The 53955-nt window shown below is 70.4% G+C and carries 59 protein-coding genes (2 of these 59 running past the window's edge); 33 read left to right on the plus strand and 26 right to left on the minus strand.

The window, feature by feature from the left end; all coding sequences use genetic code 11:
- Both D3230_RS06615 and D3230_RS06620 read left to right on the plus strand, forming a co-directional pair.
- Window positions 1-247, plus strand: partial view of a hypothetical protein gene (locus tag D3230_RS06615; RefSeq protein ID WP_202344243.1) — the 3' portion only. Its footprint begins 176 nt before the window's first position; the window shows 247 of its 423 coding nt (coding positions 177-423); the start codon falls outside the window, past its left edge; it ends in the stop codon at window positions 245-247.
- Complete coding sequence (locus D3230_RS06620; RefSeq protein WP_202344244.1) at window positions 244-465, plus strand: hypothetical protein; 222 nt, start codon at window positions 244-246, stop codon at window positions 463-465. The genes D3230_RS06615 and D3230_RS06620 overlap by 4 nt, the downstream gene beginning before the upstream one ends.
- On the opposite strand, the gene D3230_RS06625 is transcribed toward D3230_RS06620, so the two are convergent.
- Window positions 458-1540 (minus strand): GNAT family N-acetyltransferase, encoded by a 1083-nt coding sequence (locus D3230_RS06625; protein WP_237467119.1) that lies wholly within the window; start codon window positions 1538-1540, stop codon window positions 458-460. The genes D3230_RS06620 and D3230_RS06625 overlap by 8 nt on opposite strands.
- 189 nt (window positions 1541-1729) lie before the next feature.
- On the opposite strand from D3230_RS06625, the gene D3230_RS06630 reads away from it, so the two are divergent.
- Both D3230_RS06630 and D3230_RS06635 read left to right on the plus strand, forming a co-directional pair.
- Complete coding sequence (locus tag D3230_RS06630; RefSeq protein ID WP_202344246.1) at window positions 1730-2254, plus strand: YqeB family protein; 525 nt, start codon at window positions 1730-1732, stop codon at window positions 2252-2254.
- 18 nt (window positions 2255-2272) lie between these two features.
- Window positions 2273-3118 carry a PaaX family transcriptional regulator gene (locus tag D3230_RS06635; RefSeq protein WP_202344247.1) on the plus strand — a complete coding sequence of 282 codons (846 nt, stop codon included), beginning with the start codon at window positions 2273-2275 and terminating at the stop codon, window positions 3116-3118.
- Here D3230_RS06635 and D3230_RS06640 read toward each other — a convergent pair.
- Entirely contained in the window at window positions 3107-4312 is a 1206-nt protein-coding gene (locus D3230_RS06640; protein ID WP_202344248.1) for an MFS transporter, read from the minus strand. The genes D3230_RS06635 and D3230_RS06640 overlap by 12 nt on opposite strands.
- Window positions 4313-4428: 116 nt before the next feature.
- On the opposite strand from D3230_RS06640, the gene D3230_RS06645 reads away from it, so the two are divergent.
- The gene (locus D3230_RS06645; protein ID WP_202344249.1) at window positions 4429-5028 is read left to right on the plus strand and encodes a TetR/AcrR family transcriptional regulator; all 600 of its coding nucleotides are present in this window, start codon (window positions 4429-4431) and stop codon (window positions 5026-5028) included.
- Here the strand turns inward: D3230_RS06645 and D3230_RS06650 are convergent.
- Window positions 5025-6623, minus strand: coding sequence for a PucR family transcriptional regulator (locus tag D3230_RS06650; RefSeq protein WP_202344250.1), 1599 nt, complete (start codon window positions 6621-6623; stop codon window positions 5025-5027). The two genes, D3230_RS06645 and D3230_RS06650, sit on opposite strands and share 4 nt — an antisense overlap.
- 83 nt (window positions 6624-6706) lie before the next feature.
- On the opposite strand from D3230_RS06650, the gene lysA reads away from it, so the two are divergent.
- The 4 genes from lysA (at window position 6707) to D3230_RS06670 (ending at window position 10763) form a co-directional block, all read left to right on the plus strand.
- A complete protein-coding gene (gene lysA / locus D3230_RS06655; protein ID WP_202344251.1) occupies window positions 6707-8005 on the plus strand; it encodes a diaminopimelate decarboxylase in 1299 nt (432 codons plus the stop codon).
- Between the two features lie 81 nt (window positions 8006-8086).
- Entirely contained in the window at window positions 8087-9022 is a 936-nt protein-coding gene (locus tag D3230_RS06660) for an ABC transporter substrate-binding protein (protein WP_202344252.1), read from the plus strand.
- Between the two features lie 9 nt (window positions 9023-9031).
- On the plus strand, window positions 9032-9994 hold the full coding sequence (locus D3230_RS06665; RefSeq protein ID WP_202344253.1) for an amino acid ABC transporter permease: 963 nt from the start codon (window positions 9032-9034) through the stop codon (window positions 9992-9994).
- Window positions 9987-10763 (plus strand): amino acid ABC transporter ATP-binding protein, encoded by a 777-nt coding sequence (locus D3230_RS06670; RefSeq protein WP_202344254.1) that lies wholly within the window; start codon window positions 9987-9989, stop codon window positions 10761-10763. Before D3230_RS06665 ends, D3230_RS06670 begins: the two co-directional genes overlap by 8 nt.
- Before the next feature lie 212 nt (window positions 10764-10975).
- Here D3230_RS06670 and D3230_RS06675 read toward each other — a convergent pair whose 3' ends face one another.
- Window positions 10976-12607: an ABC-F family ATP-binding cassette domain-containing protein gene (locus tag D3230_RS06675; RefSeq protein ID WP_202344255.1), complete on the minus strand. Its 1632-nt coding sequence runs from the start codon at window positions 12605-12607 to the stop codon at window positions 10976-10978.
- A gap of 309 nt (window positions 12608-12916) precedes the next feature.
- On the opposite strand from D3230_RS06675, the gene D3230_RS06680 reads away from it, so the two are divergent.
- The 8 genes from D3230_RS06680 to D3230_RS06715 all read left to right on the plus strand — a co-directional run bounded on the left by D3230_RS06680 (window position 12917) and on the right by D3230_RS06715 (window position 16774).
- A complete protein-coding gene (locus D3230_RS06680) occupies window positions 12917-13378 on the plus strand; it encodes an Asp23/Gls24 family envelope stress response protein (protein WP_202344256.1) in 462 nt (153 codons plus the stop codon).
- The gene (locus tag D3230_RS06685; protein WP_202344257.1) at window positions 13375-13563 is read left to right on the plus strand and encodes a DUF2273 domain-containing protein; all 189 of its coding nucleotides are present in this window, start codon (window positions 13375-13377) and stop codon (window positions 13561-13563) included. Before D3230_RS06680 ends, D3230_RS06685 begins: the two co-directional genes overlap by 4 nt.
- Window positions 13560-13940, plus strand: coding sequence for a hypothetical protein (locus D3230_RS06690; protein WP_202344258.1), 381 nt, complete (start codon window positions 13560-13562; stop codon window positions 13938-13940). The genes D3230_RS06685 and D3230_RS06690 overlap by 4 nt, the downstream gene beginning before the upstream one ends.
- Entirely contained in the window at window positions 13937-14482 is a 546-nt protein-coding gene (locus D3230_RS06695) for a hypothetical protein (RefSeq protein WP_202344259.1), read from the plus strand. Before D3230_RS06690 ends, D3230_RS06695 begins: the two co-directional genes overlap by 4 nt.
- Window positions 14479-15093, plus strand: a complete 615-nt coding sequence (locus tag D3230_RS06700) for a hypothetical protein (protein ID WP_202344260.1) — start codon at window positions 14479-14481, stop codon at window positions 15091-15093. Before D3230_RS06695 ends, D3230_RS06700 begins: the two co-directional genes overlap by 4 nt.
- 96 nt (window positions 15094-15189) lie before the next feature.
- Entirely contained in the window at window positions 15190-15756 is a 567-nt protein-coding gene (locus D3230_RS06705) for an RNA polymerase sigma factor (RefSeq protein WP_202344261.1), read from the plus strand.
- Window positions 15753-16439, plus strand: coding sequence for an Asp23/Gls24 family envelope stress response protein (locus D3230_RS06710; protein ID WP_202344262.1), 687 nt, complete (start codon window positions 15753-15755; stop codon window positions 16437-16439). The genes D3230_RS06705 and D3230_RS06710 overlap by 4 nt, the downstream gene beginning before the upstream one ends.
- On the plus strand, window positions 16436-16774 hold the full coding sequence (locus D3230_RS06715) for a hypothetical protein (RefSeq protein WP_202344263.1): 339 nt from the start codon (window positions 16436-16438) through the stop codon (window positions 16772-16774). The genes D3230_RS06710 and D3230_RS06715 overlap by 4 nt, the downstream gene beginning before the upstream one ends.
- Before the next feature lie 65 nt (window positions 16775-16839).
- On the opposite strand, the gene D3230_RS06720 is transcribed toward D3230_RS06715, so the two are convergent.
- On the minus strand, window positions 16840-17010 hold the full coding sequence (locus D3230_RS06720) for a hypothetical protein (RefSeq protein WP_202344264.1): 171 nt from the start codon (window positions 17008-17010) through the stop codon (window positions 16840-16842).
- On the minus strand, window positions 17007-17657 hold the full coding sequence (locus D3230_RS06725) for a DsbA family oxidoreductase (RefSeq protein WP_202344265.1): 651 nt from the start codon (window positions 17655-17657) through the stop codon (window positions 17007-17009). Before D3230_RS06725 ends, D3230_RS06720 begins: the two co-directional genes overlap by 4 nt.
- 97 nt (window positions 17658-17754) lie before the next feature.
- Between D3230_RS06725 and D3230_RS06730 the strand changes: the two genes are divergently transcribed.
- On the plus strand, window positions 17755-18252 hold the full coding sequence (locus D3230_RS06730) for a MarR family winged helix-turn-helix transcriptional regulator (protein ID WP_337249118.1): 498 nt from the start codon (window positions 17755-17757) through the stop codon (window positions 18250-18252).
- 190 nt (window positions 18253-18442) lie between these two features.
- Window positions 18443-19015, plus strand: coding sequence for an NADPH-dependent FMN reductase (locus D3230_RS06735; RefSeq protein WP_202344267.1), 573 nt, complete (start codon window positions 18443-18445; stop codon window positions 19013-19015).
- Window positions 19016-19085: 70 nt separating this feature from the next.
- On the opposite strand, the gene D3230_RS06740 is transcribed toward D3230_RS06735, so the two are convergent.
- Window positions 19086-20513, minus strand: a complete 1428-nt coding sequence (locus D3230_RS06740; RefSeq protein ID WP_202344268.1) for an MFS transporter — start codon at window positions 20511-20513, stop codon at window positions 19086-19088.
- A 92-nt stretch (window positions 20514-20605) separates the two neighbouring features.
- On the opposite strand from D3230_RS06740, the gene D3230_RS06745 reads away from it, so the two are divergent.
- From D3230_RS06745 to D3230_RS06780, 8 genes are all read left to right on the plus strand, one after another.
- Window positions 20606-21079 (plus strand): MarR family winged helix-turn-helix transcriptional regulator, encoded by a 474-nt coding sequence (locus D3230_RS06745; protein WP_202344269.1) that lies wholly within the window; start codon window positions 20606-20608, stop codon window positions 21077-21079.
- A 139-nt stretch (window positions 21080-21218) separates the two neighbouring features.
- A complete protein-coding gene (locus D3230_RS06750; RefSeq protein ID WP_202344270.1) occupies window positions 21219-21431 on the plus strand; it encodes a heavy-metal-associated domain-containing protein in 213 nt (70 codons plus the stop codon).
- The gene (locus D3230_RS06755) at window positions 21428-21568 is read left to right on the plus strand and encodes a hypothetical protein (RefSeq protein WP_202344271.1); all 141 of its coding nucleotides are present in this window, start codon (window positions 21428-21430) and stop codon (window positions 21566-21568) included. Before D3230_RS06750 ends, D3230_RS06755 begins: the two co-directional genes overlap by 4 nt.
- Before the next feature lie 57 nt (window positions 21569-21625).
- Window positions 21626-23887, plus strand: coding sequence for a heavy metal translocating P-type ATPase (locus tag D3230_RS06760; RefSeq protein WP_202344272.1), 2262 nt, complete (start codon window positions 21626-21628; stop codon window positions 23885-23887).
- A gap of 95 nt (window positions 23888-23982) precedes the next feature.
- The gene (locus tag D3230_RS06765) at window positions 23983-24255 is read left to right on the plus strand and encodes a YHS domain-containing protein (protein WP_202344273.1); all 273 of its coding nucleotides are present in this window, start codon (window positions 23983-23985) and stop codon (window positions 24253-24255) included.
- Window positions 24256-24534: 279 nt separating this feature from the next.
- Window positions 24535-26235 carry an ABC transporter transmembrane domain-containing protein gene (locus D3230_RS06770; RefSeq protein WP_202344274.1) on the plus strand — a complete coding sequence of 567 codons (1701 nt, stop codon included), beginning with the start codon at window positions 24535-24537 and terminating at the stop codon, window positions 26233-26235.
- Window positions 26225-28048: an ABC transporter ATP-binding protein gene (locus D3230_RS06775; protein WP_202344275.1), complete on the plus strand. Its 1824-nt coding sequence runs from the start codon at window positions 26225-26227 to the stop codon at window positions 28046-28048. The genes D3230_RS06770 and D3230_RS06775 overlap by 11 nt, the downstream gene beginning before the upstream one ends.
- Before the next feature lie 75 nt (window positions 28049-28123).
- Window positions 28124-28762 (plus strand): GyrI-like domain-containing protein, encoded by a 639-nt coding sequence (locus tag D3230_RS06780; RefSeq protein ID WP_202344276.1) that lies wholly within the window; start codon window positions 28124-28126, stop codon window positions 28760-28762.
- A gap of 7 nt (window positions 28763-28769) precedes the next feature.
- Here the strand turns inward: D3230_RS06780 and D3230_RS06785 are convergent, their stop codons facing one another.
- Entirely contained in the window at window positions 28770-30182 is a 1413-nt protein-coding gene (locus tag D3230_RS06785; RefSeq protein ID WP_202344277.1) for an MFS transporter, read from the minus strand.
- Window positions 30183-30279: 97 nt separating this feature from the next.
- On the opposite strand from D3230_RS06785, the gene D3230_RS06790 reads away from it, so the two are divergent.
- Window positions 30280-30996, plus strand: coding sequence for a TetR/AcrR family transcriptional regulator (locus D3230_RS06790; protein WP_202344278.1), 717 nt, complete (start codon window positions 30280-30282; stop codon window positions 30994-30996).
- Here D3230_RS06790 and D3230_RS06795 read toward each other — a convergent pair whose 3' ends face one another.
- The 6 genes from D3230_RS06795 to D3230_RS06820 all read right to left on the minus strand — a co-directional run bounded on the left by D3230_RS06795 (window position 30997) and on the right by D3230_RS06820 (window position 36644).
- Window positions 30997-31680: a GntR family transcriptional regulator gene (locus D3230_RS06795; RefSeq protein ID WP_202344279.1), complete on the minus strand. Its 684-nt coding sequence runs from the start codon at window positions 31678-31680 to the stop codon at window positions 30997-30999. It abuts the gene before it with no gap.
- A gap of 137 nt (window positions 31681-31817) precedes the next feature.
- Window positions 31818-32711 (minus strand): substrate-binding periplasmic protein, encoded by an 894-nt coding sequence (locus tag D3230_RS06800; protein ID WP_202344280.1) that lies wholly within the window; start codon window positions 32709-32711, stop codon window positions 31818-31820.
- 34 nt (window positions 32712-32745) lie between these two features.
- Window positions 32746-33495: an amino acid ABC transporter permease gene (locus D3230_RS06805; RefSeq protein ID WP_202344281.1), complete on the minus strand. Its 750-nt coding sequence runs from the start codon at window positions 33493-33495 to the stop codon at window positions 32746-32748.
- Window positions 33495-34133, minus strand: a complete 639-nt coding sequence (locus tag D3230_RS06810; RefSeq protein ID WP_202344282.1) for an amino acid ABC transporter permease — start codon at window positions 34131-34133, stop codon at window positions 33495-33497. The genes D3230_RS06805 and D3230_RS06810 overlap by 1 nt, the downstream gene beginning before the upstream one ends.
- Window positions 34133-34903, minus strand: a complete 771-nt coding sequence (locus D3230_RS06815) for an amino acid ABC transporter ATP-binding protein (protein WP_202344283.1) — start codon at window positions 34901-34903, stop codon at window positions 34133-34135. The genes D3230_RS06810 and D3230_RS06815 overlap by 1 nt, the downstream gene beginning before the upstream one ends.
- Before the next feature lie 13 nt (window positions 34904-34916).
- Complete coding sequence (locus D3230_RS06820) at window positions 34917-36644, minus strand: dihydroxy-acid dehydratase (RefSeq protein ID WP_202344284.1); 1728 nt, start codon at window positions 36642-36644, stop codon at window positions 34917-34919.
- Between the two features lie 183 nt (window positions 36645-36827).
- Between D3230_RS06820 and D3230_RS06825 the strand changes: the two genes are divergently transcribed.
- Window positions 36828-37754 (plus strand): NAD(P)-dependent oxidoreductase, encoded by a 927-nt coding sequence (locus tag D3230_RS06825; RefSeq protein ID WP_237467121.1) that lies wholly within the window; start codon window positions 36828-36830, stop codon window positions 37752-37754.
- Between the two features lie 36 nt (window positions 37755-37790).
- On the opposite strand, the gene D3230_RS06830 is transcribed toward D3230_RS06825, so the two are convergent.
- The 4 genes from D3230_RS06830 to D3230_RS06845 form a co-directional block, all read right to left on the minus strand.
- Window positions 37791-38717 (minus strand): NAD(P)-dependent oxidoreductase, encoded by a 927-nt coding sequence (locus tag D3230_RS06830; protein ID WP_202344285.1) that lies wholly within the window; start codon window positions 38715-38717, stop codon window positions 37791-37793.
- Window positions 38718-38727: 10 nt separating this feature from the next.
- A complete protein-coding gene (locus D3230_RS06835; protein ID WP_202344286.1) occupies window positions 38728-39510 on the minus strand; it encodes an SDR family NAD(P)-dependent oxidoreductase in 783 nt (260 codons plus the stop codon).
- 192 nt (window positions 39511-39702) lie between these two features.
- Complete coding sequence (locus tag D3230_RS06840) at window positions 39703-41319, minus strand: ABC-F family ATP-binding cassette domain-containing protein (RefSeq protein ID WP_202344287.1); 1617 nt, start codon at window positions 41317-41319, stop codon at window positions 39703-39705.
- 639 nt (window positions 41320-41958) lie between these two features.
- A complete protein-coding gene (locus tag D3230_RS06845) occupies window positions 41959-42555 on the minus strand; it encodes a CGNR zinc finger domain-containing protein (RefSeq protein ID WP_202344288.1) in 597 nt (198 codons plus the stop codon).
- A gap of 69 nt (window positions 42556-42624) precedes the next feature.
- On the opposite strand from D3230_RS06845, the gene D3230_RS06850 reads away from it, so the two are divergent.
- Window positions 42625-44202: an FAD-dependent oxidoreductase gene (locus D3230_RS06850; protein WP_202344289.1), complete on the plus strand. Its 1578-nt coding sequence runs from the start codon at window positions 42625-42627 to the stop codon at window positions 44200-44202.
- Here the strand turns inward: D3230_RS06850 and D3230_RS06855 are convergent.
- From D3230_RS06855 to paaA, 7 genes are all read right to left on the minus strand, one after another.
- Window positions 44174-44533, minus strand: a complete 360-nt coding sequence (locus D3230_RS06855) for a PaaI family thioesterase (protein ID WP_202344491.1) — start codon at window positions 44531-44533, stop codon at window positions 44174-44176. The genes D3230_RS06850 and D3230_RS06855 overlap by 29 nt on opposite strands.
- Before the next feature lie 122 nt (window positions 44534-44655).
- Window positions 44656-45453 carry an enoyl-CoA hydratase/isomerase family protein gene (locus tag D3230_RS06860; RefSeq protein ID WP_202344290.1) on the minus strand — a complete coding sequence of 266 codons (798 nt, stop codon included), beginning with the start codon at window positions 45451-45453 and terminating at the stop codon, window positions 44656-44658.
- Between the two features lie 17 nt (window positions 45454-45470).
- Window positions 45471-46577, minus strand: a complete 1107-nt coding sequence (gene paaE / locus D3230_RS06865; RefSeq protein WP_202344291.1) for a 1,2-phenylacetyl-CoA epoxidase subunit PaaE — start codon at window positions 46575-46577, stop codon at window positions 45471-45473.
- A gap of 19 nt (window positions 46578-46596) precedes the next feature.
- Window positions 46597-47106, minus strand: coding sequence for a 1,2-phenylacetyl-CoA epoxidase subunit PaaD (gene paaD / locus D3230_RS06870; RefSeq protein ID WP_202344292.1), 510 nt, complete (start codon window positions 47104-47106; stop codon window positions 46597-46599).
- A complete protein-coding gene (gene paaC, locus D3230_RS06875) occupies window positions 47100-47924 on the minus strand; it encodes a 1,2-phenylacetyl-CoA epoxidase subunit PaaC (RefSeq protein WP_202344293.1) in 825 nt (274 codons plus the stop codon). The genes paaD and paaC overlap by 7 nt, the downstream gene beginning before the upstream one ends.
- Complete coding sequence (paaB, locus tag D3230_RS06880; RefSeq protein WP_202344294.1) at window positions 47921-48226, minus strand: 1,2-phenylacetyl-CoA epoxidase subunit PaaB; 306 nt, start codon at window positions 48224-48226, stop codon at window positions 47921-47923. The genes paaC and paaB overlap by 4 nt, the downstream gene beginning before the upstream one ends.
- Before the next feature lie 30 nt (window positions 48227-48256).
- Window positions 48257-49234, minus strand: coding sequence for a 1,2-phenylacetyl-CoA epoxidase subunit PaaA (gene paaA, locus D3230_RS06885; RefSeq protein WP_202344295.1), 978 nt, complete (start codon window positions 49232-49234; stop codon window positions 48257-48259).
- Window positions 49235-49491: 257 nt separating this feature from the next.
- Between paaA and paaI the strand changes: the two genes are divergently transcribed.
- From paaI to D3230_RS06900, 3 genes are all read left to right on the plus strand, one after another.
- On the plus strand, window positions 49492-49881 hold the full coding sequence (gene paaI / locus D3230_RS06890; RefSeq protein ID WP_202344492.1) for a hydroxyphenylacetyl-CoA thioesterase PaaI: 390 nt from the start codon (window positions 49492-49494) through the stop codon (window positions 49879-49881).
- Window positions 49882-49951: 70 nt separating this feature from the next.
- Window positions 49952-51274: a phenylacetate--CoA ligase PaaK gene (gene paaK, locus D3230_RS06895; RefSeq protein ID WP_202344296.1), complete on the plus strand. Its 1323-nt coding sequence runs from the start codon at window positions 49952-49954 to the stop codon at window positions 51272-51274.
- Window positions 51275-51351: 77 nt separating this feature from the next.
- Window positions 51352-51978: a TetR/AcrR family transcriptional regulator gene (locus D3230_RS06900; protein ID WP_202344297.1), complete on the plus strand. Its 627-nt coding sequence runs from the start codon at window positions 51352-51354 to the stop codon at window positions 51976-51978.
- A 375-nt stretch (window positions 51979-52353) separates the two neighbouring features.
- Here the strand turns inward: D3230_RS06900 and paaZ are convergent, their stop codons facing one another.
- A protein-coding gene (gene paaZ / locus D3230_RS06905) for a phenylacetic acid degradation bifunctional protein PaaZ (RefSeq protein WP_202344298.1) crosses the window boundary here: on the minus strand, window positions 52354-53955 show its 3' portion. 450 nt of this gene lie beyond the right edge of the window; the window shows 1602 of its 2052 coding nt (coding positions 451-2052); the start codon falls outside the window, past its right edge; the stop codon is at window positions 52354-52356.

Consider the following 53955-nt stretch of genomic DNA (forward strand, 5'->3'; position numbering starts at 1 on the left):
GTGCCTGATCACCTACCTCCTGATCCCGATCCTCGTTCCCATCGTTGGCGTCGCCGGGGTCCTGGCCGCGCCCGTTGGCATAGTGCTGTGCGCGATCGCCGTGGTGAACGGCGTGATCAGCGTGCGCCGCTTCTGGGTCAGCGACCACCGCGGCAAGTGGATGTACACGTGGTTCATGGTGTTCGTCTTCGCGGTGCTGGCGATCGCCCTCGTCTCCGACATCACGCGGATGGTGAACCCCGCATGAGCGCCGCACCCGATCCCCGGACCGACGGGACCCTGAACTCCGATCCGGCCGCCGAGCCGGCGCTGGATCCGGCAACCGTGGACAGCACCGCCATGGAGAGCGCCGCGACGGATGACGGCCCGGAGAAGCTCCCCATGAATACCTGGGTCACCCTGGGGTTGTTCGCCGCATTTGTCGTCGCATTCGGGACGTGCGCGTCGAGCTTCATGTTCAACTAGGGGTGCGCGGAGGCCCGGAGGGTGCCGTTCCCTCGCAACGCTCCACGCTGAGACCGTAGCTCACGGAGCGATCGCGCTCAGCGAAGCCCAGCCGCTCATACATGGCAAGTGCGCCGCTCGGGTTGTCCGCATCCACGTCAAGTTCGACGCTCGAGAACCCTCGGGCTTCGTGGGCGCGCAGTGCCGCCGCGATGAGTGGCGTGGCGAGCCCGGTGCCACGCCAAGCTCGGGTGACTCCGATCGCGTCGAACACGCTGAAGCGCTCACCGTGCAGCACCCACTCTTTCCGGTTGACCGCGGCAAGTACAAAACCCGCCACCTGGTGCGGGTCCCGTAGTGTCCCGCGCCCACTCAGTGCGAGCAGCGAAATGCCGGGTGCAAAGGTGTGATCGCGCCCCTGGCGACGCCAGTCGCGCCGCGAGATCGGGGTGAAACCCCAGTGGTCGCGAAACGCGTCGTTGAATGCGATCCGAGTGCGTTCGGAATATCGAAGGGCAAACGGCCGAAGCTGGATCCCGGACGGCAGCGTGCGCACGGGAATGCTCGGCGCGGGAGCCGCTGACGCCGGTGCCGTGGTGCCCAGGGGGCGACGCAACCGGAGCCAGGTGCGGACTGGAGTGTGGCCTGCGGCGCGGTACAGCCGTGCCGCGGGGGAGCCTGGCGTGTGTGCGAAGGCGGTGAGGAGCTGGGGGAACCCAGGATGATCCGGGGTGCGGGCCGTGGGGGCGGGGCGTGCCCCGAGTTCCCGGCCACGGTGCTGCTGCCATACGAAGAGCGCCCGGCCCACACCTCGGCCGCGGATCCGTGGGTGCACGGTTCCCTCGAGGCGGACCTCGATATGGGCAGGGATCGCGCGGAAGGGGTCCGGTGCCGGGTCGTCCTCGCGGACGCAGGCACCGTACGCAAGTGCCGTCCCGCCCGGGCCGATCGCGATAACCCCGTCGCGTCGCGGCACGAAGTTCGATTCGGCAAAGAGCGACGCGACGGTCGCGCGCTCGTGACGTTCGTGGGGATGGTCGACGCGCCCCGCGGCGAGATGGAGGCGATGGATCAGTGCGGCATCGGTCTTGCGCATCGGGCGCCAGCGGAGCGGAGTCTCGCCTGCCTCGGCCGGGAGGCCGGCAGAAGCTTCCGGCGATGCGTGAGCAGGGGGTGGAGGGTGCATGCGGGAGCGTCCTTTCGCGCGGGGGTGAACTCCTGAATCTATCTTTTCTGATACGATCGTGTCAAGAAAGAGAGAAAAGTGCGAAAGGGGTGAGGCGCAGTGGGTGCATCGCAGAATGACGATCCGGCGCGCAGCGAGACTGTGCTGCGTATGACGGCGGCCGACAAGGTACTGGTATGGGGGGTGTGTGGTGGCGCTGGAGTGGGGCTGGGGTTTGCCCTGCCGTGGCTGCTGCAGCACGTCGCGACGTGGCCGATCCCGTACCTCGACGTTCTGAAGTTCCTGGGCTCGTTTGAGCATCCCCTGATGGTGGCGGGTCGCCCGGCGGTGCTGGGGATTATTGGCTTGGTGATTGCGTTCGTGATCACGTCCCAGAGCGCGGTGCTCACGCTGAGTGACCGGCAGATCCAGATTCGCGAGGGAGATGACGTTCGCGTCGTGGCTCGGGAGCAGGTCGGTGGCGTCTATCGTCACGGCGGCAAGGTGCGTATTGAGTCGGTGGCAGGGCGCGTGCTGTTCGACGACGACGTCGAGGGCGGGAAAGCTGTGATCGCGGCCGCGTTTACGCGGCACGGGTACCCCTGGGAGAGCGTTGATGCACGGACGCCGCCGGCGGGCCCCTGAGCGCGATACGGTATCCGTATGACGGTCGAGGTGGTGGAAGCGAAGACCATTGAGGTGTCGCCCCGCACGATCATCGAGGGCTGCCTGGGGGTGAACGGGCGAGCTCAGCTCGACTTTCTGTATGACGTAGGCCTCGAACTGGGCGTTCCTGAGCAGCGTGTGCGGCTCGCAATCCGGCGCATGGAAGCCGCGGGATCGTTGCGTCAGCTGGGGCGTGGCCGTGCGGGGCAGCTCGAGCGTACCGGCCCGGCCATCGCCGAGGCCGCGGCGGAGGAGCGGCTCGTCGACTTTGCGTTCACGCAGGATGCGGGCGGTGCGCCGTGGGATGGGCGGTGGCGGATTCTCGCATTCTCAATCCCCGAAGCGGAGCGCGCCGAGCGAGACGCTGTGCGGGGCGCGCTGACGCTCCTCGGGGCCGTGGCACTCGCACCGGGGATGTACCTGTCGTCGCACGAACTCGGCCCCGAGGTGGGCCGGCTCCTCGCGCTCAAGGGCTTCGAGTCCCGGCTGATTGAAGCCGCAACGACCGAGCTCCACGTTCCGGGGTGCGCGGATGACGTGGCGATCGCTGAACGGTACTGGCCGGCCGAACCGACGCTTGCGGCGTATGCGCCTCTCGGGCGTGAGCTGGTCCGCGCGGAGCGTACCCGCCCGGACGGTCGGGTCGCGATCGCCGCGCAGGCGCTGCAGCTGAGCGAGGCTCTGGATCAGGCGCTGCGGGCCGATCCGCTGGTGCCACGGGAGCTCCGGGCGCGTGACTGGCACCCCGAAACCGTGCGGCGGCGGTTCCTGCGCGTGTGGGAAGACCTCCGGGCGCTGGCGCCAGAGCTCCCCATGTTCGAGGACGCGCCGCTAGCCACCTGACCGCCGCGCGCTTGCGAGCGCCGCACCCCCTACAGCCAGCGCGCCCAGCGCCACGAGCGCGCAGAACACGAGCCCCGCGGCGATGAGTCCGAGCGGGCCGGTCAGCACGCCGACGCCGATCGCGGGAATCGCGAGGAAAACATAGAGCCCGGCGAACAGTGCGGAGGACACGCCGCCGCGCTCGGCGGGCGCGACCTGTTCGGCCGTACTCGCGATGCCGGCGTTCAGGCAGAGGCCGCTCGACACTCCGAGCAGGGCGGACGCGATGAGGAGCGGCGCGAGGGTCTCGGATGCGAGTGCAAGGGCGAGGATTCCGGCCCCGATGGCCAAGCCGCCGCAGCCGACGGGGATCCCGACGGCGGGGCGCAGCCGTCGCGCGACCAGCTGCCCCGCCGCCATTCCCGCGAAGGTGAGGAACACCACGAACCCGGCGAGCGCGGGGCTCGGAAGTCCGAGATGCCGGGCAAGGAACAGGGCGGAGACGGAGGTCAGGACCCCGGCGGTCGAGAAGCCGATCCCGCCCGCGCACACGGCGCGGATGAACGCACCGCGGATCTGCGCCGGGACGCGCAGCCGCTGGGGCCGGATCCGGAACCGGCCGCGCTGTGTCGGGGCGGGCGTCCAGCGGGCGAGGCCGATGAGCGCGATGACGGCGAGGGCAAGGTGGAGCGCGAAGGGGGTGACGAGGGGTGCGCCGCCCGCGGTGGCGATGAGGCCGGCGCTGAGCGTTCCGAGCGCGAGGCCGCCCGAGTTGGCGGTGACGGCCACGGTGGCGGCCAGCGCCTTGCGGTCGGCGGGGAACAGGTCGATGACGGCGGCGGTGCCGGCCCCGCTCATCAGCCCAGCCCCGATCCCGGACACCACCCGGGCGATCACGAGCAGGGGGAGGCTCCGCGGGAGGAGGAAGAGGGCGGCGCTCGCGAGCGCGAATCCGAGCGCGATGATGAGGACGGGGCGTCTGCCGAGCTCGTCAGAGAGCCGGCCGAAGAGGAGGAGCGCGCCGACGACGCCGAGCGCGTAGACCGCGAAGAGGACCGTCACGGTCAGGGGCGTGAAGCTCAGCTCGCTCGAATAGATGGCGTAGAGCGGGGTGGGAAGCGTGGTGCCCATCATGGTGACGGCGAACGCGACCGCGGTCGCGACGATGGCCCGCCGGGATGCGGCACCCCAGTGGGGCGTCGGGGGTGTGGGCATGCGGTGTCCTCCTGTGGGGCCGGGCGTGCGGCCGGTGCATTAACGAGACAGTGTGTATCGCAAGCCTACTCCCGGACTTCCAAGACAGCAAGTCTCGAAAATGGTACGGTCGAGGCATGTCCGCCACACCTCGCCCGCAGGGCCGCCCACGGAGTGAAGACGCGCGGCGCGCGATCCTCCACGCCGCGGACGATCTCCTCGTAGCCGAGGGGTACGCGGCGCTGACGATGAAGGGCATCGCCGAGAAGGCGGGTGTGGGGCGTCAAACCGTCTACCGGTGGTGGTCCTCGAAGGCGGAGATCCTGCTCGAGGCCAGCGCCGCCGACGCGGCGCGGGAGCTCACGGTCGCCGCGGCGGGGCCGCCCGAGGCGGTCGTGACTGAGTTCCTCGCGGCGCTCGGTGCCTTCCTCACCGCCTCCGACGCGGGCCTCGCGTACCGCGCGCTGCTCGGGGAGGCCCAGCACGACCCGCAGGTGGCCGAGCTGATGCGCGGCCAGGACGTGCTGGGTGACGCCGCCCGGGCCGTGATCCGGCGCATCCGTGGCGCTGGGCCGGGCGAGCCCGAGCTGAGCGACGACGCGCTCGTCGCGGAGCTCGTCGGGCCGACCCTGTTCCGCGTGCTCGCGGGGGGCACCGCGCCGGCCGCCGCGGACCACCGCGCGCTCGCGCGGCGCTTTCTCCGCCCCACGTCCCGCACCGTGCCCGGAGACGACTAGTCCAACGCGGCCAGTCGCAGCTGCAGCCACAGCGTGAGGGTGCGGTCCGGATCCTCCAGATCGATGCCGAGTCGCGTCGTCGCCTGGCGCACGCGGTACCGCACGGTCTGTTCGTGAATGTTGAGGCGCTCCGCTACGCGCGGCGCGCTCCCGCGCTCCTCCAGCCAGGCGAGGAGGGTGGCCCGCGTCTCCGCCTCTGCCGGGCCGAGCAGCGTCTCCGTCTCGGGGAGTTGCAGGTCCGTGGTGCGAAGCGCGTCCGCGCACTGCCGAAGCACCAACTGCGGCTGCACCTCGTCAGGCGTTGCGACCGCGAGGCGCATGGAGCGCGCGCACTCGGCCACGCGCACGGCCCGCTCGTAGTCCTCGACGAGTGAGGAACTGGGCTTGCGGGGGTAACTGAGCCCGCAGTGGCAGGCGGTGCCGACGAGGCGCTCGAGCTCGGGCAGGAGGCGTTCAAGCGAGCGCACCACGGGCCCCGTCGAGCTCGTGGGGAGAAGCGCCACCACTTTCCCCTCCATCACGCTGCAGATGCTGCCCGGGAAGTACACGGACAGGTGGCGGGACGCGGCGGTGCGGATCTCGCTCAGGTCGCCCTCGAGGATCGCGCCGCTGTCGATCGCGAGCACGAGGCAGTTCTGTTCGGGCCGGAGTCCCAGCACGGTCGAATCGTTCTCGTGCGGGGTGCCCGTGAATAGGCGGCGCAGCGCCGTTTCTTTGGATCGTTCATCGCCGTGGTCGAAGCGCCAGGCGTCCACGATGTACCCCGAGGCCAGCTCCGCCGCGCTGCGCAGCACCTCCTCCTTCTCCGGGGAGAGCGGAGTGGTGAGCTCGTCGCCCGCAGGATCGATCACCCAGATCGAACCCAGCGGAATGTTCCCTGCCCGCAGCGGGAGCGCCGCACGCGGCGCGAAGCCGTTCTCCGTGGGAAACCGTGAGATCCCGTCGGCGGCGAAGACCTGGCGATAGCGGACCTCGTTGAGCGGACCGTCCGGGGTGCGTCGGGTCAGGATCCCGTTTGCGCGGAGAGCGTCGATCGCCTGGCCGGGGAGTGCGGAGTAGGCGAGGATGTTGCGCCGATGATCCTCGATCGCGACGGAGCCGCCGAACGCCTGCGCGACGGAGTTCGCGAGCGAGAACAGCCGATCGCCCGAGTTCGTGCCGAGCTGCAGGCCGGCCCCGTGCTCCCCGAGGAGGCGGCTCACCAGGGCATCAAACTCTCGCCAGCCGACGGCCGCGGTGAGGTTCAGGAGCTGAATGTCGTGCTGCGCGCACGCCGCCACGAGCGCCGCGCCCTCGGGGCCATTCGCGCCGCGCGCCACGATCCCGCTCACACGCGCCTCGCCGAGCCGGGCGCAGAGCGCATCGAGACGTTCGGTGCCCAGTTCCGCGTGCGCCGTGAGCATGATGAGCTGCCCGGCGAGCTGCTGCTCGCCCACATCGGTGTCGTAGTACGCCACCCCGATGAGCGCCGCGGGGCGCCGCGACTCGTGGAGCACCGTGAGGACGCCGTGCCCCATCTGGCTCACGAGATTGCCCATGGGAAGCCCGGTCGACAGCGGAGGGAGGGCGCTGGTGCGCGGAATCGATAAGACCACGGGTGAACATTAGCGAATCCGATAACTGTTCGGGGGTTTTCGCTTTCTACAGTCGGTAGAGACGAAAACAAAGGAGTTCCCCAGTGGCAGGTAGCGGGTTTCACGATCCTCGGTTCGCACGGATCTTTCCCCCGAACGCAGCGGTCCGCGACAACGGCGTCCTCGAGGTCGGCGGCTGCTCGGTCCCCGCGCTCGCCGAGGAGTACGGCACGCCGCTGTATGTGATCGACGAACAGGGGCTGCGGGAACGCATGCGCGCCTACCGCGAGGGGCTCGCCGCCCGCTGGCCGAACAGCCAGGTGGCCTTCGCCTCGAAGTCGTTTCCCGTGCTCGCCGCCTACGCCATCGCCGCGGCCGAGGGGCTCGCGATCGACGTGGCCGGTGCCGGTGAGCTCTTGCTCGCCCTCGAATCCGGGGCGCCGGCAGAGCTGATCCACCTGCACGGCAACGCGAAGAGCCACGAGGAGCTCGTGCTCGCGGTCGAGGCCGGGATCGGCGCGATCGTGCTCGACGGGGAGGCCGATGTGGAGCGCCTCGACGACCTCCTGACGCGGCCCCAGGACGTGCTGATTCGGATCATTCCCGGCGTGGACCCGAACGTCCCCAAGGCGATCTCAACCGGGGGGTCCGCCTCGAAGTTCGGGCTGCCGATCTCGCAGGCGAAGGAGCTCATCGCGAAGCTCGAAGCGCACCCGTTCATCAACGTCGTCGGCCTGCACCTCCACATCGGATCCCAGGTGCTCGAAGTGGAGCCGTTTGAGCGCGCGGTCGAGGCCGTGCGCGAGCTGGGCGAGTTCCCCGTCTACAACATCGGCGGCGGCCTCGGCGTGAACTACAACGTCACGCACGACGCCCCGAGCCTCGACGCCTATCTTGACGCGATTACGGCCGCCGCGGCCCGGGTACTCCCGGCCGGCAGCCGCCTGATCATCGAACCCGGGCGCTCCCTCGTGGCGCGCACGGGAATGACCGCCTACCGCGTGAACAACGTCAAGCGGACGGGGGCGACCTTCGTCGCCGTCGATGGCGGCCTCGCCGACCAGATGAACGTCGCGCTCATGAACATGGAATTCACGCCGATCGTGGCGGATCGGGCGAACGCCGCCCCGGACACGACCGCGCAACTCGTCGGACGTCAGTGCGAGTCCGGAGATCTGCTCGTGGATCGGGCCGAACTCGCGGCGCCCGCACCCGGCGATACGATCGTGCTCGCCGCGACCGGGGCCTACGGCTACACGCTCTCCAACAACTACAACGGGGCGCTGAAGCCGGCCGTGGTGTTCTGCCGCGACGGCGAGAGCCGCCTCGCGGTGCGCCGGCAGACCTACGCCGAGTTCCTCGGCCATCATGTCGGCCCGAGCGAGGAGGCCTGGGCCTCCTAGCCCACCGCCCCTCGCGCCCCACTCGTTCATTTCCCACCCACACCGTCCCCCGACCACATTCCCCAAGGAAGAGGAACCCCCATGAAGAAGCTCGTTCAGATCTCCGCCGCCGCAGCGCTCGCCGCCATGCTCGGCCTCACCGCCTGCTCCGGCGGCGACACCGGCGGCACCGCGACCCCCTCCGCCGATCCGGCGACGCAGGTGACCTCCGGCATCGACGAGGCCGCCGCGGCGGCGCTTCCCGAGTCGATCCGCGAGTCCGGCGTGATCCGCGCCGCCGCGGGGATCCCGTACCCGCCGTTCATCATGCTCGACGGCGAGACCCAGAGCGGCCTCGATCCGGATCTGGCTCAGGCGCTCGGTGAGAAGCTCGGCGTCGAGTTCAAGATCTCGCACCAGGCCTTCGAGACCGTGATCCCGTCGCTGCAGGCCAAGAAGTTCGACATCATCATGTCGGGCATGAACGACACGATCGAGCGCGAGGCGACCCTCAACTTCATCGAAGAGATCTACGCCGGATTCACCATCGTCGTGAAGCAGGGCAACCCCGAGGGCATCACCGGGCTTGACGATCTGTGCGGGCACCCGGTCGCCGTGCAGAAGGCGAGCGCCCAGCTCGAGCTGCTGAATGAGCTCGCTGCCACCTGCAAGGCGGAGGGGAAGGGCGAACTCGTGATCCAGCAGCTGCCCACCGCGCAGGACCCGCAAACCGCGCTGAAGGCCGGCCGCGTGGTGGCCTACCCGGTTGACGCCCCCGTCGCCGCCTACACCGTGGCCACCGCGGGCGACGGCAAGGACTTCGAGATGGTCGACGATCCGGAGTTCCCCGCCGGGATCAACCCCGTCTACACGGGCATCGGCACGCTCAAGGAGAACACCGAGCTCACCGAGGCGCTGCGCCTCGCCCTGCAGGCACTCATCGAGGAGGGCGTTTACCAGGACATCCTCGACACCCACAACCTCGGGAAGTTCGCGACGGACGAGGCCATCGTCAACGGCGCGTCAACGGAAGGCTAAGACCGAACCATGAGTACCTCAACTGTGACGGCGCCGGCGCAGGATCGGAGCTTCGACATCGAAGCGCTCCCGCTCCGGCGGCCGGGGCGGTGGATCTGGGCGATCGCCCTGATCCTGTTTGCCGCCTGGTTTGTGCAGGCCCTCTGGACGAACAAGAACATCGACTACTCCGTGGTGGGGCAGTACATGTTCAACCCGGAGATCGTGTCCGGCGTGGGCGTGACGCTCCTGATCACCGCGATCGCGATGATCATCTCCACCGTGCTCGCCGTGATCCTGGCGGCGATGCGGCTCTCGGGGAACCCCGTCGCGGTCGTGTTCTCCTCGTTCTACGTGTGGCTGTTCCGCGGCACGCCGCTGCTCGTGCAGATCGTGATCTGGGGCTATTTCGGCCTGATCTTCGAGAAGATCACCCTGGGCATTCCGTTCACCGACGTGGTGTTCTGGGAGATCGACACCAACGTGCTGCTCACCGCGTTTGTGGCCGGCATCATCGCGCTCACGCTGAACGAGGCCGCGTACTCGGCCGAGATCGTGCGCTCGGGCATGCTGTCCGTCGATGCCGGGCAGAAGGAGGCGGCCGCCTCGCTCGGCATGAGCCCGCTCGCCACCTTCACGCGGATCCTGCTGCCGCAGGCGATGCGCGTGATCATCCCGCCGCTCGGCAACGAGTTGATCTCCATGATCAAGAACACCTCGTTGCTCTCGCTGATCGCGGTGATGGAGGTCTACACCCGGGCCACGCAGATTTCGGCGCAGAACCTCAAGCAGGTCGAGCTGCTCATCGTGGTGAGCATCTGGTACCTCCTGATCGTGTCGATCCTCTCGATCCCGCAGTTCTACCTCGAGCGCTACTTCGGCCGTGGGGTGGAGCGCAATGCTCCGGCCTCGCCGCTGCAGAAGGCGCGCGAAATGACCGGCGCGATCGCCGTCCAGTTCCAGGGAAAGAAGAAGGGGGAGCGCAATGGCTGAGCTCAGCGATACCGCCCTCGTCCAGCTCCGCGGGGTGCGCAAGCACTTCGGCAGCCTTGAGGTGCTCAAGGGCATCTCGATGGATGTGCACGCCGGCCAGGTGTCGGTGCTGCTCGGCCCGTCCGGCTCGGGCAAGTCCACGCTGCTGCGCTGCATCAACCACCTCGAAACGATCGACGGGGGCCGGATCTCGGTCGACGGCGAGATCGTCGGCTACCGCCCCGAGGGGGAGCGGCTGCGCGAAATGCACCCCCGCGAGGTCGCGAAGCAGCGCCGTTCGATCGGCATGGTGTTCCAGCGCTTCAATCTGTTCCCGCACAAGACCGCGCTCGAGAACATCATCGAGGCCCCCATGGTCGTCTCACGCCGGAGCAAGGCGGACGCGATCGCCGAGGCGCACACGCTGCTGCGCCGCGTCGGCCTGGACGCGTGGGCGGACCATTACCCGTCGCAACTCTCGGGCGGCCAGCAGCAGCGCATCGCGATTGCTCGAGCCCTCGCGATGAAGCCCAAGCTGATGCTGTTCGACGAGCCCACCTCCGCGCTGGATCCCGAGCTCGTCGGCGAGGTGCTCGACGTCATGAAGGAGCTTGCGAACGAGGGCATGACGATGATCGTGGTGACCCACGAGATCGGCTTCGCCCGCGAGGTGGCCGATCAGGTGGTGTTCATGGATGGCGGCGTGGTGGTCGAGGCCGGTGCCCCGGCCGACGTGATCGACCACCCCCAGCACGCCCGCACCCAGGGCTTCCTCCACAGCGTGCTCTAGCGCCACCCGCCCCGCGGCCCCCTGGGCCCGCTCCGCCCGCGGCCACGCCGTACTATCCCTCCTCTTCCTCCCGCTCATTCCCTCGATGGGTGAGTTTCTGGGGCTTCGTGAACCTGAAGCCCCAGAAACTCACCCATCGATGCGTATATGGCGGGCCCGCGGCGGGCCGGGGCGAGCGGGGCGGGCCCGGGCCGCCCCCGGGCGGGGAGGCGCTAGGGCGCCGCGAGGGCGAGGCGGGGCCAGGTCGCGGTGTCGCGGAGGAGCTGCCGGTCGTGACTCGACACGACCACGGCGGCCGGAGTGGCCTGCAGCGCGTCGGTGAGTTCGTCGACGAGCGCGATCGAGAGGTGGTTCGTCGGCTCGTCGAGCAGCAGCACGTGCGGCCGGGCGGCGAGCACGAGTGCGAGACTGAGCCGGCGCTGCTGCCCCATCGACAGGTCCCCGATCCGTTTCCCCGCGTCGCGCGATCGGAGCAGCCCGAAGGACGCGAGTCCCGCGGCCGCCGCCGGGTCGAGCGTCCCCTGAGCGATCAGCGCCTCCACGCGCGTCGCGAAGAACTCGCTGGCGCGTCGCGCGGCGGGCAGCGCGCTTTCCTGCGGCAGGCTCCCCACCCGTGCCGTGCGCGCCGCCCGCCGCGTCCCGGAGCTCGGGGCGAGTGCCCCACCGAGCACCTGCAGCAGCGTGGTCTTGCCCGCGCCGTTCGGGCCCGTCACGAGGAGCCGGTCGCCGCTCGTGAGCGCGAGGGTGACCGGCGTGTGCAGGCGGCCGGTGACCGCGGCCTCGTCGAGCGACACGAGGTCGACCCCTGCCCGGACGGGGAGCTCGGGGAAGGCGAAGGCAAGGGGCGGTTCGGGCAACGCGATCGCGTGCGCGTCGAGTTCCTCCTGGCGTCGATGTACGCTCTGCACGATCCCGCCGGCACGGGTCGCCCGGGCATGCTTCCCGGTGCCCTTCTCGGGCCGCCACCCGGAAACGAGCCGGTTCTGCGCGGCGCTCAGGTTGTCCTGGAGGCGCGCGTGCTCGGCCTGCTGTCGCTCGTAGGCCTGTTCCCACCGTGCCTGCGCGGCGGCGCGATCCTCCCGGTACCCGGCGTACCCGCCGCCAGAGATCCGGGGCCGGTCGTCGGGCGTGGGATCGAGGTCCACGATCGTTTCGGCGACGTCCGCGAGGAGCGCCCGGTCGTGGCTGACGAGCACCACACCGCCGCGCCGCTCGCGGAGCTGCGCGGTGAGAAACTCCAGCCCGCTCCGATCGAGGTGGTTGGTCGGCTCGTCGAGGAGGAGGAAGTCGTCGTCGGCACCGAGCACGCAGGCGAGCCTGACGCGATAGCGCTGCCCCACCGAGAGCGCGGCGAGCTCCCGGGTGAGGTCGCCCTCGGCGGCGAGGGCCGCGAGGGCGATCTGGACGCGGCGCTCGGCGTCCCACGCATCGAGCGCCTCGGCGTGTTCGAGCGCGGCGGCGTAGCGAGCGGCGGCAGCGTCGGTGCCCGCGGAGAGCTGTGCGGCGGCGGCGTCGAGCTCGGCGAGCGCGGCGAGCGGTTCGGCGATCGCTTCGGCGACGGCGTCACCGACGGTGCGCCCGACGGGCGCGGACATTTCTTGCTCGGCAAGGGCGAGCGTCCCGATCCGGCGCACCGTCCCGCTGCTCGGGGGGAGCGTGCCGGCGAGCGCGTGCAGCAGGGTGGACTTGCCGCGGCCGTTTTCGCCGATGATCGCGATGCGGGATGCGGGGGAAACCGCGAGGTTCACCCCGGTCAGGACGTGCATGGTGCCGCGGATGACGGCGAGATCTGTTGCGGTGAGTTGGGCGCGGTGGCGCGCGGGTACACGATGGGTCGATGGCATGGTGCAGTTCCTTCTGCCTGGGCATTCCGTCGCACGGTGACGACGGGTACGCCAAATAACGGCGACCGGTGCGGTCTCGGTGAGCGTGGGTCCGCGCGCTCGGAGTAGCTCGACGAGCGTGGCGCGGGCTCGGCCGTTACAGGAAGTAGTGGTGACGCATGCGGCCATGCTACCACCGCGATGCTGACGCAGGCCGGACCAGGGCGCAGGATTTTTTGTGACGAATCGTGCCCCGCCTCCGTCCTAGAGGTATCGCTGCTCTCAGCGATCCGCGTCACGCGGCGCGGTCCACACGAGAAGGAGACGCTCATGGCACAGGGTTCGAACACGGCTGCACCGACCTCGACCGGGAAGGTCGCCGCGCCGGCGTCCGCCGCGGGTCTGGTGGGAAAGACCACGATCGAAGACGGCGTGGTTGCGAAGATCGCGGGTATCGCCGCGCGTGAGGTCACGGGCGTCTACGCGCTGGGCGGCGGCGCGGCGCGCGTCGTTGGCGCGATCCGCGACGTCCTGAACACGACCAATCTGACCCAGGGGATCAGCGTGGAGGTCGGGGAGACGCAGGTCGCCGTCGACGTCACGATCGTCGCGGAGTACCCGGTCTCGCTGCAGCAGGTTGCTGGTGACGTGCGCGGGTCGATCTACCGGGCGCTGCGAGAGTTGGTCGGTATGGAGGTCACCGAGGTGAACGTCACCGTGAATGACGTGCACATTCCCTCGGATGACGACCAGAGCGCCGGCGACGAGGCACCGGAGGCGCGAGTCCTGTGAGCGGCGGCACGGTCGGAGCTCTCGTCGGCGCGGTGATCGCGCTGAGCTGGGTGGTGCTGGGATTCTGGGCGGCCGTCTTGGTTGCCGTTCTCATGCTCGTGGGGGCGACGGTGGGCCGGGTGCTCGACGGCCAGATCGACGTCCGCGCGCTCGCTGATGTCTTCCGCGGGCGGAGGTCGTCGTGACCGGGGCAGCCGCGCCGACCGCGGAGGTCGTCGTGACCGGGGCAGCCGCGCCGACCGCGGATGCCCCGGTGCCCGGCCGCACCGTGCTCACCCCGCGTGCGCTGGAACGCCTCGCGACGGCGCTCTCACGGGACGCGGCCCGCGTGCCGTTCCGAGACGTGCGGGTAACGCTCTCCGACTCGGAGGGGGCATTGCGCGCGGGCGTCACGCTCCCGCTCGCGCTCCCGGAACTCCCGGGCCCCACCGTGACGGAGCGCGGTGCCGAGCTTCGCGATGCGGTGATCACCGGGATGCGGGATCTCGCCGGGCGGCGCGTCGCGACGGTCGATGTGCGGTTCGCGGGTGTGCACCGAGGACGTCCCCGGAGGGTGGCATGACCGAGCTGTCAGCGGTATACCGGCGGGTGCTGCGTCGGGAAACTCACGCCTCGCGCACCGCACCCGCGGTCGTGGTCGTGTGCGTCGTGCTCGTCACGGTCGGCGTGGCGGTGTGGGGCATCTTCGACCCGCGGCTGCGCGATGGGGTGGGCGCCGCGATACGGGATCTGCCCCTCGCCCCCGCCGCGGTGGTTGCTGTCGGGGCGGCGCTGCTGCTCCTGGGGTTCCTGCTGCTCGGGGCGGGCGTGCTCCCCGGACGCAACTCCCGGCGACAGCGGACGAGTGGGCGTCTCGCCGTGCTGTGTGACGCATCCGTGCTCGCAAACGCGGTCGCCGACGGGGTCGCGTTGCGCTGCGAACTCGACCGGAGTCAGGCACGCGTCAGCGTCGGCAAGCGCGCGGTCGCGGTACACGTCACTCCGACGAGCGGGGTCGCTCTGGACGCCGACAGCGTACGGCGGGCCGCGGAGGCGGTCCTCGAGGATGCCGGGTTCCCGGGAACCGTTCGGGTGAGCCTGGCTTCGCGCGGGGTGATCGCATGAACGCGAGCAACCGGGGATGGAACCGGGTGGTGCTGGTGGTGGCCGGGCTCCTGTTGGCGGTCGGTGGCCTCCTGCTGCTCGGGTCCACGATGTGGCCCGACGTAGTCGCGCGCCTCCTGCCCGGGGCGGCCGAGTTTCTGACTGGCGTGCGATCGGTGGTGTCCGCGGCGCTCCAGGACCCGGGGGCCGTGGTGGTGACGCCCAGCATCGCGGCGTGGGCCGGTGCCGGCCTGCTCGTGCTGCTCATCCTCCTGCTGTGGTTTCTTGCCACGCGCGGCGGGGGACGCACGACGACCCTGCTTCGCGCGGCGGCAACAGCGGGGACGACGACGGTGGATCGGAGTGTCGCCGCGGACATGCTGAACGAGGCCATGCGTGCGTGCCCGGGCGTGCTGGCGGTACAGCTGGGCGCCTACCGCGTGCGGCGCCAGCCCGCCCTGATCCTGCACGTCACGACCCAGCGCGGAGCGGTGCTGTCCGAGGTCGTAGCTCGGGCCGAAACCGCAGTCGAGGAGTGGGACGCACTCATCGGAGCGCCGATGCCGGTGGTGCTGCACCTGGCGGGACCCGGGCTCTGGCACCGCTGGCGCTCCGTGGTCCGCGTGCGTTGATGCTCGGCGTACCCGGCCGGGTCCGTGCCCGGAACGTTCAGGAACCCGGGAAAGAATGACGGTCCACACGTGGCGGACCTCTGTGAAGGGGGAGACATGGATGCCGAATCCCACGAAGACGCGCTGTCCGCAGCCGACGACGCGATCGTCGCGGGGCGTGCTGCAGACGGTGATACGGCGGCGTTTGCGGTGCTGGTGCGGCGGCACACGCCCATGATGCGGGCGTACGCGCGGCAGGTACTTCCCGGCACCGCCGATGTTGACGACGTGGTGCAGGAGGTCTGGGTCGTCGCCTGGCAGCGACTCGAGGAGCTCTCGGACCCCGGCAAGGTGCGGAGCTGGCTCATGCGGATCACCGGGCGGACCGCGATCGACCGGATTCGCGCGACCCGGGTTCACCTCGACGTGGACGATGTGGAACCCCGCGCACCCGAGCGCACCGCACCAGCGCGCATCGTGGAGGAGCGAAGCGGCACCGCCGCGCTCCGGGCCGCACTGCACGAGCTCCCGGACGCGCAACGTGCGTGTTGGGCGCTTCGAGAGATTGGAGGGTACCGCTATGAGGAGATCGCGGACGAACTTGACGTCTCCGTTTCGACGGTGCGCGGCCTGCTGGCGCGCGCCCGGAAGTTCCTCTTGGTCCGGATGGAGGAGTGGCGATGACTGTGGATGATGGCCGGGATACCCCGGACGTGACGCCCGGTGCCTTCGACGACCTCGACGGACACACCCTCGAGGAGTTGGCCGAGTATCTGGACGCCGGGCGCATGCCCCCGAACCCCGCGATCGAAGCCTCACCCGGGTGCCAACTTGCGCTGGAATCGCTGGGCAGGCTCCGCGGCTTCACGGCGGCGGCGCTCGCCGCAGAGGCTGCTGCCGAGCCGACGCCTGACGAGGACTGGGTGCAGAGCATTCTCACGGGGATCGCTCATGATGTCCGGGCTGGCCGGCGCATCCCCATTGCGCCGGCCGAGCCGGACCTCGAGGTGGTCGAGCGGGACCCGGGCAGTGACGACGGCACGGCGGTGACGAGCCCCCCGGACGGGCAGCTGGGAATGACCGAGGGAGCGGTACGCGGGGTGATCCGGTCCGCGGAAGCCGCGGTGCCTGGGCTGCTCATCGGTCGTTGCCGCTTCGACGGTGCGATCACCGAGTGGGGCGCACCCACTCGGGTATCACTTGAGGTGAGCGTGCGCTACGGGGTGCCGATTCCCGCGGGGGTCGCCCGGCTGCGCGCAGAGGTCGCCGCGCGCTTGGCGCAGCACACGGAGCTCAACGTCTCGGGCGTGGACATTCGGGTGCGCGACGTGCAGTGGACCCCGCGCCGAGCGGAGGAGGACGCATGACCGAGGAGCTGCGCCACGTGCGTTCCCTGATCGATGCGCGAGTGCGGGCGGTGCCCGGCGTCGTGGCGCTGTACCCGCCGAGCTCCGCCGCGGTGCACGCCCTCACGGCAGGGGCCGCGCCGGCTCTCGGTACGCCGGATCCCGGATCCCCGGTACGGGTGCGGGCAGACGGAGAGGCGTTCCTCGTTGAGGTCGCGCTGGGCGTCGGAACGACCGCCGCGACGCCGCGGGTCGTGCGGGCTGCGTATGCCGCGATCCGCGCCGCGCTCACCGAGTGGGGTGCGGGCGAGGCGCGCATTGAGGTCACGGCCGTGCACGTGGAACCCGGCGCGTAGCGGGCAGCGCGGCGGGGCCCCGGGGTGGATTTTCCCGGGGCCCCGCCGCGCGGCTCGTCCCGCGGCTACTCCGTCGTGTCGGGAGCGACGGGCGCCGTCGCGGCGCCGGGCATGGCGCACACGTCTCCCTCGCAGACGCCGACGCCGGTGGCGCCCAGCATGGTGAACGGTGCGGGGGTCTCGGGAAGCTGCTCCGGGTCCGGCGTGGCCGCGGCCGTGTGCCCTGCGGCGCTCACGCGGACACCCGCTCGTCGCGCACCTGCGTCAGCGCACGCGCAAAGGTCTCGGGTTCTTGGGCCCCGGAGATCGCGTATTTGCCGTCGAGCACGAAGAAGGGGACGCCCTGGATCCCGTAGTTCTGGGCTTGCTGTACGTCGGCTTCGACCGCGGCCAGGTGTTCATCTGCGGTGAGCGAGCGCACCACGTCGGAGCGGTCGAGGCCGACTTCTGCGGCAAGATCCGCGAGTTGTTCGATGTCGCCGACATGCATCCCGTCCGTGAAGTACGCGGACATGAGCCGTTCCTTCATCTCCGCCTGCAGGCCGTGCTGTTTGGCGTAGTGCAGCAGCTGGTGCGCGGTGCGGGTGCGGGGGCCCTGGACACGGGAATAGTCCATGGTGATGCCGACCTGCGCGGCCGCATCGACGACCCGCTGGCCCATCTCTTCCGCGTGCTGTGGGGTGACCCCCATCTTCTGGGCGAGCTTCTCGGTGTGTGCGCCCGGTGCCTCGTCGGTGGCGTGCGGATCGAGTTCAAAGGAGTGGTAGGTGATCTCGACGGGGATCCCGGTGCTGGAGATCGCGGCCTCGAGCTTGCGCTTCCCGATGTAGCAGAACGGGCACGCGATGTCGGACCAGATATCGACGGGAATAGGGGCGGTCATCTCGGCCTCGATTCGGAGAGGAATATGTATAATACATATTGATTGTATCCTACAACTTCCGTGCACGGGCAGGCCCGAACGTGGAGAGGGGCCTCACGTGGTGACACCAACGATTGCGACGCTCGAACTTGAGGCAATGCTGCTTGCTCGGCACCTCACGCTCGCGGCGAACCGGTGCGAGGGAAACTCGCTTGATCGCAGCGCGTACACGATCCTCAGCTGCCTCACCTGCGGCGGGTCACTGACGCTGGCGCAGCTCAGCGACGCGATCGGGCTTGAGATGTCGACGCTGCACCGGCAGACCGCCGCCATGCTGCGGAGCGGGCTGATCGAGCGGATCCCGGACCCGGAGGGCGGGATCGCGCGCAAATTTGTGGTGACTGCCGAGGGGGAGCAGCAGCTCGCCGCCGCCTGCCGGGAGAACATGGGTCGCCTGATGCGCGCCACGCAGGACTGGAGTCCCGAGGATCTGAGCACCTTTGCGAGCTACCTGACCCGCTTCAATCAGGCGATCGAGGCGGCCGATCAGCGCCCGTGGCCGCGACCGTTCGCCGCCTCGCGCCGAGCGGACGCGGATCTCGCTCCCTCCGTGTAGCGTGCCCGCGACACGGCGACGCGGCGGCGCTCGGTGCTCGCCGGGTGTCGTGTGCGTCGCACCGATGCTGCCGCCTAGCGCGATGCGGGGGATCGCGCACCCATGAGATTGTCAGCTGTGGGCGGAATGGATGGGCGCGAGATCTGTTGAAATAGATGCAAGTGCATTTACTTCGAGAGGATTCACCGTTATGGCAACACTGAACGTCGGCTTCCTGGTTGGCAGCATCTCTTTGACCTCCATCAACCGTCGCCTGTCTCGGGCGCTCGTGGCGCTCGCCCCGCAGGCGGGACTGACCCTGACAGAGATCCCCATCGCCGGGCTGCCGTTCTACTCGGCCGATCACGACGGCGGCATCCCCGCCGAGGCCGCGGAGTTCAAGCAGGCCATCGAATCGGTCGACGCGGTGGTCATCGTCTCGCCCGAGTACAACCGCTCGGTTCCGGGGGTGCTCAAGAACGCGCTCGATATGGCGAGCCGCCCGTGGGGGCAGAACAGCTTCGGGGGCAAGCCGACCGCGGTGATCGGTGCCTCGATCGGGCAGATCGCCACCGCGGCGGGCCAGCAGCACCTGCGGCAGATCCTGTCCTTCCTGGACTCGCCCACTATGGGGCAGCCGGAGGCCTACGTGCAGATGCACGAGGGGCTGATCACGGACGCCGGTGAGGTCACGGATGAGTCGACCGCCGAGTTCCTGCTTGCCTGGCTCCGTGCCGTGCAGGCGCACGTGGCCAAGCAGATTGCGGGCGCGAACGCCGCGTAACTGAGCGGCGCTCGGGGTGCCGCTTCGGGCAGGGAGGGGCTCGGCCGTTGGGCCGGGCCCCTTCGTCGTGTTAGCGCGCGACTGCGGCCCGATCGCGCCCGGCCACCACAAATGTGACGACGGCCGCCGTAGCGAGGATCGCGGCCCCGACGCTGCCCGCCGTCGCGAAGCCGGCGACGACCGAGGCACCGGCCGTGTGTCCCGCGCCAGCGGCCGCGGCCGTCGCCGTGGCGGCAACGCTGCCGAGCAGGGCCATGCCCAGGGAGGAACCGACCTGCTGGGCGGTGCTCGCTACCGCTCCGGCGGCGCCGGAAGCGGGTCCCGCCTGGTACGTCGCGGCGCTCTGCGCGGTGGGCTGCACGGACGCGGTGCCGATGCCGAGGAGGAGGAGCACCGGCAGCACCTGCATCCAGGAGGCGTCGGAGTGGAGCAGGGAGAGGAGGACGAGCGCCGTGGCGATGACGAGCAGGCCCGCGGAAATGAGCACGCGCGGGGCCACGCGTGCCTGGAGTGGCCGGATGGCGCGCACGGTCACGAGGATCGCCAGCGTGTAGGGGAGGAAGGCGAGTCCCGACAGCAGTGGGGTCAGGCCGACGATCTGCTGGAGGAACACGCTCAGGAACAGGAACACCGGCATGATGGCAATGCCCCACGACAGCATGGCGAGGAACGCCGCCGAGCGACGGCGTTCGGCGAAGAGCGTGAGGGGCATGAGGGGGGCCGGGGCTCGGTGCTGCCGCCACACAAAACCGAGGAGCGCGATGGTGCCGACCGTGAAGAGCCCCAGGGTGGCGGGCGCGGTCCAGCCCGAGGTCTCGCTGCTCGTGAACCCGAGGGTGAGTGCGGTAAGCCCGAGTGCGCTGAGCGCGCCGCCGAGGAGGTCGACGCGACCGCGGTGCGCCGGATCGGCGGGCAGTGCGATCAGGAGACCAATCGCGGCCGCGAGTGCGATCGGCACGTTGATGAACATGGCAGACCGCCACCCCCAGCTGTCCGTGAGGATCCCGCCGACCACGACGCCGACGCCGGAGCCCGCGCCCATGATAGTGCCGAAGATGCCGAACGCCTTCGCGCGGTCGGGGCCCGCGGGGAACGTGAGCGACATGAGGGCGAGCGCGGCCGGGGCGATGAGTGCGCTGAAGACGCCCTGCAGGGCGCGTGCGGCGAGCAGCGTCTCCGGGTTTGGGGCGAGCCCGCCGAGGATCGAGGCGAGGGTGAACCCTGCCAGGCCGATGAGCAGAGCCCGGCGACGCCCGATGGTGTCGGCCACGCGACCTCCCAGGAGGAGGAGCGCGCCGAAGGCCAGGAGGTAGATCGTGATCACCCATTGGCGTTGCGTGTCGGTCAGCCCCAGGTCCGCCTGCGCCGACGGCACCGCAATGTTCATGACCGTCGAGACCACCACCATCATGAGCTGGGTCAGAGAGATCCAACTCAGCGCCCACCAGCGGGCCGAGTGTGCGGGCGGGGGTGTGGTCGGGGGAGCGGTATCGGGCATGGCCATCCTGGGGTGAGGAGCGTAATTCGTTGGTGGCACCAACGGTATCACAACCGTTGGGAGCGCCAACGATTGCCGCGTACACTGGGGGGATGGACGCGAGCGTGCAGGCTGAGGGTTGGGAACCGACGCAACTTCGGCAGACGCCGAGCTGGCTCATCGCGCAGGCGGCGACGCTCACGAATCGGCGGGTGGTGGCTGCGTACGCGGAAGTGGGTGCGACGCGCTATCAATACGCGGCGCTGAGTGCGCTCCGAGAGTTGGGGACGGCGACCCAGGCCGAACTGGGGCGCTACTGCCATGTCGACCGGAGTGACACCGCGGGTGCCCTGGCTGAGCTTGAAGGTGAAGGGTATGTGAAGCGCCGCCCCAACCCGCTGGATCGGCGACAGAACCTCGTGTCGCTGACGCCGCGCGGCGTGACGCGCCATGAGGCGATCGCTGCGGCGCTCATTCGGGCACAGGATGCGCTTCTGGCCGGGCTCAGCGCCGCGGAGCGGCGGGAATTCACCCGACTGTTGCGCGCGGTCGTGGATGCTGATGAGGACGGCGGTGTCCGCGCGTAGGGGCGCGGCGTCGCGCTCGGGCGGGTGGCCGGGCGGAGCGTGTGGGGCGGAAAATTTCGCGTTGCTAAATACCCTAGGGGGGTATACAGTGGTGGCTGTACACCCCCCTGGGGTATCAATCGTGAATGGAGGCCGCGTGATGACGACAAACGAATACCAGGTAACCGGGATGACGTGCGGGCACTGCGAGCTGTCGATTCGGGAGGAAGTCTCTGAGATTCCCGGTGTCGAGGCTATTGAGGTGAGCGCGCAGACCGGCAGGCTCTCCGTGACCAGCGACGCAGAGGTCACCGATGCCCAGGTCCTCGCCGCGGTGACCGAGGCTGGGTACTCCGCGGTTCGCGCCTCATGAACGCCGGAGCGCGCCTCGGCCTCTACGGCATCGGGCTGGTCGTCGCGTTCGTGGCGGCCTACTTCATCGCCGGCGCGGTGGTCCCCGCCGAATTTGTTGCGGACTGGACGCAGCAGGCGCACACCCCGTCCCACTAACGATCGTTCCGCACGAAGCGTGCGGCCCACCGGCCCACGCAGAAAGGCACTCACACCATGAGTAGCGCAGAATCGCTGACCGCAGGATCCGGGGTCGAACTCGAGATCGGCGGCATGACGTGCGCGTCGTGCGCCATGCGGATCGAGAAGAAGCTGAACAAGCTGGAGGGCGTCACCGCAACGGTGAACTACGCGACGGAGAAAGCGAAGGTGACCGTCCCCGAGGGGTACGATCCCGAGCTGCTCATCTCCGAGGTCGAGAAGACCGGATACACGGCTGCGTTGCCCAAGCCCCCGAACGAGCGCCGCGGAGCGGCGGACGCCGAACCGGGGGAGGACCCCGAGCTCATCTCGCTGCGGCACCGGCTCATCGGCTCCGTGATCCTGACCGTTCCGGTGATCGCGATGGCGATGGTTCCGGCCTGGCAGTTCATGTACTGGCAGTGGGCGTCACTCGCGCTCGCGGCGCCGGTCATCGTGTGGGGCGCGTGGCCGTTCCACAAGGCCGCCTGGGCAAACCTGAAGCAGGGCGCGGCCACCATGGACACGCTGATCTCGATGGGCACGTCCGCGGCTTTCCTGTGGTCCCTGTACGCGTTGTTCTTCGGAACGGCCGGGGTGCCCGGGATGACGCACCCGTTCGAGTTTGCGCTGGCACCGTCCGATGGGGCCGCGAACATCTATCTCGAGGTGGGTGCCGGGGTGACCATGTTCATCCTCGCGGGCCGCTACTTCGAGAAGCGTTCGAAGAAACAGGCGGGCGCGGCACTGCGCGCGCTGCTGGAGCTCGGCGCGAAAGAGGTCTCGGTGCTGCGCGGGGGCGTCGAAACCCAGATCCCGGTCGAAGACCTGAGCGTCGGCGATGAGTTCATCGTGCGGCCCGGCGAGAAGATCGCCACCGATGGCGTGGTGGTTTCCGGAACATCCGCGGTGGACGCCTCCATGCTCACGGGCGAATCCGTGCCCGTCGAGGTCGCCGAGGGGGACACCGTCACCGGAGCCACCACGAACGCTGGGGGTCGCCTCGTGGTCCGCGCGACGCGGATCGGATCCGACACCCAGCTCGCGCAGATGGCGAAGCTCGTCGAAGACGCGCAGACCGGCAAGGCCGAGGTGCAGCGCCTGGCTGACCGGATCTCCGGGGTGTTCGTGCCGATCGTGATCGTCATTGCCGCCATCGCGCTGGGCGGGTGGCTCGGCGCCGGGTTCCCGGTGTCCGCCGCGTTTACCGCCGCCGTCGCGGTGCTCGTGATCGCGTGCCCCTGCGCGCTGGGCCTCGCAACGCCCACGGCGCTCCTCGTCGGCACGGGCCGTGGCGCACAGATGGGCGTGCTCATTAAGGGGCCCGAGGTGCTCGAGTCCACCCGCAAGGTCGACACGGTCGTGCTCGACAAGACGGGCACCGTGACCACCGGCAAGATGACGCTCGTCGACGTCGTGCTGGAGCCTGGCGTGGACCGCGCCGAACTGCTGCGCCTCGCCGGTGCGCTGGAAGACGCGTCCGAGCACCCCATCGCCCAGGCGATCGCGAAGGGGGCGACCCAAGAGGTGGGCGCGCTCGCCGCGCCGGAGGACTTTGCGAACATCGCCGGCAAGGGCGTGCAGGGCGTGGTCGACGGCCACGCCGTGCTGGTGGGCCGTGAAGCGCTCCTCGCTGAGTGGTCGCAGCAGCTCAGCCCCGAGCTTGCCGCAACGAAGGCCCGCGCCGAGGGCGAGGGCAAGACCGTGGTCGCGGTCGGCTGGGACGGGGAGGCCCGCGGGATCCTCATCGTGTCGGACACGGTCAAGGCGACGAGCGCTGAGGCGATCGTGCAGCTGAAGGCCCTGGGACTCACCCCGGTGCTCCTCACCGGTGACAACGAAGCCGTCGCTCGTCACATCGCCGCCGAGGTGGGAATCGACGAGGTCATCGCCGAGGTGCTGCCGCAGGACAAGGTCGACGTCGTGACCCGGCTGCAGGCCGAGGGCAAGGTCGTCGCAATGATCGGCGATGGGGTGAACGATGCCCCCGCGCTCGCCCAGGCCGACCTTGGCCTTGCCATGGGCACGGGTGCCGACGTTGCGATCGAGGCATCGGACATCACCCTGGTGCGTGGTGATCTGCGCAGTGCGGTTGACGCGATCCGGCTTTCCCGGAAGACGCTGAGCACGATCAAGACCAACCTGTTCTGGGCCTTCGCCTACAACGTCGCCGCGATCCCGGTGGCCGCGCTGGGCATGCTCAACCCGATGCTCGCGGGTGCGGCCATGGCCCTGTCCAGCGTGTTTGTCGTGGGCAACAGCCTGCGCCTGCGCGGCTTCAGGTCCGTCGCGAAGTAATTCCCCGGCAGGCCCCGGAGCCATCGCTCCGGGGCCTGCTCCGTACCGGGGCCTCATAGTTTCTGCTGTACCCAATCCGAAAGGCACTCATCACCATGACACACGACACTCAGGCCAGTGGCAGCTGCTGCGGCTCCAGCTCCGCAAGCGCGGCCCCCAACGTTCCCGCTGAACGCAACCTTCTCGGCGGCGCTGCCGATGACATGACCGTCTGCCCGGTGATGGCGGGCACCCCCGTGAGCAAGGCGCAGGCCGTGGCGGTCGGCCTGTTCCGCGACTTCGAGGGCGAGCGGTACTACTTCTGCTGCGCCGGGTGCGGCCCCGCATTCGACGCGGACCCCGCGAAGTACGCGGCCAGCATGGCGTAGGCGGCTCGCACGGGACGCGCGTAGGCGTGTTCCCGAGCCCGATGCGCAGACCATCGGTGTCGCGTTTGCGACACCGATGGTCTGTCTTGCGATACCGGGTGGGGGTGTCCCGGAACTAGCATCGAAACGAGGGGCGAGCCGGCCCCTTCGATTCGCCACATGCGATCGCACCGGCTGTCGTGAGGGAAGGAAACGCGTGCCCGCTCCGTCCGTGCTCGTGCGCATCCGTGGGCTGCGTCGCCGCTGCTCGGCTCGGGCCGCACGCGCAGGACGCTCCGGGTGAACGTCAGCCCTGGACAGCTGTTCCGGATCGCGCTCGCGGGCGAGGGACGCGGGCTTGCTCTGGCGAGCGCAACCGCGCTGCTCATGTTGCACGCGCTCGCAGAAGCCGCGATCCCCGTGTTGATCGGAGCCACGATCGATCGTGCGGTGCTGCCGTCGGATCCGCGCGCGCTGGGGATCTGGCTCGCCGCGTTACTCGGCACGTTCCTCGTGCTGACGAGCAGCTACCAGCTCGCCTCTCGGCTCATGGTTCGCGTGTACGGCACCGGGGAACAGGCCCTCCGGCATCTCGCACTCGCCCGGATCCTGCGGCCCAGGCTCTCCCAGTTGCGGCTCACGCCGGGCGAGGCGCTCACCTACGTGACCTCGGACACGTATCGCGTTGCCGGGGTCGCATGGTCGGTGGCGCAACAGAGCGCGACGCTCGCCTCGCTCGCCGGCGCCGCGTGCGCCATGTTCGTGATCTCGCCCGTTGCCGCCCTCGTGGTGTTCGCGGCGACCGTCGGCATGATGCTCGTGATGCGATGGGTGTCCAGGCCGCTCGAGAGACGCGGCCAGGCGGAGCAGGCCGCCGCGACCGAGGCCGGGGCCGTGGCGGCGGACTTCATGACCGGGTACCGGGTGCTCGTGGGGATGGGGGCCCGGTCCGAAGCCGTGCGCCGCTACGACACGGCGAGCGACCGATCCCGCCGTGCGGCCACCCTGGCCGGGCGCTCCCTCGCGGGATACGGGGCCGTGAGCGCGGTCCTCGCAGCGCTCGCTACCACGGTGCTCGTCGGGGTCTCGGCGTGGTTCGCCTCGAATGGCACGATCAGTATCGGCGAACTCGTCACCGTTCTGGGTCTCGCCCAGTTCATCAGCGGGTCGCTGGCACACGCGGGATCGTTCCCCTCCAACTGGATCCACAAGCTCGCGTCTGCCCGTCGGCTGGCCACGGTGATCAACGCCGAGGACCTCCTGCCGGAACCTCGGGAGCACGGGGTCGACACCGCGGGTGACGAACCAGTGCCGCGGACCGGTCCCGCCGAGACCCTGCTGAGCTTCACCGTCGCCGGTCAGCGGGTGGCAGTGCGGCGCGGCGAACTGCTCGGAATCCGCGCGGCGGGCAGCGACGCTGCTCGTGCGCTGTCTCGCCAGTTGGGACTCCGGGAGGACCCGAGCGCTGCGGAGATCGAGGTCCTGATCGACGGCGTGTTCCGTCCGGTGGGCACGCTCGACCCCGTCGAATACCGACGGCACGTGGTCGCCCTTCCGCACCGGCATACTCTGGCAACCGGCACCCTTCGAGACGCGGTGCGGGGCCGGGGTGAGGCGACCCCAGACCTGGGTGATGCGCCGTCCTCGGGCGTGGACGACCGCGCCGTGCGTACGGCGGCGCTGGGCGATGCGGTCGCTCAGATCGGCGGCTGGGACGCGCAGGTGGGGGAGTCCGGACGTCGGCTCTCCGGCGGGCAGCAGCAGCGCGTGGGATTGGCCCGGGGCCTGCACGCGGGCGCCCAGGTGCTCGTGCTCGATGAGCCCACGTCAGCGCTTGACGCGCTCACCGAATCACAGATCGCCGCCGAGCTTGCCCGCCACCCGAGCACCGTGATTGCGATCACGACCTCGCCTGCGCTGCTGGCCGCGTGCGACCGGGTGGTGGACCTGCCCGGCGAACACCCCGGAGCGGCACACGAGGGAGCCGAGTATGGTCGGTAACGCGCAACTGGGAGCGAGCCTCCCGATCGCCACCGGTCGGCAGGTGTGGCACGCGCTGCGGCGGCACCTCCGGACACGCCGCCGGCGGCTGAGCGCCGTGGCCGTGCTTTTCCTCGCGGCCTCCGCGCTGGGGCTCGTCATGCCCGCCTGCCTGGGGCGGATCGTGGATGCCGTCACCGCCGGGGCAGGATTCGCCACCATCGCGCTGTGGGTGGGCGGGGTCGCCGTGGGGGCAATCGGTGCCGCGCTGATGGGGCTCTGGGCCGCTCGCGTATTGATCGGCGTGGTGCAGGATGTCCTCGCCGAGCTGCGCGAGGAGGTGTTCTCCTCGGCGATGCGGCTACCGGCGCGACACGTCGACGATTCGGAAAGCGCGGATCTGCTCTCGCGAGTGACCGGAGACGTCGACGCGGTTTCCGAGGCCGGCGGGAACGTGGTGCCCGGCCTGCTGTCTGCCGGATTCGCGATCGCCGTCTCCGTGGTGGCCCTCGCGGCGCTCAACCCGTGGCTCGCCCTCGCGGGTCTCGCCTGCGTGCCCTGCTACGCGCTGGGGACGCGCGCGTTCCTGCGTCGATCCCGCGTCGTGTTCCGGGAGATTCGGGCGCGCGAGGCCGCCCGGAGCCAGGCCGTCATCGAAGCGGTCCACGGACACGACACCCTCACCGCGCTGAACGAGCAGGAGATCGCGCTCGAGCGTGTCGCGCACCGGGCCGAGGCATCAATCCGGACCCAAGTGACCGGGGTAGGGATCCGCAATCGTCTGTTCCGATCCCTGAACGGCGGCGAGGCCGCGGGGCTGATCGCGATCCTGGGCGCGGGGTTCGCGCTGCACATGAACGGCGCGATCACCGTGGGCGCGGTGACCGCCGCGGCCCTGGTCTTCCACCGACTCTTCGATCCGATCGGCCAGCTCATCTTCGGGCTCGACGACATTCAGCGCGCCGCGATCGGGCTGGCGCGACTCGTCGGGGTCATCGAACTCGCCTCGGAATCACCGGCCACCCCACACTCCGCGACGGTGCGCACCGAGCTGGGGAGCGATCCGGCGATCACCGTGGATTCACTCACCTTCCGATATCCCGGATCCGACCGCGGCATCGTCGATGCGTCGTTCGTGGTGCCTGCCGGCACGACCACGGTGATCGTGGGCGCATCCGGCTCCGGGAAAAGCACGCTCGCACGCGTCATCGCCGGACATGACCGGCCAGGCCGCGGACAGATCCGCATCGATCCCGCGGCGGTCCCCTACGTGCTGACCCAGGAGATCCACCTGTTCCGGGGGAGCATCGCCGACAACATGCGGCTCGCGGCCCCCGGTGCGAGCGACTCTCAGATCTCTGACGCTCTGACTGCTGCAGGAGCCGACTGGGCGCTGCGGCGCCTCGCAGGCGAACCGGGAAGCTCGAACGCGGCGGCCGCCGGTCTCGACGACGGCCGGGTCCAGCAGCTCGCGATCGCCCGGGCGCTGCTCGCAGATCCGGCCGCGGTGATCCTCGACGAGGCCACCGCCGACGTCGGGTTGCAGCACCGCGCCGACGTTGACCGCGCCGTCGAGGCCCTGCGGGCCGGCCGCACCACCGTGCTCATTGCCCATCAGCTGCACCATGCCGTGGCCGCCGACCAGATCCTCGTGTGTGCGGACGGTGGGATCGTGCAACGTGGCAGCCACGCCGAGCTGCTGCAGCGGCGGGGCCACTATCGGCAGTTCTGGGAGACCCAGACCCGGGGGCTGCAGGGGCCAGCGCCCGATCCGGCGTCCGGACCCGCCGTCCTACCCACCACCGAACCCACCGACGAAACGGAGACTCCGTAAAGATCTTTCGCGGCGTCGTACCGCGGCGCGGGGTGTCAGAATGGCGAGTACCCGCCGCCACGGAAGGACCCCACGATGGCTGATCTCAGCGCGCCGCACCCCAAGGTTGACCTCAAGAAGACGCTCGACGACTATCGCGCCCCGCGCGGCACCTTCGAGGTGGTAGACCTGCCCGAGCGGAACTACCTCATGGTCGATGGGGCGGGGGATCCGAACACCGCCCCCGAGTACGCGGCGGCGCTCGAGGCCCTGTACCCGGTTGCCTACACGGTGAAGTTCGCGAGCAAACGGCAGTTGGGGCGTGACTACGTGGTGCCGCCGCTCGAGGGGCTCTGGTGGGCCGACGACATGGAGGCGTTTACGGGATCCCGTGACGCGGCGCAGTGGCGGTGGACCATGATGATTCTCGTTCCGGACTGGGTGGCGGCGGCGATGGTGGCGGAGGCGGTCGCCGCGGTCGCGGCGGAGGAACCGCCGGCCAGGCTGGCCGACGTGCGCTTCGCCCCGCTCGCGGAGGGCCGCTGCGTGCAGACGCTGCATCTCGGGCCCTACTCCGAGGAAGGCCCGATCTTGGCGCGGATGCATCACGAGTTCATTCCGCAGCAGGGTCTGCGCATGACGGGCCGGCACCACGAGATCTACCTGAGCGATCCGAGGCGCACGGCCCCCGACAAACTGCGCACGATCCTGCGGCAGCCGGTCCTCGCCCGATAGCCGAGCGCTAGTACTGTGCGCGCAAGCTGAGTGAGCTGAGTGCGCCGAGGAGGCTCACACCCGCCCCGATCACGAAGAGCACGGTGAATGAGGCGGCCGTGGGCCCGCCCGCGTTGGCCCACGCCCCGCTCGCCAGGACCGCGGTGGCCACGGGCGCGCCGAGCGCGGATCCGACGGTGCGCAGCACGCCGTTGACGCCGAGGGCCGCAGCGATCTCGTCACGGGGCGCGAGGTTCGCGACGAGCTCGGCGACGACGGCAAAGCCGATGCCGTTGCCGAGGCCCACGAGCGAGAAGAACGCGACGATGACCGGGAGGCTGCTCGGCGCGACCGCAATGCCGACGCTGCCCAGGCCCATGACCGCGAGCGAGATCAGCGCGCTGAGCTTGGGCCCGACGCGGCCGATCAGCCACGGGGCGAAGCGTCCGCCGAGAAACACGAGGATCGCGCCCGGGAGCAAGGCGATGCCGGTCTGGGTGACGGTGAAGCCCTGGCCGAAGCCGGGCTCGCCCGGGCTCTGCAGCAGCACGGGCAAGCCGATGTAGAACAGGTACGGGATGAACCCGAGGAACAGGGTGAGCCCGTTGGTCACCGCGAGGGCGGGGCGTGCGAGGGTGCGGACGTCGATGAGGGGTACGGGCGTGCGGCGCTCGACGGCGATGAGCGCGAGCAGCGCCGCCACGGCGAGGGCGAACAACCCGAGAATGAGCGGGGACGTCCAGCCCCAGCTGCCGCCTTGCGAGATGCCGAGGAGCAGGGCGAGGAGCCCCACGGTGAGCAGGATCGTGCCGGGCCAGTCGGTCCGCGACCCCGCTCCGCGGGCGGAGGCCGGAACCGCGGTGAGGATGAGTGCGATCGACACGGCCCCCATGGCCGCGCCCGTGACAAACAGCCAGTGCCAGGAGAGGGACTCGACGATCACGCCACCCACCACGAGCGCGGCGCCGGCACCGAGCCCCATCGTCCCGCTGAGCCAGCCGATCGCGGAGCGTTGCGCCGCGCCCGTGGTGTGGCGCCGCACGATCGCGAGCGCGAGGGGGAAGGCGGCCGTGCTCGCCCCCTGCAGGACGCGTCCCGTGAGCAGGACGGGCAGCGTGGGGGCGAGCGCCGCGATGACGCCGCCCGCGACGAAGAGCGCGAAGGTGAGGACGAGAACGCGCCGATGTCCGTACCGGTCGCCCAGCGACCCGAGAATGGGTGCGGCCACGGCCCCACAGAGCAGATAGCTGGTGAGGATCCAGCCGGCCAGTGCGGTATCGACCCCGAACTCGCGCATGAACGTGGGCAGCGCGGGGACGAGCAGGGTCTGCATCATCGAGAACGACAGCACGGCCGTCGCGAGCGCGACGACGAGACCGCGCGGAGCGGGGCGTGGGGCGGCGACGGGTGTCGGGGCGGTCTGGGGTGCGGTGGGTGGCATCGGGCCTCGGTTCTGTGGCTGCTCGGCGGTGCGATTCGGATCGGAATATTTCGTTCCGATAGAACTCTACGGGAAACGCGAGTAGCGTGGAAGGGTGATGTCCCCTTTGGTAGATCCCGCGCCCCTGCGCGGCCGTGCACGCGAGGCGCAGAACAACGACGGCGCGATCCTGCGAGCCGCCCGCGAGGTGTTCAGCGAATACGGCTGGGGGGCACCGATGTCCGAGATCGCGGCCCGCGCGAATACCGGTGTCGCGAGTATCTACCGTCGGTACCCGAGTAAGGGGGACCTGGTGAACGCGATCCGGGTGTTCTCGCTCGAACAGATCTGCGCGCTGGCGGAAGACTCCGCGACTGCGGCGCGGGAGGCCGGCACCGCGGAGGGTCCCGCCGGGGCCGGATCGGCCGTCGAACGCTTCCTCCGCCGTCACATCGAGAGCGCCTCGCCCCCGCTGGCGTCCACCTTCGGCCGCTACGTCGAGACGACGCCCGAGATTGATCGACTCGCGGAGCGGCTCCGCCTGGCCCTCGAGGACGTCGTAGCGGTCGATCGCGCACGCGGCACGATCCCCGCGCACTACGGGCCCGCCGACATCATGCTCACGATCACGCACCTGCGCCCCACGCTGTCGGCGTCACCGGAACGCTCGCGCGAGATTCACCTGCGCGAACTCGACTACGTGCTGCACGGGCTGCGCTCGGTCGCGGCGAGCGGGAGCCAGATCTCGGGGACGCCCTCCGATTGGCAGGAATGGCTGCGGCTCAACAGCACCAACGCGGGGCGCTCAGGCGAGGGGCACGCAACCGGGGCGTGACTAGTAGAACGAGCGCAGCAGCGCCTCGTTCGACTCCGTGAGGTGATCCGCCATGGCCCGCTCCGCGCGGGCACCATCGCCCGCGGTGATCGCGTCGAGAATCTCACGGTGCGCCGAGAGCTCCGCCTCAGAGGTGACGTGCGCGGTGGCCTGCGGGAACAGGTAATGCATCCGGGTGGTCTCGTCGAAGTACGTGTGGAGCAGCCGATCCACGCGGTCGTTGCGGGCGAGCGAGGCGATCACCCGGTGAAACTCGGGTGCCGCGGCCAGCCGATCCGCGTGGGCGTTGCGCTCGTCCTCCTGGAACGCGAGCAGCTCCGCCAGTCGCGCCAGCACCTCCGGGGTGTGGCGCTGCGCCGCGAGCGCCGACAGCGGCGGCTCGATGTACAGCCGCAGGGCCATGACGTTCTGGATATCGGTGATTCCCACCGGGCGCACCATGTAGCCGCGGCGCGGGAACACCATCACGAAGTCCTCGGCGAGGAGACGCTGCAATGCCTCGCGCACCGGGGTCTTCGAGACCCGGAACCGGGCGGCCACCTCGGCCTCGCGGATCACGCTCCCGGGGGCCAATTGCGCCGTCACGATCTCGCTGCGCAACTGCTCGAGGACCCGCTGGGTGACGGACACCTCGCCGGTGGTGGGATCTGCGTGCGGGGCTCCCGGCACCATGTCTGCGTCCATTCTTCGTGATCTTACCGGAGTGACCGTGGAGCGACTCCGGGAGTGGGTGACGCGTCGGTGACGCGGCGGCCGCGGGGGCAGCCGCGGCGTCACCGACACGTCGAGGTGCGGGCGCACTGGAGAACGCCCGCACCGGTCTAGCGGCCGTCGACGTACAGCGCGGCGGCCTCGTCGTTGATCTCGTTCTCCTTCAGCACGCGGGCGACGGTGCCGTCGGCCTTCGCGCGCTCGTAGTAGTCGTCGATCGCCTCGGTCATCTTCGTGTTGCCCTTCGTGTGGGGCCAGTTGTTTTCGAGCAGCACGGTGAGCTCGGGATACTTGGCCTCGTCGCCGAGGATCTTCGTGACGTAGTTGTCGTCACGGTCCGTGAAGTTGAAGCCTTGGATGCTCTGCCACGCAACCGCGTCGATGCGGCCGGCCTTCAGATCCTCGAACGCGTTCGAGTCGCTCTGATACTCCTCGACGTTGCCCGCACCGTAGGCGGCCTTCAACGGCTCGACGTAGTACGAGCCGGAAAGCGTCCCGACCCGCTTCCCCTGCAGCGAGTCCACCGTGTCGTAGGCGTTCTCCTTCGCGGAGGTGATGCCGAGCGTCTCGTAGAGGATGCTGCCCTCGGTCTGTGCGAAGACCTCGGCGCGTTCCGGGGTCTTCAGAATCAGCCCGCCGAACATGTCCGACTTCCCCTCGCGCAGGTCGAGCTGCGCGGCCGCGCCGGTCATCGGCTTGAATTTCACCTCGAGGCAATTCTCTGCGGCGAACTCGGGGATGAGCGTCGCGTCGATGCCGGTGAACGGGCCGCTGTCTGAGAGGGCGTGGAACTTGGGTGCCGCGTTCATCGCCGCGACCGTGAGCACGCCCTCCTGGATGGTGGGGAACTCGTGGAGCGGGGTGCACCCCTCCGCCACGGCGCCGCCGGCCTCCGGGGCGGGTGTCTCGGACGAGGCGCAGGACGTCAGCAGGAGCAGCGCTGCTCCCGCCGCCGCAACCGTGGCGAGCGTGGCACGCGAGCGCGTACCGGTCGTGATCTTCATGGGATTCTCCTTTGATGTGAACGAACGGGGAGTCTTACGTGTGTGCGGCGGCGATGTTGACGACGCGCGTGTTGGGGGCGACCGACTCGGCCCGGCCGCGCGGCCCGCCCCGCTTCCGGGGCGGCTTCCGGTGCGCGGTGCTGCCGGTGATGCGCTCGGCCCGGCGATCGGCGAGCACCTCCATCCACGCGAGCAGCGAGGTGATGAGGAGGTAGAGCAGGCCGGCGACGAGCAGTGGTTCGAGGACGCGCAGGTTGGTCATTCCGATCGAGTACGCGGATCCGAGCAGTTCCTTGCCGCCGATGGCATAGGCGAGGGCGGTGCCCTGGAACGTGATGATGACGATGCCGATGAGCGGCGGAACCGCGATGTTCAGCACGTGCGGCACGATGATGCGCAGGGTGATATCCGACTTGGAGAGCGCGAGCGCCTCGGCCGCCTCGATCTGACCCTGGGGTACGCTCGCGATCGACGCGCGGAAGATCTCCGCGGTGTAGGCCGCCGTGGTGAGGCCGAACGCCACCATGATCGAGGCGAAACGATCCAGCGTCACAAAATTCGTGAGCCCGAAGTACACGAGATACAGGGTGAGCAGTGCGGGGAAGCCGCGGAACGTTTCGACGAGCACGATGACGACGATCCGGAGCCACTTGCGCTGGCTGTTGAGGGCGAGGCCCGCGAAGAAGCCGAGCGGAATCCCGACCGCGACGCTCGCGGCGGCCATCAGAATGCTGGTCCCAAGGCCCGGGAGCAGCGCGACGACAAGGCTGAAGAACTCCTGCATCAGTGGGCCACCTTCACAGTGCTGCGGGTCCCGAGGTGCCGGGCCAGGATCCCGATGGGGACGGTAACGAGGAGGTAGACGGCACCGATGGTGAGGAACGACAGCACCGGGTCCGCGCCCACCTGCACCGCGTTGTAGGCGTAGAACACCAGCTCGTTCGCGCCGATGATCGACGCGATGGCCGTGTTCTTGAGGAGGGTGATCGAGTACGCCGCGATCGACGCGAGCATCACGGGGATGGCCTGGGGGAGGACCACCCGGATCAGGGTGTCCCAGCGAGAGAGGCCCACGGACGCCGCGCCCTCCCACTGGCCGCGAGGCACCGAGTCGAGGCCGGCGCGGATGCTGTCACCGATATAGGCCGAGTTGATGATGCCGAGTCCCACGATCGCGGCGAGCACGGGCACTTCGGAGATGATGCCGAGCGAAAGCCCGAAGTAGATGATGATGAGCCAGGCGATCGGCGGGATCCCGCGCGCAATCCAGGCCCAGAACGCGCCGATGGCCTTCGCCACGGGGTTGCCGGATCGCCGCAGCATCGCCACGGGAATCGCGAGCACGAGCGACACCGCGAGCGCGCCGCCCCAGATTTGGAGGGTGATCAGCAACCCCTCGAGGACGTACCGGGGGTCGAGCATCACACGACCCCGTTCAGTGCGTTGACGAAGCGCCGGATCCGCTCGTGCTCGGGATCGTCCAGCAGTTCCTCGGGGGTGCCGAGACCGGCGACGGCACCGTCCGCGATGAACATCACGCGGTCCGCGGCCTCCCGGGCGAACTGGATCTCGTGGGTCACCATGAGCATGGTCATGCCGCCCTCGGCCAGCTCCTTCATGACCTTCAGGACCTCCACCCGCATTTCGGGGTCGATCGCGCTTGTGGGCTCGTCGAACAGGATCACCTCGGGGTCGAGCGCCAGCGATCGCGCGATCGCGACCCGCTGCTGCTGCCCGCCGGAGAGCTGGCTCGGGAGCTTGTGCATGTGCTCGCGCAGGCCCACGCGCTCCAGGAGTTCCTCGGAGCGCGCCGCCGCCTGCGTCTTGTCGCGGCCGAGCACCCGGCGCTGGGCCAGGCTGACGTTCTCGAGGGCCGTGTGCGTCGCGAACAGGTTGAAGGACTGGAACACCATGCCCACGCGCTTGCGGAGCTCGCGAACGGACGCGACCGGGGTGCGGCGGTCCGCGTCGAACACGCGCTCGCCCCCGAGGTCGATGGTGCCGGCATCCGGCACTTCGAGGGCGTTCAGGCAGCGGATGAACGTGCTCTTGCCGGAACCACTCGGCCCGATGATCGCGATGTGCTCACCCTTGCGGACGTCGACACTGATGCCGCGCAGGATCTCCTTGTCGCCGTAACTCTTTCGGATGCCGTGCGCCGAGAGCGCGAGTGTGGGGTCGGTGATCGTCATGTGCGTCACTTCCTTAGTGTCGTGCGGGCAGGGGCGCGGCGCCGGGGGCTCCCGGGTCGCGGAGGAAATCGAAATCGCAGCCGTACTCGGGCTGCAGCACGTGGCGCACGTGCAGGCTCGCGAATCCGCGGGCCGGACCGGCGGCGGATCGGAACGGCTCGCGGAGCGCAAATGCTTCGGGGTCCACGAGGTGGTCGAGGGTGCCGGCCTCGGGGTCGAGGACGATCTCGTCGCCGTCCCGCAGGTACGCGAGGGGGCCGCCGACCGCCGCCTCGGGCGAGACGTGGAGGGCAACCATGCCGGTCGAGGTGCCGCTCATGCGGGCGTCTGAGATCCGGACCATGTCGGTGACGCCCTGCCGGTGGAGCTTCGCGGGGATCGGGATGTGGCCCACCTCGGGCATCCCGGGGGCGCCGACGGCCCCGAGGCCGCGGAGCACGAGGATGCTGTCCGCATCCACCTCGAGTGCCGGATCGTCGATGCGGGCGTTCAGGTCGTCGAGTCCGTCGAACACGACCGCTCGGCCGCGGTGTGGCTGCGTCGCTCCGGCACCGGCACCGGCCGTCTTCAGGATCGCGCCGCCCGGGGCGAGATTGCCGCGAAGCACGACCAGCGCGCCGCGCTCGGCGAGCGGGGTGGCGCGCTCCGCGATGGCGGGGCTCGGATCCGGCCTCGCGGCGCCGAGCACCTCGCCCCAGCTCGTGCCGAGCGCGGTGCGTTCGTCGAGGTGCAGCAGGTCCGACATCCGGGCGAGCACGCTGGGCACGCCGCCGGCCGCCTCGATCGCCGGGAGCGTCTCGGTGCCGCCCGGACGAACGTTTGCGAGGTAGGGGGTGGTGCGCGACCACTCCTGGAAGTTGTCGAGGCCAATCATGTGGCCCGCGCGCCCCGCAATGGCTTCGAGGTGGATCACCGAGTTGGTGGATCCGCCGAGCGCGGTGACCGTGCGGAACGCGTTCTCGAGCGAGGCGAGGGTCACGAGGTCCCGGGGGGCGGTGCCGCGCTTGACCGCTGCGACGGCTTCGACGCCGGTGCGGTAGGCGATCTCGCGACGGGTGGCGCTCGTGGACTCGGCGAACGCGCTGCCGGGCAGCGCGAAGCCGAGCAGCTCGGCGATGGCCGCCATGGTGCTCGCCGTGCCCATCACGTTGCAGGTGCCGACGTCGGCGTTGAGATTGCCCTCGAACTCGAGCCATTCGGCGTCGTCGACCTCGCCGACGCGGCGGCGATCGCACATGGGCCACGCGTCGTCGACGGTGAGCGAGGTGTTGTCGCGGTGGCAGGACACCGGCCGGGGTCCGGCGGTGACCATCGTGGCGGGCTTGCCCGCGCTGATCGCGCCCATCAGCTGCGCGGGGACGGTCTTGTCGCAGCCGCCCATGAGGACCACGCCGTCGATGGGGGAGACGGTGATCATCTCCTCGACGTCGATCGACATGAGGTTGCGGAGGTAGAGGCTCGTGGGCCGAGTGAACGGCTCGGAGATCGAGATGGTGGGGAACTCAAGGGGGAGGCCGCCCGCGTCGCGGACGCCGCGCTTGACCTCCTTGACGAGATACGCGAGGCCCTTGTTGCAGGGGTTCAGGTCCGATGCGCTGTTTGCGATGCCGATGACGGGGGTGAGACGCACCTCTTCGGCGCTGGCGCCCCCGCCGCGGAGAAATGCACGGTGCATGAGCCCGTCCTGGCCCTCGTCGCCGAACAGCGCTCCGCCCGACCCCGTGATGCCCCGTTGCGACATGAATCTCCTCGGCTTTCTCCGACTGCTCTGTCGGACATATAGGAATCTAGCACCAACAAAATCTCTTGAAGCACATTTCAGATATGTTTGTGATATATCAGTTGCGTCCCTACGCTGGGGGCGGGCCGCGCCGCCGCGCCGTGCCCCCAGCCCTTCCCAATCACTGAGCGAAAAGGACCCAGCATGAACAGCACAGCGGTGTGCATTCACCTCATCGGAGACCCCTACCCCGAGCTGATGGCCGAGATTGCGGCCTCCGGCGCGTCGCTCGTCGATGATCCCGCCGAGGCGCGCGGCATCGTGGTGAGCTATGGGGGTCGCCCGCAGCAGCTCGCGGAGCTCCTGGCCGCCCACTCGGGGATCGAGTGGGTGCAGTTGCCGAGCGCGGGGATCGAGATGTTCGCCGCCGCACTCGCCGCGCACCCGGGCATCCGCTGGACCAGCGCCAAGGGCGCCTACGCGCTCCCCGTCGCCGAGCACGCCCTGGCCCTCACGCTGGCGCTGCTGCGCGAGCTGCCCGAGCGGGTGCGCGCCACCAGCTGGGCCCCCGCGACCGGCACCTCCCTGCACGGGCTGCGCGTGGTCGTCGTCGGGGCCGGCGGTGTGGCGCAGGAGATCGTGCGTCTCGTGAAGTGCTTCCGCACCGACGTCACCGTGGTGCGCCGCCGCGCAGAGCCCGTGCCGGGGGCGAATCGGACCGTCACGGATGCCGAGCTCGCCGCGCTGCTGCCCGACACCGACGTGCTGGTCCTCGCCGCCGCAGCGACCCCGGAGACGCGCGGGATCGTGGGCGCGGCGGTGCTCGACGCGTTGCCCGCCCACGCGATCGTCGTGAACATTGCTCGGGGTGCGCTCGTGGACACGGACGCGCTCGTGACCGCGCTCGCCACGGGCCGGATCGCCGGGGCGGCGCTCGACGTGACCGATCCCGAGCCGCTCCCCGACGGCCATCCGCTGTGGCGCGAACCGCGGGCGCTCATTACCCCGCACGCCGCGGACACCATCGAGATGATTCGCCCGCTGTACGCCGCGCGGGTGCGCGAGAACCTCACGCGATTCCGCGCGGGGGATGCCCTCGACGGGGTGGTCGATCCGGCCGCGGGGTACTAGCGGGGGCGCGCGGGGCGGCGTACGCCCCGCGCCGGCCTACGCGGGCGCGCCGAGGCCGGCCAACGCGGCCAGGTCTCGGTCGCCCCAGCCCAGCTCACGGGCCTGCGCGAAGCGATCCGCGGCCCGATCGAACACCGGTACGGCCACGCCCGCGGCGGCGGCGACCTCGCGCAGGAGGCGCTGGGCCTCCGCCAGCCCGCCGATGGTGGCATCGGACGGTGCCGTGAAGTCGCCCGCGAAAGCGAGCGGCAGTGCGCGCTCCAGCATGGCGCTCTGCGCCCAGCCGCCCGCCAACACCCGGGTCGCGGCCGCCGGGTCGATGCCGAGGCTTTGCACGACATTCGCCGCCTCGGTGGCGACGGCGACGTGGGTGCTCACGAGCATCTGATTGACGAGTTTCAGCGCCAGCCCGCTCCCGACCGGGCCGAGCCACTCCACGACGCGGGCGTACGGGGCGACGGCCTCCCGGAACCGCGCTTCGGCCGCGGCCGGGCCGCCGGCCATGACCGCCAGCGCGCCCGCCTCAGCGGCCACCGCCCCGCCGCTCACGGGCGCGTCGACAAACAGGATCCCGCGATCCGCCGCGGCGTCGGCGATCTCATGAGCGAGCGCGGGATCGAAGGTCCCGTGCTCCACGATCAGGGTGCCCGGCCGGGCCGCAGCCACGATGCCGTTCGGGCCGAGGTACACCTGCCGCGTGACGTCGGTGCTGAGCAGGCAGCTGAGCACCACGTCGGAGCTCGCCGCGAGCTCCGCGGCGCTCGCGGCGCGTGTGGCGCCGCGAGCCACAAACGGCTCGGTGCGGGACGCCGTGCGGTTCCACACCTGCAGCGCGTGACCGGCGTCGATGAGGCGATGCGCCATCGGGCCGCCCATCGCGCCAAGTCCCAGGTACCCGATGCTCGGGGCCGGGCCGTCCCCTGCCACGGGAGCGTGCGAGGTCTGCGAAGTCTGCGAAGTCATGCCGTGTCTCCTAGACGAGTCGTTGGCCGCCGTCGACCGGGAGCACCGCTCCGGTGACGTAGTCGGTGTCGATGAGGGCGAGGCACGCCCGCGCGATATCGTCCGGGGTGCCCGATCGCGCGAGCGGGGCGCGCTCGATGACCTGTGTGCGGATCGCGTCCCAGCCGAGGGTGCGCTCGGTGTCGACAAGTCCGGGGGCGATCGCGTTCACGCGCACCTCCGGCCCCAGCGCGACCGCGAGCAGCCGGGTGAGGTGTTCGAGGCCCGCCTTACTGACCGCGTAGGGGATCGAGCTGCCGCTGACCGTCGTCGCGGCCATCGACGTCATGTTGATCACGCTGCCCGCCCCGCTCCGGGCGAGGTCCGCGGCGCACGCCTGGATCAGGTACCACGGGCCCGCGAGGTTGACGCCGAGCATGCGCGTGAAGAAGTCGGGGCTGACCGCGTCCAGATCCGCGTGGGGCACGGGGATGCCGATCCCCGCGTTGTTGACGAGCACGTCGATCCGTCCGAAGGCGTCCCGCGCGGCCTCGGCAACGGCAGCGGCCTGCGCGGGGTCCGAGAGGTCGGCGTCGACGTAGCGCGCATCGCGCAGCTCGGCCGCGAGCGCTGCGCCGGCCTCGGCCGTGCCCGCGCCGTGCGCGAGGATCCGGTAGCCGCGCGCATCGAGGTGACGCGCGATCGCCTGGCCGATGCCCCCGGTCGCCCCGGTCACAATCGCGACCGGGGCATCGGGGGACACGGCCGTGGCCGGGGCGTGCGGGGGATCTGTGGGGTGCTGGGGGCCGGCCATGGGTCCTCGATCTGTGTGGGTGCCGCGGAGGTCCCGCTCCGGGTCTCCGGCGCCGCGTGGCGCGGCCCGCGTGCTCACTCAGCACCCGGCGCGCACCCGTGCGCTCGCCTCCACCCTAGTCACATATGTACCAGCACTTGATTGATATACCTACTGAATATCACACCGGTCCACCGGGCCCCGGGGTTCGCATCACACCCGGGCCTCCTCCCACTCCCGGATCTGCCGCATCGCGCCGTGCGCGTCGAGCTCGAGGATGGTGTCGACCCCGAGACGCCGGAGGAACGGAACGTCGTGGCTCACCACGAGCAGCGCGCCGCGATACGCGTCGAGCGCCTCGGCGAGTTGCTCGACGCTCGCCAGGTCCAGGTTGTTGGTGGGTTCGTCGAGCACGAGGAGCTGGGCCGGGGGATCGGCGAGAAGCAGCCGAGCGAGCGAGACGCGGAAGCGTTCGCCGCCGGAAAGGGTCCAGACCGGGCGGTCGGCGGCGTCCCCGCGGAGGAGGAGCCTGGCCAGCTGATTGCGAACGGTGCCGTCCGTGCTCCCGGGCGCGACGGCGCGCACGTTCGCGATCGCGCTCGCGTCCTCGTCGAGGCCGTCCAGCCGCTGCGGCAGAAACCCGACACGATCCGTGAGGAGCCTGCCGTGGGGGCGGCCGGGTCCCGGTGCCGCGCCCGCGAGGAGCTGCGCGAGGAGCGTGGACTTGCCCGAGCCGTTCGGCCCGATCAGCGCGACCCGCTCCGGCCCCTGCACCACGATGGTGCGGTCACCCGCGGTGAGCTCCGCGATGCGACGGCCCCGGGCCACCACGGGATCCGGCAGCACCAGATTGATGTGTTTCGTGACCCGGACGCGCGCATCGGCCGCGTCGACGGCCGCCTGCGCCGCCTCGACTTTGTCGTCGAGCGTGCCGCGGAGCGCGCCCGCCGAAGCCTGCGCCTTGCTTGCCCGGTTCCCCGCGAGAATCTTCGGGATGCCGCCGTCCCGCTGGGTTTTTGCGGCGGTCCGTTCGCGTCGCGCGAGTTTCGTCTCGGCCTCGACCCGCTGCCGCTTCTCGACCTTCAGGGCCTGCTGGGCAGCTTTGGCGGCCTGAGCCGCGGCCGCGGCCTCCTGCTCCCGGTGCGCCTCCCACGCGCTGAACGGTCCGCCAAACGAGGTCAGCGATCCGGCGAAGATCTCGGCGGTGTGGTCCATGCGCTCCAGGAGTTCGCGGTCGTGGCTGACCACGACGAGGGTGCCGGGCCACTCGTCCACGAGGCCCGCGAGGCGAGCCCGCGTGGGCCGGTCGAGGTTGTTCGTGGGCTCGTCGAGCAGGGTGATGGCGGTGCGCCGCAGGTGCAGGCCCGTGATCGCCACGAGCATCGCCTCGCCCCCCGAGAGCTCGGAGACGCGGCGGTCCAGCGAGGTGCCGGTGAAGCCGATCTGTGCGAGCGCCTCGGCCGCCCGGGACTCGATGTCCCAGTCGTCGCCGATGGTGTCGAAATGCTGCTGGGCGACGTCCCCGGATTCGATGGCGCGCAGCGCGGCGAGTGTGCGGTCGATGCCGAGCAGTTCCGCGACGGTGGCCTCGGCCCGCAGCGTGAGATCCTGCGGGAGTGTGCCGGCGTCGCCGGACACGTCGATGCGCCCGGAGGTGGGGGTGAGCTCGCCCGAGATCAGGCGCAGCAGCGTGGATTTGCCCGCGCCGTTGTCCCCGACGAGGCCGGTGCGGCCCGTGGCGAAGGTCCCCGAGATGCGGTCGAGGGCGAGCGTGCCGTCGGGCCACTCGTAACTGAGCTCGTGCAGTGTGATGGCGGAGTGTGAAGACATGAAGCCTGCTTTCTTGGTGCGTCGAGCGCGCGTTCGCCGCGTGGGCCGGTGCGACGGGGCCCGCGGCCCGCGGCGCACGCCGTGCGTGCGCCGCCCCGGAGCCCGCGGCGCACGCTGCGCGTGCGTCCGGGCCCGCCGGCGAGGTGCGCGGAACCGCCCGAGTGCGGGCGCGCTCGATGTCGCGAAGGGTGATGGTGGGAGGCGGTGGCGGCTCGCCCGCGATCAACGCCCGATGGGGCGGATTCGTGCGGAAGGAGGAGCTCAGACGCGCGCGTCAGCGATGCTGTGCGCGTGTGCCACCGGCGTGCGGCGGCTAGCTGCCATCCACCTCAATCAGATCCATGGCGCTCAGTCTACCAGGCGCGCTCCCGCGCATGGTTCCCGCCCAGGCTGGCCCGGCCCCCCGGGCCCCCGGGCCCCCGGGCCCCCCGGCCCCCGGGCCCCCGGGCCCCCGGGCCCCGGGGGGCCGGGCCAGCTTGGGGCCCCGGGACGCGCGCCGACAACGCAGCTGAGCACCTGTCGTGCGGCGACAAGGTGCGTTTCCGGGTTCTCGACGGGTGTTCGGCGGGGGAAGGGGGGGGCAAGGGGAGAAGGGGGGAAGGGGAAAGGGGAAGGGGAGGCAGCGGAAGAGAGGGGGGGCTAGCCTGCGGTGCTGAGGCGGTGTGCGGCGACGCGGGTGCGGGTGGCGCAGCTCGGGGAGCAGAAGCGCTGCGGGGCGCGGCGACCCTCATCGAGGAACACCTGGTCGCAGCGGGCTGCGGCACAGCGGCCCCACGCGGGGCGGCCCCGTTCCGCAAACCAGTCAGCGAGTGCCGCCGCGGCGAGCGTCCCGTACACGGTGGCCGCCGGGGCGTCGTTCGGCAGCGACGGGCGGGTCGCCCATCGACCGTCCGGAAGCTGCACCAGCTCGGGCGGGCATCCCGCGGCAGCGAGGGCGGCGTTCAGGGTGCGGGCCGCGGCGTGGGGCGCCGTCTCGGAGAACAGCGCCCGGATCTCGGCGACCGCATCGTGGAGCGCCGGGCCGTGCGTCACGGCCGCGCCGAGGCCGGGGTCACCGTGCTCCGCGCACAGCGTCGCCCACCGCTCGGCCGTCCGCGCGGCATCGTGATCCTGCCAGGGTTCGTTCGTGACCGCGACGATGAAACGGAGCCCCAGGGGCCGCGCGTGCTCGGCGGCGCCGGACGCCCTCCCGGCGGGGGCGGGTCGAGTGGCGGGGCTTGCGTTGTGCGTGGTCATGCACCTAGTGTAACGCTGTTACGAGTTTTAGGCGTTACTCTGTGGAGGCGCTACAGATGAGGGGTGGGAATGACTGAATCGATGAGCGGACGCGATGCCGCGCCCGCGGGAGGCACCGCGGGACTCGACGTGGTCATCGTCGGGGCCGGGCCCATCGGGCTGACCCTCGCGCTGCTGCTGCGGGCGCACGGGCGCAGCGTCGTTGTCCTGGAGCGGCACCCGGGCCTCTCCACGCATCCCAAAGCGCGAGGCATCTCCGCGCGCTCCATGGAAACCTTCCGCGGCCTGGGGCTGGAACCTCAGGTTCGCGCGGCCGGACTTCCGCCGGAGCACGTCCGTTTCTCGCGCGGGGACTCACTCGCGGACCCGGCGAGCACGGTGAGCGCGGTGCCCGACACCCAGCACTCCGCGCACACGCCGAGCCCGGGCGTGCTCTGCGCACAAGACGCCCTGGAACGCGTGCTGTTCGACGCCGCCCGCGCGGCCGGCATCGAGATCCGCTTCGACGCCCGAGTCACGGGCGTGACGCAGGAGCAGGACGGGGTGGCGGTGGCGGTGGCACACGCCTCGGGGTCAGCCACCGAGCTCTCCGGCACCTCGGTGCGCGCCCGCTACGTGGTGGGCTGTGACGGTGCGGGGAGCACCGTCCGCCGTGCCGCGGGGATCCCCCTCCAGGGCGAGCGCGACCTGGCGCGGTTCCTGTCGATCCGCTTCCGGGCGGAGCTCGGGGAGACTGTCCGCGGGCGAGAAGCCGCCTCGTATTTCTTGACGGGTGGACGGGGCGGCTTCCTCGCGATCGACAACGACACCCGGTGGGTGTACCAGTACCCGTTGCCCGAGGGCGACGACGGCACCGCGCTCCGGACAGACCCGGCAGCGCTGACCGCGCTGGTGCGCGCGGCCGCGGGGCTCCCGGAGCTCGCGGTCCAGGTGCAGGACACGATGGTGTGGCGCATGGACGCGCGGATCGCGGACCGCTACCGCGCCGGCCGGATCCTGCTCGCCGGGGATGCCGCCCACCAGACCCCGCCGACCGGTGGCCACGGCATGAACGTGGGAATCGGCGACGCCGAGACCCTCGCCTGGCAACTCGCGGCCGTGCTGCGCGGCGAGGCGGACGACGCGTTGCTGGACCAGTACACGGCGGAGCGCCGGCCCGTCGGCGCGGAGGTCATCGCGATCTCCTCGGGCAACTACGGGGCGCGGTACGGCATCGACGATGAGCTGCTGTTGGGGACGCACCTCGGAGCGACCCCGCCCCTGCGCGGCGATCCGTATGCGCCGTCCGGGGCGGTCGGCCGGCGACTCCCGCACGTCGCCCTCGCCGACGATCCGGCCGCCGAGTCGACGCTTGACCTGGTGCAACGCCGCTGGCTCGTGCTGATCGAACGTCCCGACCCCGCCTGGGACGCAGCCGCGGTGGCCCTCGGTCCCGCGGCCGTGCCCGTCGTTGCGGTCACGAGCGGCGCGCGGCGGGAAGCGGTGCCGGGATCCTTCGCCTCCCGCGCCAGCCTTGCCCCCGGCGAGGGGCTGCTGGTCCGCCCGGACGGCCACATCGCGGCGCGCCTCGCGGGCCCCGCGGATCTCGCGCAGGCGCGTGCCCAGGGGCCCGCTCCGCTCAGGACGCGTGCGCGGGCATGTCCTTGATGAGGTTCGTGATGCGCATCGTGCAGCAGCGCTTGCCGTCCTCATCGGTCACGACGATCTCGTGCACGGTGAGGGTGCGGCCCAGGTGCACGGGCGTGCACACGCCGGTGACGTATCCCCGGGTCGCTGAGCGCGTGTGCGTCGCGTTGATGTCGACGCCGACCGCGAGCCGACCGGGCCCCGCGTGCAGGTTCGCCGCCATCGAGCCGAGCGATTCACCGAGCACCACGTAGGCACCGCCGTGCATGAACCCGACCGTCTGCCGGTTGCCCACGACGGGCATCCGGCCCACGGTGCGCTCCACGGAGTACTCCGTGAACTCGATGCCCATCAGCTCGACGAGCTCGCCCGCGCCGTTCGAGGCGACCCAGTTGTCCGCGTCGGGGTGCGCGGTGGCGGGGAGCTGCGGGTCCGCCGCCTGCGTGTGCACTTGCGCGTCCGCGGCCGCGCCACTCACGCGCCGGCTCCGGCCGCGCCGCCGGTAAACACGGGGGGCCGCTTCTCCTGGAACGCGGCGAAGCCCTCGCGGTAGTCGTCGGTGTCGCAGAGCGCGGCCTGCGCCCGGTTCTCCGCCGACATGGCGGTCCAGAGTCCGACCCGCTCGTCGCGCAGCTGACGCACGAGCGTCTTCGAGGCGAGGAACGCCTGCGTGGCACCCGTCGCCGCGGTGGCGGCGGCGGCGCGCGTGGCGTCCAGCGCCTCCTCGTCGGGGAATGCCTGCGAGAACAGGCCCGCGGCCACGGCCTCCGCGCCGCTCATGAGCCGGCCCGTGTAGATCAGGTCGAGGGTGCGGTGCGCGCCGAGCCGCTCGAAGAACAGGGCGTGACCGCCCGAGTCGAGGGTGGCCCCGAGCTTCGCGAACGGGCTGCCGATCTTGGCGGTGTCGGCCACGTAGACCACGTCGGTCGCGATGAGCAGGCCGAGCCCCACCCCGAGGCACGCGCCGTGAGAGAGCGCGAAGGTGGGTGCGGGGAACGCGCTCATCTGCTCGAGCAGCGGCTGCACAAGGCCGTCGAGGTACCCGAGCACGTCGTCCTCGCGGGGATCGACGCCGGAGATGTCGCGGCCCGCGCAGAACGCGCGACCCTCGCCGCGCAGCACGAGCGCGCGCACGCCGGCGTCGGCGGCCGCCGAGTAGGCGTCGGAAAGCTCCCGCAGCATGTCGGGCCCGAGCGAGTTGAGGCGGGAGGGCGCGTTCAGCGTGATCTCCGCGACCCCGTCGGCAATGGTGAGCAGAACGTCTGGTGCCATAACTGACTCTCTCTCGATCACGCGTCGTAGTCGACGACGAGGCGCTCGGACTGGGGATGCGACTGGCAGGTGAGCACGTAGCCGCGCTCGATCTCGTCGGCCTCGAGGGCGTAGTTCTCGGTCATCGAGACCGAGCCCTCGATGACGCGAGCCCGGCAAGTGCCGCACACGCCGCCCGCGCAGGCGAACGGCACGTCGGGTCGCACGCGCAGGGCGGCGTTGAGCACCGTCTCGTTCGCGGCGACCGGGCTCTCGACCGAGGCGGAGGTCCCGTCCAGCGTGAAGTCGATGGTGATGGTCTTCTCGCCGCTGCGGACCTCGACGGGCCGCGCGCGGGGCGTCTCCCCGGGCTCGCCGGTGGTGAACAGCTCGAAGCGCACCCGGGAGGACTCGACCTCGTTCTCGGCGAGCAGGTCGCGGCACAGCTGCACCAGCTCGAACGGCCCGCACAGCACCCACTCGTCGGTCATGGTGACGGGGATCACGGACTTCAGGATGGTGCGGAGGCGCTCCTCGTCGAGGCGGCCCGACAGGATCGGGGCCGAGCGCTGCTCGCGGGAGAGGACGTGGTGCAGGGCGAAGCGCTGCGGGAAGCGATCCTTCAGGTCCGCGAGCTCCTCGACGAACATGACGTCCGTGGTGGAGCGGTTCGTGAAGAGCAGATCGAAGCGTGAGGTGTCGCTCTGTTCGAGGACGCGGTGCGCCATGGTGATGATCGGCGTGATGCCGGATCCCGCGGCGATCCCGACGACGTGGCGACCGGCAAGCTCGTCGAGGTTCGAGGTGAAGGCACCCTGCGGGGTCATGACCTGGAGGGTGTCGCCGACCTGCAGTTCGTCGTTCACCCAGCCCGAGAAGACGCCGCCGAAGTCGCGCTTCACGGCGACCGAGATCCGGCCGTCGGCGGGCGGGCGGCAGATCGAGTAGGAGCGGCGCAGATCCTCGCCGTCGATGGTGGTGCGGAGCGCGAGGTGCTGCCCGGCAAGGTACCGGTAGTCGTCGGCGAGATGATCGGGCACCTCAAAGGTGACCTCCACGCTCGAGTCGGTGAGCGGACGGAGCTCGGCAACGCGCAGTTCGTGGAACGTCGCGCGCTTCTTTGCGCCGAGGTTAATGGCGGCCATGGGGGTCCTTTCGGCAGACCTAGTGCGTCTTGAAGTAGTCGAAGGGTTCGAGGCAGGCGAGGCACTCGTAGTGCGACTTGCAGGCGGTCGACCCGAAGCGGGCGACCTCGCGGGTGCGGATCGAGTGGCAGCGCGGGCACTTGACCCCGAGCTGGATCCGGACCGGCCCGGTGCCGAGCGCCGAACGCGGGTGGGGCGCGGCGATCCCGTACTCCTCAAGCTTGCGCTTGCCGGCCTCGCTCATCCAGTCGGTGGTCCATGCGGGGGAGAGCGTGGTGGTCACGTTGACCTCCGCGTAGCCCGCCTCGTGGAGGCGCGCGGTGACGTCGTCCCGCATCTGGTCGATCGCGGGGCAGCCGGAGTACGTCGGGGTGAGCACCACGTCCGCGCCGCGTTCCGTCACCGTGACGTCGCGCAGCACCCCGAGATCCTCGATCGTGAGGACCGGGACCTCGGGATCCGGCACCTGTGCGGCGATGTCCCAGACGCGCGCCGCGGCGGGTTCTGAGGGGCGCAGCTCGGTTACCATGACGCACCCGGGTGTCGGCGGGCGAGCCACTGGAGCTCGGCGAGGATGTAGCCCATGCGGGTGCTGTGCACCCCGGAGCGGCCGCGGGCCCTGGCGGGCTGCACTTGCGGGATCTCGAGTTCGGCCTCGCCGAAGACCGTCGCGACGGCGCGGTCAAATCCGGCGCGCAGCTCCGAGGGGCGCGGCGCGATCCCCGCGAGCCTGTCGTTCAGCGGCTCGTCGGTGAACAGCTCTTCGACAAACGGCCAGGCGCGCGTGAACCCCGCGATGATCCGCTCGCGCGATTCCTCTGTGCCGCCCGCGAGGTGCAGCACCCACTGGGCCGCGTGGTCCAGGTGGTAGGTGACTTCGCGCTCGGCCTTGCCCGCGATCGCCTGCAGCGTCGCGTCATCGCTCGTGAGCAGGGCGCGGTAGAGCTGGATCTGGTACGCGGAGAACAGGAACAGGCGCGCGATGGTGTCGCCGAAGCCGCCGTTCGGCTGCTCCACGAGCCAGCTGCTGCGGAACTCGGGCTCGTCGCGCCAGTAGGCGAGATCGTCCTCGGAGCGGCCGGTGGCGGTGCCGGCGTAGTGGAGCAGCGCGCGGGCGTGGCCGAGCAGGTCGAGCGTGATGTTCGACAGCGCGAGGTCTTCCTCGAGCTCGGGGGCGCGGGAGATCCACCAGGCGAGCTGCTGGGACAGGATCAGCGAGTCGTCGCCGAGCCACATCGCGTATTCTGCGACGTCGGGCGTGGCCGTCTCGCCGGTGCCCGGGAGCTCGTCGGCGAGGCGAAGCTCGTCGACGGTGACGTCACCGTGGGTGTCGAGGTCGTGGCTCACAGGTGCTTCACCCCCTCAGCGAGGGAGTAGTAGACGGCGTGGCGGTAGTTCTTGCCCGCCGGCGACTCGAAGTACGCGCCCTTGGAGTCGGGGTCGCTCGTGGTGATGGCCGCGGCGGGCACCACCCAGATCGACACGCCCTCGTTGCGGCGCGTGTACAGATCGCGCGCGTTCCGCAGCGCCATCGCCTCGTCCGGGGCGTGCAACGATCCGGCGTGGACGTGGCTCAGGCCGCGGTTCGCGCGGATGAATACCTCCCACAGGGGCCATGCCTCAGTGCCGAGTTCTCCGGGTGTGGACATCTTCGTCTCCTTGTTCCTGCTGGTCTATCGTTAGGCGGCGAAGCGGGCGCGTTCGCGCTGCTTGCGTGCGTATGCTGCGGCGGCCTCGCGCACCCACGCGCCCTCCTCGTGGGCGGTGCGGCGGTGATCGAGGCGCTCGGAGTTTGCGGGGCCGCGGCCGTCGAGGACCGCCATAAACTCGTCCCAGTCGATGGGGCCCGAGATCCACTTGCCGGTCTCCTCGTCGAAGCGGAGGTCCTTGTCGGGGCACTCGAGGCCGAGCGCCTCGAACTGCGGCACGCACATGCCGACGAAGCGCTGCCGCAGCTCGTCGTTCGAGAAGCGCTTGATCTTCCAGGCCATCGACTGCGCCGAGTTCGGGGACGCGTCGTCGCTGGGACCAAACATCATGAGGGAGGGCCAGTACCAGCGGTTGACCGCGTCCTGCGCCATCTGCTTCTGCTCGGGGGTGCCGTGCGAGAGCTCGTACAGGATCTCAAAACCCTGCCGCTGGTGGAACGACTCTTCCTTGCAGATCCGGACCATTGCGCGGCCGTAGGGGCCGTACGAGGCGCGGCACAGCGGGACCTGGTTGCAGATCGCGGCACCGTCGACGAGCCAGCCGATCGCACCCATGTCCGCCCAGGTGGGGGTGTGGTAGTTGAAGATCGAGGAGTAGCGGGCCTTGCCGTCGATGAGCTTCTGCGTCATCTCCTCGCGCGTCACGCCGAGCGTCTGCGCCGCGGAGTAGAGGTAGAGTCCGTGGCCGGCCTCGTCCTGCACCTTGGCGATCAGGATCGCCTTCCGCTTGAGGCTGGGCGCGCGCGTGATCCAGTTCGCCTCGGGCTGCATCCCGATGATCTCGGAGTGTGCGTGCTGCGAGATCTGACGCACGAGGGAGCTGCGGTACTTCTCCGGCATCCAGTCGCGCGGCTCGATGCGCTGATCGGCCTCGATGATGGCGTCGAACCGCTCCTGCTCCTCGGCCTCGCTGCGGGTGATGCGCTCGGGTGTGGTCGTGGGTGCCATCTGCTGCCTCCTTGCGTCAGGGCTGTTGCGGATCGTTCTCAGGTGCTGCCCGCTTACACGGGAAGAAATGAAGTGGTAGAGTGACGATCAGTGAATTACTTACCGAACAATCAGTAAGTATAGACGCAGCATACCACGATCGCAACGGAGCGCACATGAGTTCACCGCTGAACCCGACCACGGCCGCAACGGCCACCGCAGAGGCCCCACTCGCCGAGATTGACCTGCCCCTGGACCCGAGCTGGTCGGCGACGGCCATGCTCCGCACGGACACGGCGAAAACGGCCCTCGGCATCCGGATCACGGAGCTCGAGCGCGGCCGCGCCGTGCTTTCGATGCTGATCCGCGACGACATGGCCAACGGCTTCGGGATCACCCACGGCGGGATGGTGTTCACGCTCGCCGACACCGCGTTCGCGTACGCGTGCAACGAGGGAGACACCGCAGTCGTCGCCTCCGGCGCCGACATCACCTTCACGCGCGCCAGCCACGCGGGGGACACCCTCACCGCGGTGGCCACGCGCCGCTGGTTGTCGGGACGGAACGGGCTCTACGACATCACCGTCACCGATCAGTACGGCACCGTGATCGCCGAGTTCCGGGGCCGATCCTTCGCGACGAATCGGCCGCTCCCCACCGAGGCCTGATCGCCGCGCGCTCCCCTTCGCACCATTCCTTCCCCCGTGTTCACCGCCGCACACCAGATTTGAGGCACCCATGTCCAGCACCCAGACCCTCCTCTCCGACGTTTCCCTCGACGACGCCCCGGGCCTGCACCCCGAAGAGCGGCTCAGCCGCGCGGAACTCGAAGCGCTGCAGCTCGAACGGCTCCAGTGGACCGTGCGCCACGCCTACGAGAACGTCCCGTTCTACCGCCGCCGCTTCGACGAGATGGGCGTGCACCCCGATGACATTCAGCAGCTCTCCGACATCGAGAAGCTGCCCTTCACCACGAAGAACGACCTGCGCGAGAACTACCCCTTCGGCCTCTTCGCGGTGCCGATGGAGGATGTGCGCCGCATCCACGCCTCCTCGGGTACGACCGGCCGGCTCACCGTGGTCGGGTACACCGATCGGGACCTCGAGAACTGGGCCGACCTCATCGCCCGCTCGCTCTACGCCTCGGGCGTGCGCCCGGGCTGGAAGGTCCACAACGCCTACGGCTACGGCCTGTTCACGGGAGGTCTCGGGGCCCACGCCGGCATCGAGCGCCTCGGCTGCACCGTGATCCCGATGTCGGGCGGCCAGACCGAAAAGCAGGTGCAGCTCATCAACGACTTCCAGCCCGAGGCGATCATGTCGACCCCGAGCTACCTGCTGACCATCGCCGACGCGTTCGAGAAGGCCGGGCTGGACCCCCGCAAGTCGAGCCTGAAGGTGGCCATCTGCGGCGCGGAACCGTGGACGGACTCGATGCGGCGCGAACTGGAGGAGCGCCTCGACATCAAGGCCGTCGACATCTACGGGCTTTCGGAGATGATGGGACCGGGCGTGGGGAACGAGTGCGTCGAGACGCAGGACGGCCCCCACATCTGGGAAGACCACTTCCTCCCCGAGGTCATCGACGAGGACCTGCGCCAGGTGGCGGACGGCGTCGAGGGCGAGCTCGTCTTCACGACCCTCACGAAGGAGGCGTTCCCGATGATCCGGTACCGGACGCGGGACCTGACCTCGCTGATGCCGGGTACCGCCCGCCCCGCACACCGTCGGATCGCGAAGATCACGGGCCGCAACGACGACATGATTATCCTGCGCGGGGTGAATCTGTTCCCGACGCAGATCGAGGAGATCGCGTGCGAGATCCCCGAGCTCACCTCGCACTTCATCCTGGAGCTGTCGAAGCGCGGCACCATGGATCACCTCGTCGTGAAGGTCGAGCCGTGCGAGGGCACTGGGGACGCGGACGCGGAGCTGGCGGGGAAGCGCCTGCAGAAGCTCATCAAGGACCGTGCCGGAACGACCGTCGGCGTAGAACTCGTGGCCTGTGGCTCGCTGCCGCGCTCCGAAGGAAAGCTGAAGCGGCTGTACGACCTGCGGTAACTTGGATCCGGGCGGGGCATCCTGCCCGGATGAGCGTTCCGGTTCCCCGCGTGGGGCCCGGCGGGAAGGAGCGACCGATGGCAACGATCGACGCGGTGCCCGCAACCCGCCGGGGCCGGCCGGGCTACGACCAGAACAGCATGCTCGAGGTGATCGTGCAGCTGTTCATGGATCGCGGCTACGACGCCTCCTCGCTGGACATGATCGCGAAGCGGCTGGGCCTGTCGAAGTCCGCGGTGTATCACCACTTCACCTCGAAGGCCGAGATGCTGGAGATCGCCCTGGACCGGGTGCTCGGCGAACTCGAGCGAGTGTTCGACGACGCGGAGGCCGAGGAGGTCGACGCGGTGCTGCAGATCCGGCGCATCGTCCGTGAGGCCGTGCTCGTGGCCTGCGAGCGGCAGCAGTATCTCGTGCTGCTCCTGCGCCTCCACGGCAACTCGGAGGTCGAGCTGCGCGCGCTGGAGCGTCGCCGCGCCCTCACCTCTCGGCTGAGCACGATCTTCGAGCGCGCCAAGGCCGAGGACCACCTGCGCGACGACATCGATCCGCGCCTGGCCGCCCGCCTCACCTTCGGGCTCGTGAACTCACTGGTCGAGTGGTATCGCCCCGACGGCCCCGACGAGCCCGCCGCGCTCGCCGACACGGTGCTGTCGTACGTGCGCTCGGGCCTGCGCGTCAACGAGCAGCGCGACTTCCGCTAGGGGCACCGAGTCGGCCGCGTGCCGGCCGTCACCCGTCGGCGTGCCCGCGACCCCGCGACCCCGCGACCCCGCGACCCCGCGCAAGCGGCACCCTCCCCCCGCCTTTTTCGCCAAACTGAGCCTTTTCCGGCCGAATTTGGCTCGGGCGCGCGAAAATGCCTCGTTCTCGGCGGCGGCGGATCCGCGGGATCCCCGGCCGGTGCGCGAACCGTACGGTGCCGGCGCGGTGCCCGGGCGGTGCCTGACCGGGACCCCGGGCGGTGCCCGACCGGGACCCCGGGCGGCGCCCGACCGGGACCCCGGCTGTGCGCGGACACACGTCGGCCCGGCACGCGAGACGCGTGCCGGGCCGACGTGTGTGTCGAGAGGGGCGAGCTACGCCGCGGGCTCGGGCGTCTTCGACACCAGGGTCAGCACGTCGTAAGTCGCGACGATCTCCTCGTTCTGGTTCGTGAGCACCGCGTCCCAGTGAACCTCGCCGTACTCGTCGGTCTCGCGGGGCACGATCTGCTTCGCGGTGAGCGCCACGCGCACCCGGTCACCGGGGGAGACCGGCGTGATGAAGCGCAGGCTCTCGAGGCCGTAGTTCGCGAGCACGGGGCCGGGCTCCGGCGACACGAACAGGCCGGCGGCGAAGGACAGCAGCAGGTAGCCGTGCGCCACGCGCCCCGGGAAGAACGGGTTGGCCGCGGCGGCCTCCTCGTCGACGTGGGCGTAGAACGTGTCGCCCGTGAACTCTGCGAAGTGCGAGATGTCCTCGAGCGTGACCTCGCGCGGCTCGGAGATCACCTGGTCGCCGATCCGGAGCTCCTGCAGCGACTTCCGGAACGGGTGCACGTCGTCGCGGGTCGTCGCGCCCGCGTGCCACACGCCCGTGATCGCGGTGAGCATCTCGGGGCTGCCCTGGATGGCGGTGCGCTGCATGTAGTGGAACACGCTGCGCACACCGCCGAGCTCCTCGCTGCCGCCGGCGCGGCCGGGGCCGCCGTGCACGAGGTTCGGGAGCGGGGAACCGTGGCCGGTCGAGGCGCGGGCGCTCGTCCGGTCGAGGGTGAGGACGCGGCCGTTGCTCGACGCGATGCGGCGGGTCAGCTGCGCGACGAACTCGGGATCCGCTGACGCGACACTCGTGACGAGGGATCCGCCACCGCGCACCACGAGTGCCGCGGCTTCGGCGGGGGACTCGTACGTGATGATCGAGGACACGGGGCCAAAGGCCTCGGTGTCGTGCACGCGCTCGGCCTGCGGATCATCGAAGCGGAGCAGGATCGGATCGACGAACGCGCTCTCGCCGCCGGGCTCCTGGCCGCCGCCGAGCACGATCCGCCCACCGCCGTCCACGAGGCGCTGCACCTGGCGCAGCACTTCGGTGCGCTGCTCGGCCGAGGCGAGCGAGCCCATCGTGGTGCCCTCGGCGCGGGGATCGCCCACAACCACCTTCGTGGCGATCCGCTCGGCCACGGCCTCGGCCACGGCGTCAGCGCTCGTCGCCGGGACGATGGCGCGCCGGATCGCGGTGCACTTCTGGCCCGCCTTGGTCGTCATCTCGGACACGAGCTGGCGCACATATCCGTCAAACTCGGGGGTGCCCGCGACCGCGTCGGGGCCGAGCACCGAGGCGTTGATCGAGTCGGTCTCCGCCCCGAAGATCACGCCGCCGGTCTGCACGGCCGGGTGGCGTCGCAGGCTTTCCGCCGTGCTCGCGGAGCCGGTGAACGCGACGACATCGCCGAGCTGGGCGTGCTCGAAGACCTCGCGGATCGAGCCGGAGACGAGCTGCACGGATCCCTCGGGGAGCAGGCCGGATTCGAGCATGATGCGCACCATATGCTCGGTCAGGTATGCGCCGGGCGTCGCGGGCTTGATGATCGTCGGCATGCCGGCGAGGAAGGTGGGGGCGAGCTTTTCGAGCGCGCCCCACACGGGGAAGTTGAACGCGTTGATCTGCACGGCGACGCCGGGCAGCGTGGTGCGGAT

This window comes from Leucobacter chromiireducens subsp. solipictus, from assembly GCF_016758195.1.
In the GTDB taxonomy this organism is placed as follows: domain Bacteria; phylum Actinomycetota; class Actinomycetes; order Actinomycetales; family Microbacteriaceae; genus Leucobacter; species Leucobacter solipictus.

What these genes read in the sequence shown, in the direction of transcription:
- D3230_RS06780 (WP_202344276.1), top strand. Translation starts at nt 28,124, where the DNA reads ATGGCTGATCTCAGCGCGCCGCACCCCAAGGTTGACCTCAAGAAGACG.
- D3230_RS06735 (WP_202344267.1), top strand. Translation starts at nt 18,443, where the DNA reads ATGGCAACACTGAACGTCGGCTTCCTGGTTGGCAGCATCTCTTTGACC.
- D3230_RS06845 (WP_202344288.1), bottom strand. Translation starts at nt 42,555, where the DNA reads ATGACCACGCACAACGCAAGCCCCGCCACTCGACCCGCCCCCGCCGGG.
- D3230_RS06645 (WP_202344249.1), top strand. Translation starts at nt 4,429, where the DNA reads ATGTCCGCCACACCTCGCCCGCAGGGCCGCCCACGGAGTGAAGACGCG.
- D3230_RS06675 (WP_202344255.1), bottom strand. Translation starts at nt 12,607, where the DNA reads ATGCCATCGACCCATCGTGTACCCGCGCGCCACCGCGCCCAACTCACC.
- paaD (WP_202344292.1), bottom strand. Translation starts at nt 47,106, where the DNA reads ATGGTAACCGAGCTGCGCCCCTCAGAACCCGCCGCGGCGCGCGTCTGG.
- D3230_RS06725 (WP_202344265.1), bottom strand. Translation starts at nt 17,657, where the DNA reads ATGACCGCCCCTATTCCCGTCGATATCTGGTCCGACATCGCGTGCCCG.
- D3230_RS06670 (WP_202344254.1), top strand. Translation starts at nt 9,987, where the DNA reads ATGGCTGAGCTCAGCGATACCGCCCTCGTCCAGCTCCGCGGGGTGCGC.
- D3230_RS06705 (WP_202344261.1), top strand. Translation starts at nt 15,190, where the DNA reads ATGGATGCCGAATCCCACGAAGACGCGCTGTCCGCAGCCGACGACGCG.
- D3230_RS06660 (WP_202344252.1), top strand. Translation starts at nt 8,087, where the DNA reads ATGAAGAAGCTCGTTCAGATCTCCGCCGCCGCAGCGCTCGCCGCCATG.
- D3230_RS06665 (WP_202344253.1), top strand. Translation starts at nt 9,032, where the DNA reads ATGAGTACCTCAACTGTGACGGCGCCGGCGCAGGATCGGAGCTTCGAC.
- D3230_RS06755 (WP_202344271.1), top strand. Translation starts at nt 21,428, where the DNA reads ATGAACGCCGGAGCGCGCCTCGGCCTCTACGGCATCGGGCTGGTCGTC.
- D3230_RS06695 (WP_202344259.1), top strand. Translation starts at nt 13,937, where the DNA reads ATGACCGAGCTGTCAGCGGTATACCGGCGGGTGCTGCGTCGGGAAACT.
- D3230_RS06850 (WP_202344289.1), top strand. Translation starts at nt 42,625, where the DNA reads ATGACTGAATCGATGAGCGGACGCGATGCCGCGCCCGCGGGAGGCACC.
- D3230_RS06715 (WP_202344263.1), top strand. Translation starts at nt 16,436, where the DNA reads ATGACCGAGGAGCTGCGCCACGTGCGTTCCCTGATCGATGCGCGAGTG.
- paaA (WP_202344295.1), bottom strand. Translation starts at nt 49,234, where the DNA reads ATGGCACCCACGACCACACCCGAGCGCATCACCCGCAGCGAGGCCGAG.
- D3230_RS06765 (WP_202344273.1), top strand. Translation starts at nt 23,983, where the DNA reads ATGACACACGACACTCAGGCCAGTGGCAGCTGCTGCGGCTCCAGCTCC.
- D3230_RS06740 (WP_202344268.1), bottom strand. Translation starts at nt 20,513, where the DNA reads ATGCCCGATACCGCTCCCCCGACCACACCCCCGCCCGCACACTCGGCC.
- D3230_RS06700 (WP_202344260.1), top strand. Translation starts at nt 14,479, where the DNA reads ATGAACGCGAGCAACCGGGGATGGAACCGGGTGGTGCTGGTGGTGGCC.
- D3230_RS06775 (WP_202344275.1), top strand. Translation starts at nt 26,225, where the DNA reads ATGGTCGGTAACGCGCAACTGGGAGCGAGCCTCCCGATCGCCACCGGT.
- D3230_RS06680 (WP_202344256.1), top strand. Translation starts at nt 12,917, where the DNA reads ATGGCACAGGGTTCGAACACGGCTGCACCGACCTCGACCGGGAAGGTC.
- D3230_RS06820 (WP_202344284.1), bottom strand. Translation starts at nt 36,644, where the DNA reads ATGTCGCAACGGGGCATCACGGGGTCGGGCGGAGCGCTGTTCGGCGAC.
- D3230_RS06795 (WP_202344279.1), bottom strand. Translation starts at nt 31,680, where the DNA reads ATGGACGCAGACATGGTGCCGGGAGCCCCGCACGCAGATCCCACCACC.
- D3230_RS06760 (WP_202344272.1), top strand. Translation starts at nt 21,626, where the DNA reads ATGAGTAGCGCAGAATCGCTGACCGCAGGATCCGGGGTCGAACTCGAG.
- paaB (WP_202344294.1), bottom strand. Translation starts at nt 48,226, where the DNA reads ATGTCCACACCCGGAGAACTCGGCACTGAGGCATGGCCCCTGTGGGAG.
- paaK (WP_202344296.1), top strand. Translation starts at nt 49,952, where the DNA reads ATGTCCAGCACCCAGACCCTCCTCTCCGACGTTTCCCTCGACGACGCC.
- D3230_RS06745 (WP_202344269.1), top strand. Translation starts at nt 20,606, where the DNA reads ATGGACGCGAGCGTGCAGGCTGAGGGTTGGGAACCGACGCAACTTCGG.
- D3230_RS06750 (WP_202344270.1), top strand. Translation starts at nt 21,219, where the DNA reads ATGACGACAAACGAATACCAGGTAACCGGGATGACGTGCGGGCACTGC.
- D3230_RS06840 (WP_202344287.1), bottom strand. Translation starts at nt 41,319, where the DNA reads ATGTCTTCACACTCCGCCATCACACTGCACGAGCTCAGTTACGAGTGG.
- D3230_RS06835 (WP_202344286.1), bottom strand. Translation starts at nt 39,510, where the DNA reads ATGGCCGGCCCCCAGCACCCCACAGATCCCCCGCACGCCCCGGCCACG.
- D3230_RS06830 (WP_202344285.1), bottom strand. Translation starts at nt 38,717, where the DNA reads ATGACTTCGCAGACTTCGCAGACCTCGCACGCTCCCGTGGCAGGGGAC.
- D3230_RS06790 (WP_202344278.1), top strand. Translation starts at nt 30,280, where the DNA reads ATGTCCCCTTTGGTAGATCCCGCGCCCCTGCGCGGCCGTGCACGCGAG.
- paaI (WP_202344492.1), top strand. Translation starts at nt 49,492, where the DNA reads ATGCTCCGCACGGACACGGCGAAAACGGCCCTCGGCATCCGGATCACG.
- D3230_RS06785 (WP_202344277.1), bottom strand. Translation starts at nt 30,182, where the DNA reads ATGCCACCCACCGCACCCCAGACCGCCCCGACACCCGTCGCCGCCCCA.
- D3230_RS06800 (WP_202344280.1), bottom strand. Translation starts at nt 32,711, where the DNA reads ATGAAGATCACGACCGGTACGCGCTCGCGTGCCACGCTCGCCACGGTT.
- D3230_RS06860 (WP_202344290.1), bottom strand. Translation starts at nt 45,453, where the DNA reads ATGGCACCAGACGTTCTGCTCACCATTGCCGACGGGGTCGCGGAGATC.
- D3230_RS06805 (WP_202344281.1), bottom strand. Translation starts at nt 33,495, where the DNA reads ATGCAGGAGTTCTTCAGCCTTGTCGTCGCGCTGCTCCCGGGCCTTGGG.
- D3230_RS06855 (WP_202344491.1), bottom strand. Translation starts at nt 44,533, where the DNA reads ATGGGCATCGAGTTCACGGAGTACTCCGTGGAGCGCACCGTGGGCCGG.
- D3230_RS06620 (WP_202344244.1), top strand. Translation starts at nt 244, where the DNA reads ATGAGCGCCGCACCCGATCCCCGGACCGACGGGACCCTGAACTCCGAT.
- D3230_RS06625 (WP_237467119.1), bottom strand. Translation starts at nt 1,540, where the DNA reads ATGCGCAAGACCGATGCCGCACTGATCCATCGCCTCCATCTCGCCGCG.
- D3230_RS06825 (WP_237467121.1), top strand. Translation starts at nt 36,828, where the DNA reads ATGAACAGCACAGCGGTGTGCATTCACCTCATCGGAGACCCCTACCCC.
- D3230_RS06900 (WP_202344297.1), top strand. Translation starts at nt 51,352, where the DNA reads ATGGCAACGATCGACGCGGTGCCCGCAACCCGCCGGGGCCGGCCGGGC.
- D3230_RS06815 (WP_202344283.1), bottom strand. Translation starts at nt 34,903, where the DNA reads ATGACGATCACCGACCCCACACTCGCGCTCTCGGCGCACGGCATCCGA.
- paaE (WP_202344291.1), bottom strand. Translation starts at nt 46,577, where the DNA reads ATGGCCGCCATTAACCTCGGCGCAAAGAAGCGCGCGACGTTCCACGAA.
- D3230_RS06710 (WP_202344262.1), top strand. Translation starts at nt 15,753, where the DNA reads ATGACTGTGGATGATGGCCGGGATACCCCGGACGTGACGCCCGGTGCC.
- D3230_RS06635 (WP_202344247.1), top strand. Translation starts at nt 2,273, where the DNA reads ATGACGGTCGAGGTGGTGGAAGCGAAGACCATTGAGGTGTCGCCCCGC.
- D3230_RS06640 (WP_202344248.1), bottom strand. Translation starts at nt 4,312, where the DNA reads ATGCCCACACCCCCGACGCCCCACTGGGGTGCCGCATCCCGGCGGGCC.
- D3230_RS06810 (WP_202344282.1), bottom strand. Translation starts at nt 34,133, where the DNA reads ATGCTCGACCCCCGGTACGTCCTCGAGGGGTTGCTGATCACCCTCCAA.